Source organism: Bacillus sp. AFS053548 (genome assembly GCF_002575105.1).
In the GTDB taxonomy this organism is placed as follows: domain Bacteria; phylum Bacillota; class Bacilli; order Bacillales; family Bacillaceae_G; genus Gottfriedia.
This window is the reverse complement of the sequence record NZ_NUHI01000026.1, coordinates 288,357-346,027: the sequence shown is the minus strand read 5'-3', so window position 1 is coordinate 346,027 and position 57,671 is coordinate 288,357. Positions and strand designations below refer to the sequence as shown.

The following is a 57,671-nucleotide window of genomic DNA, read 5'->3' as shown; positions in this document are numbered from 1 at the left end:
TAGTAAACAGAAGTCAAAAATGAATAACTCAAAAGCAAATGCAGCGTCTTAGTGAGGAGAGAATAATATGACTAAACCAATCGTTTTTTTTGATATTGATGGAACGATTTTAAATCATGATAAAGTAATTCCGGAAAGTACAAAGAAAGCAATTTCGGAACTTCAAAATAAAGATATTCACGTTGCGATTGCAACTGGTCGTGCGCCATTCATGTTTAAAGAAATTCGTGAAGAGTTAAATATAAATAGTTTTATCAGTTTAAATGGACAATATGCTGAATTTGAAGGTGAAGCTATTCACAAACATGCCCTACATCCAGAACAACTTCACCAATTTACTCAAAAAGCAAAAGAACTAAGTATTCCGCTAATCTATTTAAATAACGAGACAATGAGAGCGTCAATTGATTCACATCATCATATAAAAGAAGCAATGACATCGATTAGAATGCAACACCCTGAAGTGCAGCATGATTTTTATCATAATCGTGAAATTTACCAAGTCTTACTGTTCTGTGAAGAGCATCAAGAGCCATCTTTAACCGATGGGTTTAATGATTTTAATTTTATTCGTTGGCATGAGTATTCGTCAGATGTCTTACCAGTTGGAGGATCTAAAGCGAATGGGATACTTCAAATGGTAAACCACCTTGGATTTGATATGCAAAATGTAATCGCATTTGGTGACGGATTAAATGATTTAGAAATGATCGAAAAAGTTGGTACGGGTATTGCCATGGGTAATGCAGTCGATCCTCTAAAAAAATTAGCGAACCATATTACAACGAATGTTGATGAAGATGGAATTTTAAACGGTTTAAAATGGGTAGGACTTCTTTAAGTTTGTAGACAAAGTACAAAAACTTGAATATTAGACTTAAAAGAGCGATTGGTTTTCCAATCGCTCTTTTTTATTTTCTCTCTAAAGGTGAAGCACCTTCTGGGGGAGAAAAAGGATTTGTTTTATTAATACGATCATAAAACAATACTCCATTTAGATGGTCAATTTCATGCTGGAAGCAAATTGCTGGTAATCCTTTTAAACGGATTTTTACTTCTCCTAATCTCGTGTCAAAACCAGCAACTGTTATTCTTGCGTAACGTGGAACATATCCAGGAACATCACGATCAACAGATAGGCAGCCTTCACCACCTGATAAATAAACTTCCTCAACAGAATGACTTATAATTTTAGGATTTAATAATGCATAACTAAATAAATTTCCCTGTAAATCAGTAACATGAACACCGATGGCTCTTTTAAGAATTCCAATTTGTGGTGCAGCTAATCCGATACCTGATCGTAGACCGTATTCGGCAGATATTTCTGGATTTTGACTATTTATAACATACTCTAATAATGAATTAGCTAAATTAATATCCTCTGCTGATGGAGGTAAGCTTACTTCACTCGAGATTTCCCTTAATCTAGGATCGCTTTCTCGAATTATATCTTTCATTGTAATCAAATGAATTTCACTCCTGTCTAATATTTCATAAATATAAGTATGTACTATTTACTAGTATTATTAATTTAGTCTAACAAATCTTTTTTAAATTGTCAGTCACAAGGCAATAAAATGGAAAAAGGAGCGATAAAATATCGCTCCTTAAAGTTTGTGGTTATACATTAATAATAGAGGCTAACTAGTGTGAATTATAAAACGAAAGCTGCACCAACGATAATTAATAAAATGAATAGAACAACGATTAATGCGAAACCGCTGCCGTAACCGCAACCGCATCCGCCACCGTAACCATAACCAGGGTATCCACCTTTTCCACCGTATCCGTAACCGTACATATAATAACCTCCCTTTAAACTGTTTCCGCATATAGCGGATACTACAAATTATGAAAAACTACATAAAGTGTGTGGGTATGTGACCATATTATTTTTTAGGACGTATAAAAAGTGTGAAAAGATGCAACATGGAAATAATAATCAAAAAAAATGGGTGAAATTATGTATAAAAAATTCAATTCTTTATTTTTTGTAATAGGCATACTCTTTATCCTTTGTTCGGGTTGTACTTCTCAAGCAAAACAAAAGAATTTAGTCATAAATCAACTAGCTGAAATTGCAAAAATGGAACAGAAATTTCAAAATGCTGGAGAACGTATTCAAAAACTGGAAATAAAAGAATTGGAGTATTATGAAAAAATTTATTTATATAAAATCAACGAAGTAAATAAAAGACAAGAATCGGCCAAACAAGCAATCAATTTATTAAATGAACGGAAAGAACGAGTCAATGAGGAGTCAAAATTAATTCACGATATAGACATAAAAATTAAAGAACTTCAAACAATAAATATTGAAACGAAGGATGAACAGTTTCGAAATGAAGTTAATAACTTTATAAAAACATGGAGAGAAAGAACTGAGTTATACGATAAATTGAATTCAAAATATAAAGATGCAATGGAAACGGATCTTTCAATTTATAACTTATTATCGCAGAAAAAAGTTGATTTAAAAAATGTAAAGAGTGAGACAAAGGATACAAATCACATTTATAAAGATGTCATTAAATATAATGATCAATTAAATCTTTATACTCAAAAATTAAATAATTTACAAAAAGACATATATGAAAAATATGGTAAATAACAGATTGGGACTAGAATTACTAAATAAAAATCGTTGTAGTACAGTTTGAAATTTATGATAAAAAAAATCCTTTATTAGCTATTTGAGTATAATTTAAAGGAGTTTCTGTTATTGTATAACAGATTGCTGTTTCAAAGGTAGTACAGGGTTAAAATTTTATGACAAATTTTCCGAAAAATCATGAATAAAATAATACAACAAAATATTTGACGAGTTTATGAACGTGTTATAAACTGTACTAGTGTTCAATGTTGTACTATTGTAATACACGAATAGTATAAGTACAGATTTTAATTATAAGTAAAGTTACTTGTAATTACTCTTAAGAAAATACACATGATGGATAAAAAAATAAATCCTCCATAATTAAAGAAGGGTGTGGGTTTTAGTGGCAACTACTACGAAGAAAGTAGCTGGAAAGGAAACAACAGAAATGAAGAATACACAAACTGTTTCTGAATTAATGGATCAAATGCTTCAATTTGGTGATTCAGTTGGAACTCTTCAAATTTTAAATGAAGAGGGCGAAATCGTTAATGAATCAGCGATGCCTGATTTATCAGACGAGCAATTAAAAGAATTAATGAAACGTATGGTATGGACTCGTGTTCTTGATCAACGTTCAATTTCATTAAACAGACAAGGTCGTTTAGGTTTCTATGCTCCTACTGCAGGACAAGAAGCTTCTCAATTAGCAAGTCAATTTGCTCTTGAAAAAGAAGACTTTATCTTACCTGGTTACCGTGATGTACCTCAAATGATCTGGCACGGTTTACCATTATATAAAGCATTTTTATGGTCTCGTGGACATTTAGTAGGAAGCCAAATTCCTGAAGATGTAAATGCAATCTTCCCACAAATTATTATTGGTGCTCAAATTGTTCAAGCTGCAGGTGTTGCACTTGGTATGAAATTGAAAGGCCAAAAATCTGTTGCCATTACATATACAGGTGACGGTGGATCTTCTCAAGGTGATTTCTATGAAGGTATGAACTTTGCTGGTGCTTATAATGCTCCTGCGATTTTCGTTGTTCAAAATAACAGATACGCAATCTCAACTCCAGTTTCTAAGCAATCAAAAGCTAGAACAATTGCTCAAAAAGCAATTGCAGTAGGTATTGCAGGTATTCAAGTTGATGGTATGGATCCATTAGCAGTTTATGCAGCTACTTCAGAAGCTCGTAAGCGTGCAGTTAATGGTGAAGGTCCAACATTAATTGAAACATTAACATTCCGTTATGGCCCACATACAATGGCTGGTGATGACCCAACTCGTTACCGTACAAAAGATACTGAAAATGAGTGGGAAGCAAAAGATCCAATCGTTCGTTTCCGTAAGTTCTTAGAGAAAAAAGGTCTTTGGACTGAAGAAGAAGAAAATGCAATTATCGAAGAAGCAAAAGAAGCAATTAAAGATGCAATTAAACTTGCTGACCAAGAGCCAAAACAAAAAGTTACTCACTTAATGGCTAATATGTTCGAAACAATGACAAGTAATATAGAAGAGCAATATGCAATTTACAAAGAGAAGGAGTCGAAGTAAGTCATGGCGCAAATGACAATGATTCAAGCTATCACAGATGCATTACGCGTTGAAATGAAAAACGATCCAACTGTAGTAGTATTCGGGGAAGACGTTGGAGTAAACGGTGGTGTATTCCGTGCAACTGAAGGTTTACAAGCAGAATTCGGTGAAGCGCGTGTATTCGATACACCACTTGCTGAATCAGGTATCGGTGGATTAGCAATCGGTCTTGGAATTGAAGGATTCCGTCCAGTACCAGAAATCCAATTCTTCGGATTCTTATTCGAAATTTTTGACTCAATCGCTGGTCAAGCTGCTCGTATGCGTTACCGTACAAGTGGTCGTTTTACTTCACCAATTACTTTCCGTTCACCATTTGGTGGTGGGGTTCATACACCAGAAATGCACGCGGATAGTTTAGAAGGATTAATGGCTCAAACTCCTGGTTTAAAAGTAGTTATTCCATCAACACCTAAAGATGCTAAAGGTCTTTTAATTTCATCTATTCGTGATAATGATCCAGTTATCTATTTAGAGCACATGAAATTATACCGTTCATTCCGTGAAGATGTACCAGAAGGTGAGTACACAATCGAATTAGGTAAAGCGGATGTTAAACGTGAAGGTAAAGATGTATCTGTATTTGCATACGGTGCAATGGTTCACGCTGCATTAAAAGCTGCTGAAGAATTAGAAAAAGATGGCGTATCAGTAGAAGTTGTTGACTTACGTACTGTTCACCCATTAGATATCGAAGCAATCGTTGCGTCTGTTGAGAAAACTGGACGTGCAGTAGTTGTACAAGAAGCACAAAAACAAGCTGGTATTGCTGCAAATGTAGTTGCTGAAATTAATGATCGTTGTATCCTTTCATTAGAAGCACCAGTTGTTCGTATTACTGCAGCTGATACTGTTTACCCATTCTCAGAAGCGGAAACAGTTTGGTTACCAAACCATAAAGATGTAGTTGAAGGTATTCAAAAAGTTTTAAACTTCTAATAAGTTTATAACAAAAATAGAGAAAGGTATTTGATGAATTCATCAATACCTTTCTTACATTATTAGATAAAATATATTAAAAAATTAATTTAACTTTGTTCGGAGGTAGAAATCTGTGTCAAACTCAGTGGCAAGTCTATTTGAATTTAGATTACCAGATATCGGTGAAGGTATTCACGAAGGTGAAATTGTAAAATGGTTTATTAAAGCAGGCGACGAAGTAAATGAAGATGATATCATTTGTGAAGTTCAAAACGATAAATCAGTAGTAGAAATTCCATCACCTGTAAAAGGGAAAGTATTAGAAGTATTAGTGGCAGAAGGAACAGTTGCAGTTGTTGGTGACGTTTTAGTACGTTTAGATGCACCTGGATATGAAAACATTAGCTTCAAAGGACAACATGCTGAAGAAGCTCCAACTACTACTCCAGTACCAGAAGCTGCTGAAGCAGTTCAAGCAAAAGTACAAGAATCTTATGAGCAAAGTGAACCAAAAACAGATGCTGCACCACTATCACCTGTTGCTGCAATTGAACCAAAAGCTCATGTAATTGCAATGCCATCTGTACGTAAATACGCTCGTGAGAAAAACGTAGATTTACGTATTGTACCAGGTTCTGGTAAAAATGGCCGTGTAACAAAACAAGACGTAGATGCATTCTTATTAGGTGGAGTAGCACCAACTGCTGCAGCACAAACAGAAGTTGCTGTTGAAGTTGTAACAGAAGCGCCAACACAAGAAGCTCCTAAAGCAATGCCAATTCCAGAAGGAGCATATCCTGAAACTCGTGAAAAAATGAGTGGAATTCGTAAAGCAATAGCTAAAGCAATGGTTAACTCTAAACATACTGCTCCTCACGTAACATTAATGGATGAGATAGATGTAACGAAACTAGTTGCTAGCCGTAAAAAATATAAAGAAGTTGCAGCTGCGCAAGGTATCAAATTAACATTCTTACCTTATGTTGTTAAAGCTTTAACTTCTGCATTACGTAAATTCCCAGCCTTAAATACATCAATCGATGATGCTACTAGCGAAATCGTACACAAACATTACTATAACATTGGTATTGCTGCAGATACTGATAAAGGTTTATTAGTACCAGTTGTTAAAGATGCTGATCGTAAAGCTATCTTCTCAATTTCTGCTGAAATTAATGAATTAGCTACTAAAGCTCGTGATGGTAAATTAGCTCCTGCAGAAATGAAAGGTGCTACATGCACAATCACAAATATCGGTTCAGCTGGTGGACAATGGTTTACTCCAGTAATTAACCACCCTGAAGTAGCGATCTTAGGTATTGGTCGTATTGCTGAAAAACCTGTAGTATTAAATGGAGAAATCGTTGTTGCTCCAGTATTAGCGTTATCATTAAGCTTTGACCACCGTATTATCGATGGTGCAACTGCTCAAAACGCATTAAACCATATTAAACGATTATTAAATGATCCAGAATTATTATTAATGGAGGCGTAAGATAAATGGTAGTAGGAGATTTTGCAATTGAACTAGATACGGTCGTTATCGGTGCCGGTCCTGGTGGCTATGTTGCAGCAATTCGTGCAGCACAACTTGGACAAAAAGTTGCTGTTATTGAAAAAGGTAATCTTGGTGGGGTATGTTTAAACGTAGGTTGTATTCCTTCTAAGGCATTAATTACTGCTGGTCACCGTTATGAAACAGCTAAGCATTCTGAAGACATCGGTATTACAGCAGAAAATGTAAAAGTTGATTTTACAAAAGTTCAAGCTTGGAAAAGCAGTGTAGTTAATAAATTAACTGGCGGTGTAGCTGGTTTATTAAAAGGAAACAAAGTTGAAGTTATTAAAGGTGAAGCATACTTTAATGATGCTAACACTCTTCGTGTAATTACTGAAGAATCAGCTCAAACTTATACTTTTAACAATGCAATCATCGCAACAGGTTCAACTCCAATCGAAATCCCTGGTTTCAAATGGAGCAACCGTGTAATCGATTCAACAGGTGCATTAAACTTACCTGAAATTCCAAAAAAATTAGTTGTTATTGGTGGCGGCTATATTGGTATGGAATTAGGTACTGCTTATGCTAACTTTGGTACACACGTAACAATTCTTGAAGCTGGTGACGAGATCTTAAATGGTTTTGAAAAATCTATGAGTTCAATTGTTAAACGTGGATTAAAGAAAAAAGGTAATGTTGATATCGAAACAAAAGCTTTCGGTAAAGGCGTTGAAGAAACTGCAGATGGCGTTAAAGTTAAATTCGAAACAAATGGCGAAATGAAAGAAATCGAAGCTGATTACGTATTAGTAACAGTTGGACGTTTCCCGAACTCTCGTGACATGGGCTTAGAAAATGTTGGTGTTGAAATTAACGAACGTGGTGTTATTACTACTGATAAACAAGCTCGTACAACAATAAATAATATTTACGCAATTGGTGATGTAATTGCTGGTCCTCCATTAGCACACAAAGCATCTTATGAAGGTAAAGTTGCTGCTGAGGCAATCAGTGGTATGTCAAGTCAAATCGAATACTTAGCAATCCCTGCAGTAGTATTCACTGATCCAGAATTAGCAACTGTTGGTTATACTAAAAAACAAGCAGATGAAGAAGGATTAGCTGTTAGTGTAGCAAAATTCCCATTCGGTGGAAATGGTCGCGCATTATCTCTAAATTCAACTGATGGATTCGTACAATTAGTTTCTCGTAAAGAAGATGGAGTACTAGTTGGTGCTCAAGTTGCAGGTGTAAATGCATCAGATATCATTTCTGAGCTTGGTCTTGCAATTGAAGCTTGCATGAGCGTTGAGGATATTGCTCAAACAATTCACGCTCACCCAACATTAGGTGAAATCTCAATGGAAGCTGCAGAATTAGCGATGGGTCATCCAATCCACATTTTAAAATAATCTCTAAAAAACCTCCTATAATTTATAGGAGGTTTTTTACTGTTCATATTCATTTAAAACGCTTAATTTAAAGCTTAAAGTAGTTTGTTGAACTTAGACACATTAAGCGCAATACGATGGCAAAATAACGAAAAAAACGACTGTCTTAACCTCCTATTTGTTAGGAGGTTTTTTTGCATGATTAAGGCATGTCTCGCATAACGTTTAAAAAACAAACTTTCTAGTATTTGATGATTGATTGGTGGGAGTATTGATGCGAAAACAATTAATAGTATTAACGATTCATCAACTATTTTGGGTAGGATTTTCATTTGTTTTATACTTGTCGAAAAGGGATCAATTATATTCTAAAGTCATATTGTTTTTAGTATTCTTTTACCAGCTTTATTTAATTGCAAAATACGTTGGAAACACAAGAAAAGCAAGTATTATTATTACTTGCTTTTATGCTTCGATATTTTTCTTTTGTCAGGCGATCGTAAATTTATTTTAAAATTATCGTTTGTAAAAATACATGATTCGATTGTTAAATAATTCAAGCTTTGCTTCAATTTTTTGAGCTAAATATCTACATAGCTCATTTGCTTTTCCTTTATCACCATAAGTTGAGTTTGGTAACAGAGTAATCACGATATTTTTATCATCTTGAATTGAAACAACAAAATGTTTATAACGAGAATCATCGCTCTGTAAATAAAGTGCATCTTGGTCATCTAATTTTTTATTTGAAATAGAGTAAGGAAAGGAAACCCTTTCATAATTCCAGTCAACTTGTTGACCGATCTTAGTTGAAGATTGTATGTATTCATTTATTAAATTATTTATTAAATCTAAATTTGCTTCTTGGTATTTTGATTTATCCACTAATTGAATGGTAGCTTGTTGAACCATTTTTAAATTTTCCCCCTAAGATGTTTTTATGAAAAACATCACTTTTAATCTTTTTTATCATAACATTATTTCAAATTTTTAGACAAGTATTCGGTATGAATTTAGTTTTTTCTTCATATGTATTAACTTACAATACTAAAACGGAGGAGTGGAAACAATGTTTGAGAAATTATATGATGATCACGAAAATGTAAGAGTCCGATTTGTTGGCTTCGTTACGAACGATACAAGATATGATATTGGTATTGTATATACGAACATGTTCTTTGGAAAGCCACTCGTCATCTGCATGCAATCTAGACAATGCATTGTATTAGATCGACAGGATGTTTCATTTCCAAGTCAGTTGAAATTTTTATGTAAACTAAAAAGTGAGGAAGAGGCAATGGAACTCGCAGAATATTTAGCTGACTGGCTACCGTCACCAAGTATAGAAGAGAGCTATGAATAAAAAATGTGTTATACTAATTGAATCGCATTCACCTTATAAAACCCCTTGAATAATCTAGTATTAGAAAATTTAAGTTATACTTATTTACCACTTGCGTAAATAAGTATAACACATTATAATGAAGTTAGTTAATTCATACAACATTATGAAAGGGGTTACAAAGATGGGAACGTTCGTATGTAAATGTTGTGAAAAAACAGTAGGTCATTTTGAGGATGAAAAAGTAACAACTCTTTACGTTAAAAACTGTGAAGATTGTGAACCAACTGATAATGAAGTTTGCTAATTATAATTAATTAAAACATAAGGTCTAATAGAGTAACTATAGACATCTATAAATGAAAATTTCCACAAGGGGATCGTTTTTCCTTGTGGTTTTTTATGTTTTCTTTAAGGGAAAAAATATTTTTAATTCACGCACAAAAAAAGGGAGACCCCATTAAGAATCACCCACTTTTCTTTTTATGCAATTTGAGTTTGATCTCCAATTCTTGCAGTTATAACGTCGGATGAAGCTTCACTCGTTATAACTGGTATTAATTTTGAATTATCTTTTAAATATTGAGCCATTTCGTTCGAATCAATTCTAGTATTTAAATTTGTTAAAAAGGCAGAAACCATCGCAAAAGGATATCTATGCATATTTAAATGGTAAATAATCTCTGGTAATGAACGTATTCCGATACCATGACCATAATAATAATTACTTCCCATGGAAACAGTGTTTTCTCCTTGCCATTCTGGAGTCATTGGGTCAACTTCAGGATTTTTTATATAAACAACGTCACCAGGAGCTGGACGATCAACTTCAGACGTTAAAATAGCTAATTTTGGGTCGTAATTCCAAGTGTATAAGTATATGCCATTATCGAATAGTTGATCAAAAATTTCATAGCCGAAAAGATCTAGCAGGGCTTTATAAAATACCATTATGATTGCAGTTGCACATTCTGTTGCGTAGAATTGTCCGTTGCGAAAAATATCATAAATACCCATAGAAGTTCTTATGCCTGGCCTAAGTCTAAATCCACCCATTGGTGTGCGAATCCAAAACATAGGATTACAATATGCTCTTCTAAAAACCCTAAATTGTATGCCACTTGTTAATAAATCTTTAGAAGCCTGAAGTACATAAGTTCTAATTGTCAAATCAAAAGATAATTCACGGTCTGATTTATAAATATGAGACTTTTTACTGTTTTTTAAACTAGACAATATTTCTTGATAAAGTTTATTATTCGAATCTTCGCTATTTTTTAATGAAGCATGAACAATTTTATTATTCACGACTATCAAAGAGTCCACATCCTTACATAAAAACAATTTTTTCGTGCGAAATCAATATAATTACCTTACCTATCATATGCCTATATAATTTAGATGTGATTTTGAATACAAAAAAACTAGGATTCTTTTCCTAGTTTCTTCATGAAAGCTTTCGTTATTTTAATACTTTTAATGTTAATAATTCTTCATCTTCTGGTCCTTGAACAGGTAGTCCTGCTTCAATATTCTTTTTAATATAAACTAGATTTTCAAGTGTAATTTCTTCACCAGGTAAAAAGATTGGAATTCCAGGTGGATAAACCATTACAAATTCAGCAATAATTCTACCGACAGAATCCTCAAGTGGAACAGATTCTGTTTCGGAGTAAAATGCATCCCTAGGAGAGACTGCTAAATTTGGAATCGTTGGGATCTCAACGTTTAAATTTGTATTGTGCTCCGAGATGTCAAATTCAGTTACTAATACTTCAAGTGCATGAATTAACTGCTGAATGTCTTCTTCACTATCGCCTGGTGTTAAAATGCAAAGAACATTATATAAATCAGACATTTCAACTTCAATATTAAATCGCTCTCTTAACCAAACTTCAACATCATGGCCCGTTATACCCAGTTTTTTTACGCTGATTAATATTTTGGTAGGATCAAAGTTGAATGTAGCCTCTTTACCAACTAAATCATAACCAGGGCAATATAAACCATTGATTGAATTAATTTTATTTCGTGCGTTATTGGCTAGTCTAATAGTATTCGTAAGTAATTCTTCACCAACAGTTGCTAATCTCTTTCTTGCAACATCTAGTGAAGCAAGCAATAAATAAGATGTTGAAGTAGTTGTTAGCATACTTAGTACAGATTGTACTCTGTGGACATTCACAATGCCTTCTCTTACATTTAAAATGGAACTTTGAGTCATAGAGCCACCAAGCTTATGTACGCTCGTAGCGGCCATGTCAGCCCCTGCTTGCATCGCAGAGATCGGTAATTCGTTATGGAAATGAATATGTACACCATGCGCTTCGTCAACTAATACGGCTAAGCCATGTGAATGTGCTAATTCAACAATGTTTTTTAAATCTGCTACAAATCCAAAGTATGTAGGATTAATGACTAATACTGCTTTTGCATCAGGATTATTTAAAATGGCCTCTTTCACTGCATTTGTTGTAATACCGTGTGAAATACCCAATTCACTATCAATTTCCGGATGAACAAAAATTGGTGTAGCGCCTGAGAAAATGATTGCAGATAAAACAGATTTGTGAACATTTCTTGGAACGATAATTTTATCGCCAGGTCCACAAACGCTCATTACCATTGTCATGATCGCTCCACTTGTGCCTTGAACTGAAAAGAATGTGTGGTCTGCATCAAAAGCTTTTGCTGCAAGATCTTGTGCTTGTTTTATTTTACCTTTTGGATGATGTAGATCATCTAAAGGAGCAATGTTGATTAAATCAATCGATAATGCATTATCACCAATAAACTCTCTAAATGTTGGATCCATTCCATTTCCTTTTTTATGTCCTGGAATATGGAATTGAATAGGGTTCTTCTTTGCATGTTCTAATAAAGAAGAAAATAACGGCGTTTCAATTTGTTTCATTTAACATACACCCCATTTAATGAATAATAGTGTTTTTCGGAAGTGATATGTTTGTAAACAATTTAACTGTTTACTCTCATTAAGTTATAAACTGTCTTACCTTCATTTGAAAAACAAAAAGATTATATCATTCTATGAATTTTCTGTATAGAAAAATATTATAAATTTATGAAATTTTATTCATCTGAATGAAATTATATCAATTTTTAAAATAAGAATGGAATTTAAAAAATGTGTTAAAATGGAATTAATTAGAAAATAGTAGGAGTGAAGTAAATGGATTACCAATACCCAATTTCATATGATTGGACAACAGATGAGACAATCGAGATAATACAGTTCTACACATCAGTAGAAAAAGCATATGAAAAGGGAATAGATCGTGAAGTGTTAATGGCTACATACAAAAAGTTTAAATCAATTGTACCTAGTATTGCAGAGGAAAAAAAATTATGTAATGAGTTAGAGGAGATATCTGGCTATTCTGCATACAGAGTCATGCAAAAAGCTAAAAATGGTGCTCCTGGTGATAAAATTAAAATGTAGTATTAAATAAGTTAATCGTTAAAAATTAAATAATAAGAAAAATTATTAAGTAAAAAATAGAAGCCCATTAAAGGATCATTAGCTACCTTCAATGGGCTTTTCTTATATAGGTATTGTTTAAGTAAATCAATTTCATATTTCGTCCTGTCGAAAAATGTGTAAAGAATGGGCATAGACTTTTGTTTTTGACATATGTATAATTAAACAACACTTATATTAATTCAGTTTATACTTATCTTGTATAAAGGAGTTAAAGTATTATATGTTTCTATAATACGATGGATTAGTTCTTCCTTTGTAAGTGTAATTGCTTCATCTTTTGCAATTGTAATTCCACATAGGTATTCTGCTTTTTTTACATCATGAAATCTTTGAATACCTTTATTGAATTCATCTTTATTCATTTTACTTTTTTGTATCACATCAGGCTTCATATGATCGTAAGATACAACAAAATCTTTTGGAATCATTTTGTAAAGTTTATTTTTATTCTTTTCAAAATTTATGGCAATCGATTGCTTATTTGGACTTTCATAAATAATTCCAAAGTAAACAAACAAGTGAGTACCCCACAGTCCAAATTGGAAATGAGGAAGCATCTTGTATCCACGATTATTTGTTGCAAAAGCAATCCAAGTATCTTTTGGAGCATTCACAGTACGTCGAGCATGCTTAGCAATATGGCCAAAAAAGTTTTGATCAGTTTGCACATTTAAAAAAGGTAATATTTCTTCTTCAATTTCTTTAAATTTTGGTTGAATTTCATTTTGTATAGCACTCATTCTAGTTTCTAATGTTGAGTCAGTTGTAAATATTTCAAAATCACTTTCTTTAAAAAAAGTTTGAGTCATTTTTGAACCCCCTAATTACATTATCTAATTAGTATACCATGTTTGTCCAAAACAAATGGGTAATATGTTTCTTCATAAAACAGTTACATTATAAGCTTAAATAACATATATTAGTAGCAAGATAAAAATCAGAAAATTTTGTTAATTAACTTTTACAGTTTGTTTTGCCAACTTATATTCTATGGAGGGATAATGATGAGACAAGTGATTAATGCGTTAAAAAGAACTGATGCAGAAAAGAGAATTCCTGTACTTAGATTAGAATTAGATTACGAACTAGCTACACTATTCGATGCTATGACAGTCAATGATAATGAAGCAATGATTGAATCTAAGAAGAAATTAGAATTATTAAGATTAGAATTAATTCGTCTAGAAGCTTAGCGAGTTTATTTACCGAACCTTTAAATAGGTTCGTTTTTCTGTGCGCTAAATCTTCCGCTAATTGCCCAATGGTCTATCGTATGCCCACCCTCCAAAATAGTTCCTCATCTTACATAAAAATCATTTCATTAGGTTTTTTTAGGTTAAAATTGGTAAACTGATAAACAGGACCATTAAATATAAGTTTTAGCACGTAGAGTTTGGAGTGTTTAATTATGAATGTAGACTGGAAAGAAATTGAACAATTCGCGAGGAAATTGCTTCAAGAGGCAGCTGAAAATATTAAAAGCTCTTTATACGACTCCATAACAATCAATACTAAATCAAACGAAAATGACTTAGTAACAAATAAAGATGAAGAAATTGAAAAATTCTTTTACGAAAAAATAAAAAAGAAATTTCCAAATCATTACTTACTAGGTGAAGAAGGTAAAGGCGATGATTTGGATCAAGTAACTGGGGTTGTTTGGATTCTTGATCCAATCGATGGAACGATGAATTTTGTTCACCAAAAACGTAATTTTATGATTTCTTTAGGTATTTATGAAAATGGAATCGGTAAAATGGGTTTTATAATGGATGTAATACATAATGAACTATATTTTGCTAAAAAAGGTGAAGGAGCTTATTTAAATGATCTCGAATTAACACCTTTGAAAAATGTAGTAATAGAAGAGGCTATTATAGCTGTAAATGCTATTTGGTTAACTAAAAATCGTTATTTAAACCATGAAAAATTAAGTAATCTTGTTCGAAAAGTTAGAGGAAGTAGGTCATACGGTTCGGCAGCGATGGAAATGGTCTATGTTGCAATGGGAAGGGTTGATGCATATATCACCCCAAGATTATCACCTTGGGATTTTGCCGCGGGTAAAATTATTGTTGAAGAACTAGGCGGAATATGTACTACGCTCAAAAATGAAAGCCTTTCAATTCTTAATAAAAGCTCAGTGCTAGTAAGTAACGCTTCGATTCATAACGAATTACTCACTGATTATATCGAATTTCTACAAAAATAATAAAAAGAAGGTAAGTTTGGTTTATACTTGCCTTCTTTTTATTGTGTAGACAGTGTTCAAAAAAAAGAGAAGACTATAACTTGCCTTCTCTTTTTAATTTAGCACGTAATGAAAAACCATAACCTACTAATGATATTGAAATAATTAGTGAAATAACAGCGCCAATAGTACTTAGTTCTGCTAGCATTATACCAACTAGAATTAAGAAGATTACGGATAAAGTTGCAACGCAGAAAAGTCTAAATTTTATGCTAGACATGGTGAATCCTCCTGTTCATAATTCTTATTTTACTCTTTGTCGAATCGGATGTAAATTTGAAAAAAGTAAAACTTTACTAAATATTTATTAATAATTTATATTTTTGATTAAACATTTTCTTGATATATTTCCGTGTGCATGTGCTATAATGTTTTAGTTAATAATGAAAATAGATGTGTAGACATTTTAGGAGTGAATATATTTTGAAAAAAAGAGAAGATTTACGCAATATAGCAATTATTGCGCACGTTGACCATGGTAAAACAACGTTAGTTGATGAGTTATTAAAACAATCAGGTACATTCCGTTCAAACGAAAACGTTAATGAACGTGCAATGGACTCTAATGATATAGAACGTGAACGTGGAATTACAATTTTAGCTAAAAATACTGCGATCCAATACGAAGGTAAACGTATTAACATCATGGATACTCCTGGACACGCCGATTTTGGTGGAGAAGTAGAACGTATCATGAAAATGGTTGATGGTGTTCTTTTAGTTGTAGATGCATATGAAGGTTGTATGCCACAAACTCGTTTCGTATTGAAAAAAGCTTTAGAACAACATTTAACACCAATCGTAGTTGTAAATAAAATTGACCGTGACTTCGCACGTCCTGATGAAGTAGTTGACGAAGTAATCGATTTATTTATCGAATTAGGTGCAGATGAAGATCAATTAGAATTCCCAGTTGTATTCGCATCAGCTATCAACGGAACTTCTAGTTTAGAATCTGATCCTTCTAAACAAGAACCAAATATGAATGCTCTATTCGATACAATTATTGAGCACATTCCATCTCCAATCGATAATAGTGAAGAGCCTTTACAATTCCAAGTAACATTATTAGACTACAATGACTATGTTGGACGTATCGGTATCGGACGTATTTTCCGTGGAACAATGCAAGTTGGTCAATCAGTTGCTTTAATGAAACTTGATGGATCAGTTAAACAATTCCGTATTACAAAAATGTTTGGATTCATTGGATTAAAACGTATTGAAATCGAAGAAGCAAAAGCTGGTGACTTAGTAGCAGTATCTGGTATGGAAGATATCAACGTTGGTGAAACAGTATGTCCAGCTGAACACCAAGAAGCACTTCCAATCTTACGTATTGATGAGCCAACTCTTCAAATGACATTCTTAGTTAATAATTCACCTTTTGCTGGTCGTGAAGGTAAATTTGTAACTTCTCGTAAAATTGAAGAAAGATTATTACAAGAACTTCAAACAGACGTAAGTTTACGTGTAGAAAATACAGATTCTCCTGATGTATGGATCGTTAGTGGTCGTGGAGAGCTTCACTTATCAATCCTAATTGAAAACATGCGTCGTGAAGGATACGAGCTTCAAGTTTCAAAACCAGAAGTTATCATTCGTGTGATTGACGGTGTAAGATGTGAGCCAGTTGAGCATGTGCAAATTGACGTTCCTGAAGAATATACTGGTTCAATCATGGAATCAATGGGTGCTCGTAAAGGTGAAATGAGAGATATGGTGAATAATGGTAACGGCCAAGTTCGTTTAACATTTATGGTACCAGCTCGTGGATTAATTGGTTATACTACAGAGTTCTTAACTTTAACTCGTGGTTATGGAATCATTAACCATTCATTTGATAGCTACCAACCAGCTATTCAAGGTCAAGTTGGTGGACGTCGTCAAGGTGTATTAGTATCAATGGAAACTGGTAAAGCTTCAACATACGGAATTATGGGTCTAGAAGACCGTGGTATAATTTTCCTTGAGCCAGGAACAGATGTTTACGATGGTATGATTGTTGGTGAGCATAACCGTGATAATGATTTATCAGTAAACGTTGTTAAAGTAAAACATGCTACTAATATTCGTTCAGCAAATAAAGACCAAACAACAACAATGAAAAAACCACGTATTATGACGCTTGAAGAATCTTTAGAATACTTAAATGATGATGAGTACTGTGAAGTTACACCAACATCAATTCGTTTACGTAAAAAGCTTCTTGATAAAAGTGAGCGTGAGCGTGCAGCGAAAAAGAAAAAATTCGCTGAACAAGAGTAATTAAATTTTAAAATAATTATGATATAATAAAACCGACTAGATGATAGTCGGTTTTATTTTTGTAGACCAAAGTACAAAAAGTTGAATTTTAAGACGGTCTAAAAACGAATAGAAGTATTCAGTTTTATTATTTAATAGGGGGATATGGATTTGGAAAAAGCTCCAAAGGGATTTGAATTTGTCATAACACAGTTAATAAATATAACTCATGATATTCATCTTTCAATGTGGATATTATATGGTTTAATTGTTGTATTATGTATTGTGGTATATCATTTAGGCTTCGCAAAAAAATTGAGCATCCTTAAAAGTTTAATCATTTATGTTTTACTTATGATCGGTTGTAGTTTCCTTACTTTCCTAGCTTTAAGGATACCAATCGTGGAAGCATTACTTGCAAGTGTTTTCGTGTTAGGTGTATATAAGATTCGTTTACATCAATCAAAAAAGAATAATGCTACTACATAATCTAACACTTTTTAGAAAGTTGGTATTTAGATGAAATCTGTTCAGGACGCTTTATATAATTGGTTAACGATTAAAGTTATATATGAAGGTAGACCTTCGGATGAAGCTGCTAAAGAGACGTATGAGATGTTTGATTCGATTTTAAAAGAGGATCATCAAGTATCTAACGTAAAAATAGAAAAAATGGAAGATTTTTATTTAATCACATTTACACAATCAGAAAAAGAGCGTACTACGCGCTTTCCAATTGAAATGATTGATTGCTTTTTAGATCAAGTAAAAGTGAATCCAGAGAAGTATTAAAAACCTAGAAATAAATCTAGGTTTTTTTCATTGTTTGAACGTTTGGTGGATTTATACATGAAAATAATATCTAGGACTTGATCGTATTTCTCCGAAAAAAGAAGCCCAAAAGGCTTCTTTTTTCAGAATGTTGAAGGAAATGATCTATAGGGAAAACAATATTTAATGGAACATTATTGATGTTAAAATTCATTTTTTATGATTTATTAAAGACTTTAAATGTTAATGTGTTCAACAAATTAAATATACCTTCAAACTATAGTATTTGTTTTTTCCGAAGCTAATAATATTAAGAACAAATTAGATAAATAAATTTCAAGTCATTAGTATAAAAGGTGTTTCGATCTTAATTGACATACAAACTGATTAATAAATTGTTACTTACACTAAGTAAAGGAATTTTAATTAGCTTTTTATCGTAAACTTTTTTGGATTAAAAGTTGATTGGAACGAAGGGATGCTCGACTCCTATCGGATAAGCGGGAAGGCTAAAGAATCTCGCCCCATGGAAAGCGAGCATCCTTTAGTGGAAATCAACAAAACTAAACTCCTTTTTCGAAAATTTGGTAATTCATTGAAAAGATAGTTTTTCAACAGCGTAAAAAAAGAAGCCCAATTGGCTTCTTTTTTCATAATTTACCACTCGTCATTGTCCTTTACCGGTTTTAAGAAACGGAAATTTCCTGTTGCAATTCTTTGTTCTGTTTTTATTTTAATTCGATCATAACATTCAGAGCATGTATATGTATGGATAGGACGATTTCTTAATTTTTTTGCAATAGGTGATTCATCGCTAATAGATTCGCTTTTATCACAAATCATGCATTTAACTCTCATGTGAAATTTCTCTCCTTATATATGGAACTTAAGTTAACATAATTATAACAGGTTTTAGAATATATTTTTAGAAAACAGTGGTTTTAGCAGGAAGTTTTCAATAAACTTTGAATTATATTAGTATACTCTTTATTTGAAGGAGATGAAATAGTGATGGCAAACAGTATTGAGAAAACATTATCACCAAGCTTATTAGAAGATTGTAATAAAGAAAAGATTGTTTTTTTAAGTACTTTTAACTCCGAAAAGAATGCACCAGTTACGAATGCAATTTCTTGGCTTGCTGCTTTAGATGATAAAACGATTCGATTTGCAGTAGATCAAAGATCAGCAATTATATCAAATATTGAAGAGGTTGAAGGGGTATCATTAAGCTTATTCTCAAATGAAACTGTTTATAGTATCTCAGGAAATGCAAAAATTTTAACGAAGCAAATGTCTGGGATTCCATTAAAATTAGCGTGTATAGAAGTAGAAGTTAATGAAGTAAAAAATATATTGTTTTATGGGTCTAAAATAACAGTCGAACCGGAGTATGCAAAAACTTATGATGAGAGGGCTGCAAAAAAATTAGATGTAGCAGTTTTAAGTGGTCTTAGATCCAACTGAGCTTTAAACATTAAAAAATATTCTAAAGTAGAGAGAATTTCATATAATATATTAACGGTTCGTCCATTCTTCGACTAGTAACCAAATGTAAGACCAATCAATTTAGAAATAAAACTAATTATTCTAATCTGAGTTATTTTTAGTCAGGAGGTTAAGGATTGAGTAAAATATATGTTCTCGACACCAATGTACTACTGCAAGACCCACTAGCAATCTTTTCATTTGAAGATAATGAAGTAGTTGTACCAGCTGTTGTATTAGAGGAAGTAGACTCAAAGAAGAGATATATGGATGAAGTTGGTCGTAATGCTAGGTATGTATCCAAACTTATTGATAGCTTTCGAGAACTAGGGAAATTACATGAAAGTATTCCTCTTGAAAACGGTGGTTCATTTAGAATTGAATTAAATCATCGCTCATTTCAACAATTGCAAGAGATCTTTGTTGAAAAAACGAACGATAATCGCATTTTAGCTGTTGCAAAAAACTTATCACTTGAAGAAGAAGCAAAAGAAAGCGGAAAAACAGTGATTTTAGTTAGTAAAGATACATTAGTTCGTGTAAAAGCGGATGCATTAAATTTATTAGCTGAAGATTATTTAAGTGATCGAGTAGTGGAAGTCGATCATATTTATACCGGTTATTTAGAGTATTACATAAATACAGATTTATTAAACAAGTTTTACGAGAAAACTGAACTTCCTGTTTCAGATATAGCGAACCATCCATTTTATCCTAATCAATTCATCGTGTTAAAGGATGCTCTCGGTGGTAAGAGCTCAGCTCTTGGAGTTGTAGATAAAACGGGTACAAAAATTAAGAAATTTGTTTTCTCAAATGAACATATTTGGGGCATAAGGCCAAGAAATGCACAACAGTCCATGGCCTTAGAATTACTACTTCGAGACGATATACCATTAGTCACATTGATTGGAAAAGCAGGAACCGGAAAAACTTTATTAGCTTTAGCAGCAGGTTTAATGCAAAGTGAGGACCTGCAAAGCTATAAAAAGTTATTAGTTGCTAGACCGATTGTTCCAGTTGGAAAGGATCTTGGTTATTTACCAGGTGAAAAGGATGAAAAACTTCGTCCATGGATGCAACCGATTTATGATAATCTAGAATACTTATTCAATACGAAAAAACCTGGTGAACTTGATGCGATATTAGCCGGAATGGGCTCAATTGAAGTAGAAGCTTTAACTTATATAAGAGGTAGAAGTATCCCAGAGCAATTTATTATTATAGATGAGGCACAAAATCTAACTAGGCATGAAGTAAAAACAATTTTAACTCGCGTTGGTGATAAGAGTAAAATTGTATTAATGGGGGATCCAGAACAAATTGATCATCCATATTTAGATGAATACAACAATGGATTAACTTATGTAGTTGAAAAATTTAAAGATCAAAAAATAAGTGGACATGTAAAACTAATAAAAGGCGAACGTTCATCAATTGCCCAACTTGCAGCGGATATATTGTAATAATTAAATGCTTACAAAAGCAACATCTTACCAAAATCGATCAGTAAGATGTTGTTTTTGTTTTTAACTATAAAATAATTTTCTTGATTGAAGTAATTGGTGTTTCTTTATTTGTGGCATCAGCAAAATATAAATGTACTGGCCCATCTTCAAGGATTCTCTTGCCATTGTATGAAAAAGCTAAATAACTTTCATATACAGTTTCAAAAGGTAATTTTATTAATTCACCTTCTGTTTCGATCGTAACTTCTGAATCACGATTTTTCGGATTACTATTATCTATAAAATAAGAAAATGGCATAGCATATGATTCTTTAAGCCATTCTTTTTTTTGAGTAGCGTATAAAGGGCTATTATCAACCTTCGCACCTTCAACAATTTCACGATCCCAATGTTTTGAAACACTTTTCGTATATTGCTCAAGCTCATCAACCTTTTTCAAATCACCAGCTAATAAACTATCTAACTTAACCTTTCTTTCATCAAAAATCCAAACACTTGGATCAATCGTTAACGGAAACTCAACGTTACCAGTTAATTGAAAAACATCACTCATATAATAAAACTCCTTCTATGTACTAAGTCTACCTATAGTGTACGACTATTTTAAGTAAAAAGACAAACAATTGAACAAAGATAGCGCTTTATTTTCATTTAAGTATTATTGTGTTTTCAGCTTTTTTTAGTGATTAAAAAAGCGTTTTTTTTTGTAGAAATTAGAATGCAATAAAAAATCTACATCCTTAACATAAGAAAATTCTAATAAATAAACTGTTGCAAAAATATAATTTTCTAAAATGCTATTTGCAAAACTTTTGATTTAAGTTGATTTTTCCTAAAAAGAACTATAATATTAAATAGATAGCTTGTACGGAAGCGGAGGGAGAAAATTGAGGTCTGATGCTGTAACAGATTACAAAGATAAAGCATTTGAATTATTAAAAAAAGATGCTGAAAAAATATTAAAATTAATAAATGTGCAACTTGATCATTTAACGATGCCACAATGCCCTCTATATGAAGAGGTTTTAGATACTCAAATGTTTGGATTATCAAGGGAGATTGATTTTGCTTCTCGTTTAGGTTTAATTGAAGCAGAACAAGGTAGAGAACTTCTTTCTGAACTTGAGCGTCAACTATCTGCTCTACATGAAGCGTTTACAGATCAAAAGAATAAATAATTATTAGCAACAAAAGTTCAAACATTAAATGTTTGAGCTTTTTTTTGTGAATTTTTTTAATTGTTATAAGTAATAAATCTATTAATCTATGTTACAATATTTTTATTTAAAAAGGGAATTTAGCAAAATAGTTGAATACATAAAGTATAATTAATCAAAGCAGGGATGATTAAGTAATGTTAAAAAAATATTTGAAAAATATTGATTATATGATTTTTGTTCCATTATTAGTGTTATGTTTATTTGGATTAATTATGGTGTATAGTGCAAGCTCACCATTACCATCTATTCGTTATCAAAGTGAACATTGGCCAAGTGACTATTTCTTTCATAAGCAATTAGTTGCCTTTGAAGTAGGGATGTTTGCATTTGTATTTTTAATGTTTTTACCTGCAACTTTCTTTAGAAAAAGAATTGCTATGATATTAAATGTGGCTGTAAGTTTAGGATTACTTATTGCAGTTCTACTCTTTGGTGAAGTTAGAAATAATGCAAAAAGCTGGGTATTTGGAATTCAACCAGCCGAGTTAATCAAATTAGGATCAATTGTTCTTTTAGCAGGTTGGTACTCCAAAAGACAAAAGCGAATTACGAAGAACTGGAAAATGCTATTTGCTCCATGGACCATAGTAGCTATTTATATCATCCTATTGAGATTACAACCGGATACAGGCACAGCTTTATTAATAATCGGTACTTGTGCTGTAGTTTCGTTTTGTAGTGGTTTTATTGTAAAGAGATTAATTCTCCTATTCGTTGGTGGGATTGGATTACTATATCCATTAATTAGTATTTGTATCAGTTTAGGGATCGGATTAACAGATGTACAAGTTAATCGATTTTTAGCTTTCCGAAATCCTTTTGACTATGCACAAGGAATCGGGTTTCAAATCGTAAATTCACTAATCGCATTTGCAAATGGTGGGCTTACAGGAGTTGGATTAGGAAAAAGTATTCAAAAACTAGGTTACTTACCTGAGCCTCATACAGACTTTATTCTAGCTATAATCGGTGAAGAAACAGGTTTAATAGGAGTAATTGTAGTTATTTTATGTATATTCATAATTGTTTGGCGTGGATTGTTAATAGCTCATCAATCAAAGGATTCTTTTGATTCATTATTAGCTACAGGGATTAGTGCAATCATCGTCATTCAATCATTTGTAAATATTGGAGGAGTTACTTCGTTAATTCCACTTACGGGTGTTCCGTTGCCTTTTGTTAGTTATGGAGGAACTTCGTTAATCGTTATGCTTTCTATGGTTGGTATTTTAATGAATATTTCAATACGAAATAAGATTCATAAAGAAACTTTATAAAATCTTCAAAAATGCATTTTGAAAAAGTTTATTCTTAATTTATTGATAATTATCTTTCATAAATACAGGAGGCTTACACAAATGACTTACACGAAACAGATTAAAAAAGTTCTTGTTGCTAACCGAGGTGAAATTGCAATTCGAGTATTTCGAGCTTGCACTGAGTTAGGAATTAGAACAGTTGGTATTTATTCTAAAGAAGATGAAGGGTCATATCACCGTTATAAAGCTGACGAAGCATACATAGTTGGAAAAGGTAAAAAGCCAATTGATGCTTATCTAGATATTGAAGGTATTATTGAAATTGCAAAGAAAAACAATGTAGATGCAATCCATCCAGGATATGGATTCTTATCAGAAAATATTAAATTTGCTCAGAGATGTGAAGAAGAGGGCATTATTTTTATCGGGCCATATTCAAGACACTTAGATATTTTTGGAGATAAAATTAAAGCGAAGCAGCAAGCTCTTCAAGCTAATTTGCCAATCATTCCAGGCAGCAATGGACCAGTAAACTCATTGGATGATGTAAAGGAATTTGGTGAAACTTATGGATTCCCGATTATTATTAAAGCTGCTCTAGGTGGCGGCGGTCGTGGAATGAGGATTGTCCGTACGAATGCAGGATTAAAAGATGCATACGAGCGTGCTAAGTCTGAAGCAAAAGCTGCTTTTGGTAATGATGAAGTTTATGTTGAGAAGTATATTGAAAATCCAAAGCATATTGAAGTTCAAATATTAGGAGATAACCAAGGGAATATCATTCATTTGTTTGAACGCGATTGTTCAATTCAAAGAAGACATCAAAAATTAGTTGAAGTTGCACCATGTACTTCGATTAGTGAAGATTTAAGAAATAGAATTTGTGATGCAGCTGTTCAATTGATGAAAGAAGTAGAATATGTAAACGCTGGTACAGTTGAATTTTTAGTTTCAGGTAATGATTTTTATTTTATTGAGGTTAACCCTCGTGTACAAGTTGAACATACAATTACTGAAATGATTACAGGAATTGATATTGTTCAAACACAGATCTTAATTGCACAAGGTAATAGTTTACATAGTGATAAAGTAGGAATTCCATTACAAGATGAGATTCCAAAAATTGGTTTTGCAGTTCAAGCACGTGTTACAACGGAGGACCCACTAAATAATTTTATGCCTGATACAGGAAAAATTATGGCATATCGTTCAGGTGGAGGTTTTGGTGTAAGGTTAGACACGGGAAACAGCTTCCAAGGTGCTGTTATTACACCTTACTATGATTCATTATTAGTAAAAGTAACGACTCATGCATTGACATTCGAAGGCGCAATTGCGAAGTTAAATCGAAATTTAAAAGAATTCCGTATCCGTGGGATTAAAACAAATATTCCTTTTTTAGAAAATGTTACGACACACCCAGATTTCTTATCTGGTGAGTATAATACTTCATTTGTAGATTCATCTCCGGAATTATTTGTTTTTGCAAAAAGAAGAGACCGTGGAACAAAATTATTAAATTATATTGGCAATGTAACAGTGAATGGATTTCCAGGTATTTCGATTAAAGAAAAACCAGCTTATGATGATATTATCATTCCTAATGTAAATCATATTAAAAGTGCTGAAAGTGGAACGAAACAATTACTAGATAAATTAGGTGCTGATGAATTTTCGAAGTGGTTAAAAAATCAACCGAATGTTTTATTTACAGACACAACTTTTAGGGATGCTCACCAATCACTGCTTGCAACGAGAATTCGTTCAAAAGACCTAATTACAGTAGCAGAACAAACGTCAAAATTATTACCTAACTTATTTTCTATGGAAATGTGGGGTGGAGCGACTTTTGATGTAGCGTATCGATTCTTAAATGAAGATCCATGGGAAAGATTATTAAATTTAAGAGAACAAGTTCCAAATGTATTATTCCAAATGCTTTTACGTGGATCAAATGCAGTTGGATATAAAAATTACCCTGATAATCTTGTTAAAAAGTTTATTGAAGCATCGGCTCAAGCAGGAATCGATGTATTTAGAATATTTGATAGTCTAAATTGGATTAAAGGGATGGAAGTCGCAATAGATGCTGTAAGAGAGAGTGGAAAGCTTGCTGAGGCGTCGATTTGTTACACAGGAGATATATTAGACCCGACTAGAACAAAATATAATCTAGCGTATTATAAAGAGCTTGCAAAGGATTTAGAATCGGCTGGTGCACATATTTTAGCTATTAAAGATATGGCTGGTTTATTAAAGCCTCAGGCTGCTTATACGTTAATTAGTGAATTGAAGGATACTGTAGATCTACCAATCCACTTACATACTCATGATACGAGTGGAAATGGTTTATACACATATGTAAAAGCAATAGAAGCTGGCGTAGATGTTGTAGACATCGCAATTGGAAGTATGTCTGGATTAACTTCTCAGCCAAGTGCAAATAGTTTATATTATGCTCTAAAAGGTTCAAATAACGAGACAAACTTAAATATAAACGGCTTAGAGCAGTTATCAACTTACTGGGAAGGCGTTCGTAAGTATTATAGTAGTTTTGAAAGTGGTATGGTTTCACCACACACAGAGGTTTATCAACATGAAATGCCAGGTGGTCAGTATTCTAACTTAAAACAACAAGCTAAAGGTGTTGGTTTAGGAGAACGATTTGAAGAAGTTAAGGATATGTATGGTAGGGTAAATCAACTATTTGGAGATGTCGTTAAAGTAACACCATCTTCTAAAGTAGTTGGAGATATGGCATTATTTATGGTTCAAAATAATTTAGACGAAGATTCTGTATATGAAAAAGGAGAAAATATCGATTTTCCTGATTCAGTAATAGAATTTTTTGAAGGAAAATTGGGACAACCTCATGGAGGATTTCCAAAGAGTTTACAACGCATCATCTTAAAAGGTAGACAGCCATTAACTGAAAGAGCTGGGGAGACTTTAAAACCGATTGATTTTAAAGATGTTGAGGAGTATTTATTCAAGACGTTAAATCGCCAGGTAACTAATTTTGATATATTAGCTTATTGCCTATATCCTAAAGTATTTATGGATTATCAAAAAAATGTAGAAAGCTATGGGGACTTATCTGTACTTGATACACCTTCTTTCTTCCATGGAATGAAACTAGATGAAGAGATTAAAGTAGATATTGAACGTGGTAAAACACTGATTGTTAAACTTGTTTCGATTGGTCAAGCTCAGCCTGATGGAACAAGAGTGATATACTTTGAATTAAATGGTCAGCCTCGAGAAATAGTGGTTAAAGATTACTCAGTCAAATCTACTGTCGTTCAAAAAAGAAAAGGGGACACTAGTAATCCAAACCATATTAACGCAACAATGCCTGGTACTGTTTTAAATGTACTTGTTAAAAAGGGCGATGTAGTTGAAAAAGGTCAAACTTTAGCAATTACAGAAGCGATGAAAATGGAAACAACAGTCCAATCTCCGTTTACAGGTGAAATAAGAGATATTCTGATTACATCAGGAGAAAGTATTTCTACAGGAGATCTACTAATAGAACTAGATCAAAGATAAAAAGTACAATGTATAGCGAAGTGAGAGAAGCTGCAGTTAAAGGGCACCTCTTCTTCGCTTTCATTTTTAATGTAAAAAAAGGTATTTCTTCTACAATTAAGTGGAAGAAATACCTTTTTTAAGAGATATTTTTATTTTGAAGTAACTCAGAATTTGAGTTTTTACTTCTTGTACAAACTAAACTTTGGAAACTAAAGATCGCAAACAAGCATGAGATTAATATAGCATGTGTTAATGCAACATAAATATTTAGGTTTGTAATAACTATAACCGCTCCACAAATTACTTGAAGAGTAACAAGAATTAAAGATACAAACCATCCAAAATAAATGCCACGTTCATTACGATAGTATTTAAAAGCATGTACAAATGCAATAATTACCCAGACGAATAAAAGAAAAGCAGCGAATCGATGTCCCATTTGAATCCATTCATGAACTTGTGTAGGAAATCCATTGTTTGCTTTACTGCATAGTGGCCAGCTAGGACAAGCTAAGCTAGCATTTTCGTGGCGAACAAGAGCGCCAGTATAAACTACTAAGTATGAATAAATCCATAAACCATAAGTATGAAGTTTCATTCTTTTTCCGACATAAAAAGAATTTTTTTGATAATTGCGATCACGCTCAAAAATTAATAATGTTAACATGACTACAGCTGCAAAACAAATTAGAGAAATACCAAAATGAATTGCTTTTACAGCTGGGACTTGACCCCAAACAACTGCGGCTGCCCCGATTAATGCTTGAGCAATTAGAAAAATACAAGAAATGATTGCTAAAAACTTTGTTTCTCTTTTATGAGGAATGACAATCCAAGCAAGCACTGCTAATAATAAAACAAATATCCCAGCAAGGCCTGATGCTGCACGATGAGATAATTCAATGACAGTTTGAATAGTTAGATGATCAGGAATGATTTGACCTTTACAAAGAGGCCATGATCTTCCACAACCGAGTCCAGAATTAGTCTTTGTTACGAGTGCACCACCCAATAAAACAATTAAAAGAATGAATGAGGTAATTAACGATACCCCTTTTAAAACACGTAGCAAGTATATCCACCCACTTTTATAAAATAATAATAATTTTAAAATTTAATTATTAAAAAAATTATTCTGTAAATAATACTTCTATATCATATAAGATTACGACACAAAATTCAAAGGTAACCTTCATATTTAGACATAATATTTGTTTTTTCTTAACTTTGAATGTATTCATTTTTAAAATATAGAAATAATTAATTTTATAATTAAATAGTATTTAGTATTGAAAAGATAGACTGTTTACGTTAAAATTTTTTTGAAACGTACACAATTTGTTCATATATTTATCACAAAAATTTCATTGAATTTAGTTTAATAGAAGTATGTCTAAATTAAAAACTCATTATGAACCATTAAAAAATGGGTATGAAAAATGAAGTTTTGCAAAAAAAAGAGGAGGATTGACTTGGAACAATTAGCTAATAATGTTTCTAAAAACGAAGAAACTAATCATCCTTCTAGTTCACTAAAGAAAGATTTACTTTCTTTAATGAAAATTGGGATCGTAAACTCTAATATACTGACAACTTTTACAGGTATCTGGTTAGCAATCCAAATAAATGGATTAGATATATTAGATTATTTACCAAAAGCAATTATTACTGTAATTGGTTCATCACTTATTATTGCGGGATCATGTGTAATCAATAACTATATTGATCGTGATATTGATCCGTATATGGAGAGAACTAAAAACAGACCAACTGTAACCGGTAATATTAAACCAAGCGTTACAATTTCGATTGGTATTCTTTTATTAATTGTGGGCTTTACATTTATGGCTTTCACAACCTTAATGGCTGTTGTATATGCATTTATTGGTGCATTTACATATATCGTACTATACACTCTTTGGACGAAACGTAATTACACGTTAAACACAGTAGTAGGTAGTATATCTGGTGCAGCACCCCCATTAATTGGATGGGCAGCAATCGATGCGAATTTGCATCCAATTGCTTGGATGCTGTTTTTAATCATGTTTATATGGCAACCACCTCATTTCTTAGCACTTGCGATGAGACGTTCTGAAGAATACAAAAGAGCGGGAATTCCAATGCTACCGGTGGTTTACGGATTTGAAATGACGAAACGTCAAGTGATGATCTGGGTATTATGTTTATTACCACTGCCATTTTACATGCAAGCTCTAGGTTTACCATTTATTATTTTTGCAACAATATTGAATATTGGATGGGTTATTTTAGGATTATATTGTTATAAACAAAAGGATGATCAAAAGTTCTCTAAACTGATGTTTATATACTCCATTAACTATTTAACTCTTCTATTTATGTCAATGATTGTGTTTACAATTTCGTTTTAATTAGGGGTATTACGGGGGATTTTTTTATTGTTTGTTTAATCTTATTTTTAAATAAGAATGAAACACTTTAAATTGAAAGAGGGGGAAGTATACTTATGAAACATTGGCGATTAGTCTCGCTAATTTCCTTGATAGCAGTTATTTTGAGTGCATGTGGACATGCAAATCAATCTACACTGAATCCTCAAGGTGAAGTAGCAAAAATGCAATACGATCTTATGAAGCTAAGTACGTTGATCATGGTATTCGTTGTTGCTGTAGTAACAGTTCTTTTCCTTTACGTAATCGTGAAATATCGTCACCGTAAAGGTCAAGAGAATATAATTCCAAAGCAAGTAGAAGGTAATCATTTCTTAGAGCTACTTTGGACAATTATTCCTGTTATTTTACTTATTATTTTAGCAGTACCAACAGTATCACAAACGTTTAAGCTTTCAGATGAGAAGCAAATATCAAAAGATGAGAAGAAAAAAGATGCAATTGTTATTAATGTAAATGCTCATCTTTTCTGGTGGGAATTTGAGTATCCAAAACAAAAATTCATTACTTCTCAAGACATGTATATCCCAGTTGGTAAAAAAGTTATCTTAAACCTAAAAGGTCAAGATATCAAACACTCATTCTGGGTACCATCATTAGCAGGTAAGATTGATACAAACGTTGAAGGCGAAAACAAAATGTGGCTTTCAGCTGATAAAGAAGGTACATATAATGGATTCTGTGCAGAGTTTTGTGGTCCTTCACATTCATTAATGCAATTTAAAGTTAAAGTTGTAAGTCAAGCCGACTACGATAAGTGGTTAGTTGATATGAAGAATCAGAAAGGTCAAGCTGTAACAGCAGATGCACAAGAAGGTGAAAAAATCTTCAAACAAAGCTGTATTGGTTGTCATGCTGCAGATGCAAATGATACAAGACCACCTGCTGCACGACTTGCTCCAAACTTAGCTAACTTCGGTGATCGTGATATGGTTGCTGGTATTGCTAAAAATAATGAAGCAAACATCAAGAAATGGTTAACAAATCCGGAAGCTATGAAGCCAGGAAACCTTATGTCAGGTAAATATGGTGACTTATCAGCTGATCAGATTGATGCATTAACTGCATACTTAACTAGCTTAAAAATTGCAAAATAAATTAATGGATATGAAGCAAAGGGGGTAATACTGTGAGTTCTGTAGCGAAAAAGAAACCACTATTGTGGGACTACTTAACGACAGTCGACCATAAGAAAATTGCCATCCTGTATTTAATTGCAGGCGGATTCTTTTTCTTAGTTGGTGGGATGGAAGCGTTATTTATTCGTATACAATTAATTAAGCCAGACAACACATTTTTAGTTGGTGATGCTTATAACCAAGTATTAACAATGCATGGTACAACAATGATTTTCTTAGCGGCGATGCCGATGATCTTTGCATTTTTTAACGCGGTAGTACCTTTACAAATTGGTGCTCGTGACGTAGCTTTCCCGTTTTTAAATTCTTTAGGTTTCTGGTTATTCTTCGTTGGTGGAGTTTTCTTAAACCTAAGTTGGTTCTTAGGTGGAGCACCTGACGCAGGTTGGACTTCTTATGCGACACTAGCTCTACACAGTAAATCACATGGTGTAGACTTCTACTTATTAGGTCTACAAATTTCAGGTATTGGTACATTAGCAGGTGGTATTAACTTCCTAGCAACGATTATTAACATGCGTGCTCCAGGGTTAACATACATGCGTATGCCACTATTTACTTGGACAGTATTTGTAACATCAGCACTTATTTTATTTGCGTTCCCGGCATTAACAATCGGGTTAGCGCTATTAATGTTTGACCGCCTATTTGGAACTGCATTCTTTGATGCGTCTTTAGGTGGAAACTCAATGATCTTTGAACATTTATTCTGGATTTTCGGACATCCAGAGGTTTACATTCTTATATTACCGGCATTTGGTATCTTCTCTGATATCATTCCAGCATTCTCTAAGAAACGTTTATTTGGATACTCTTCAATGGTATTCGCAACAGTTTTAATTGGTTTCTTAGGATTCATGGTATGGGCTCACCATATGTTTACAGACGGTCTGGGTGCAGTAGCAAATGCAATTTTCGCTGTTGCAACAATGGCAATTGCAGTCCCTACAGGGGTTAAAATCTTTAACTGGTTATTAACAATGTGGGGCGGACAAATTCGTTTTACAACACCAATGCTTTGGTCAGTTGCTTTTATTCCATCATTCGTACTAGGTGGGGTAACTGGTATTATGAACGCTGCAGCTCCTGCTGACTATCAATTCCATGATAGTTATTTCGTAGTAGCTCACTTCCACTACGTAATCGTAGGTGGGGTAGTATTTGGTCTATTTGCCGGTGCACATTACTGGTGGCCAAAAATGTTTGGTAAAATCTTAAATGAAACATTAGGTAAAATTACATTCTTTTTATTCTTTATTGGTTTCCATTTAACATTCTTTATCCAACATTTCTTAGGTTTAATGGGTATGCCTCGTCGTTACTTTACATATTTACCTGGACAAGGCTTAGATACAGGAAACATGATCAGCTCAATCGGAGCTATGTTCATGGGTCTAGCTACAATTGTTATGTTAATCAATGTAGTTTATACAGCAATTAAAGGTAAGAAAGCTGCTGGAGATGCATGGGGTGTAGGTCGTACACTTGAGTGGGCAATTCCTTCTCCTGCACCAGAATATAACTTTGCTCAAATTCCATATGTACGTGGATTAGACGCTCTATGGGTAGAAAAGATGGAAGGAGACGGCAAAATGACACCTGCTGAACCACTAGGTGATATTCATATGCCAAACTCATCTATTTTACCGTTTGTTATGTCAGTGGGCTTATTTATTGCAGCATTTGGGGCATTGTATAATGACCAACTTAAGAATCACACTGCAGTTGGTGTATTAATTCTTGGCTTAGTTATTACATTCGGTTCAATGTTCTTACGTTCTTGGATTGATGATCATGGATTCCATATCCATAAAGAAGACATAGCTGATGAGGGGGTTGAGGCATAATGGAAATGAATCAAAAATTTACAGCTGAAACGTTTCCTCACAACCCTGAAAAAGCTACAGAAGAAGGTAAAAATAAGTTCTTAGCATTCTGGCTATTTCTTGGTGGAGAAACTGTATTATTCGCATCATTATTTGGTACTTTCTTAGCATTAAGAAACTCTACTGCTGGTGGAGCAAGTGCTGCAGAAATGTTCGAACCAAAATTAGTATTCATTGCTACAATGTTACTTTTAACTTCATCTCTTACAAGTGTTTATGCAATGTACCACATGAAAAACTTTGAACACAAAAAGATGATGCTATGGTTAGGAATTACAGTTTTATTAGGTCTAGGATTTTTATTATTAGAAATTTACGAATTTAGACACTATATGCACGAATATCATTTTACAATTAAGAGTAGTGCATTTGGTTCTTCATTCTATACATTAGTAGGTACTCATGGTGCTCACGTATTTGTTGGTTTACTATGGATCACTACTTTAATGCTTCGAAATGGTGGAAGAGGTTTAAATTTATACAACGCTCCGAAGTTTTATGTTGCAAGTTTATACTGGCACTTTATCGATGTAGTATGGATTTTCATCTTTACAGTAGTATACTTAATGGGAATGGTGGGATAAGAAAATGGGTACAAATACAAACTCTCATCAAAGAAATCAAGTTGAAATAAAGTATCACAGACGTAAACATGCAGAAGAAATGAAACAACAATTAATTTCATTTGCATTAATGATCATTTTAACACTTGCATCATTCGCAGCAGTATTATACAGAGATAAAATGGATCCATACTTTACAGTACCATTTATTTTATTACTTGCTGTAGTACAACTAGTGTTCCAACTTTATTACTTCATGCACATGAAAAATAAAGGTCACAGCACACAAGCGTTCTTCCTATATTCAGGACTTACAGTTGCTGTAATTACACTATTAACATTCTTAACATTAATCTGGTTATGATGTAAAAAGGAAGTGAATTTAATTCACTTCCTTTTTTTATGTTCGTTTATGTAGATTGCTGATATGTTGTGGGACTTACTTGTAGTTTGTTTCGATAAGAAAGATTGTATTGTAGAACTTTAAAAAAATTGAAATAGAATCTAATTTTGTAGGAGATTTTTCTTTTATATCAAACTCCTAACATAAACATAAAAATTAAATAAGGTAGAATGATTTGATTGAAAACATTTGAAGCACTAGAGTGGCTTAAAAGTAATAATAATCCATCAGCATTTGCGACTAAAAGATTCGGTGAAACAATTAATGCTATTCATTTTGTTGAGCAACTTTATGAACTAGGTGCAGGGAACTTATTTAGATTGAGAAAGTACATAATGAAAGTACTTTTGTGGTGTACCATAACTCTTGAGTTCTTGAATTAATTCTTCATCAGCTTGAGTAATAGTTCCTTTTTCTACTCCGTTACCATCTTGGATTGATACAGGTAATAAACTTCCATCTTGGTAATCAAAGTTAATGATTTTTCTTATACCTTCTCCTGTAATGCTTAACGTAACTCCTTCATTTACCATAGCATAACCAACTATGTCATACATTTTCTTAAACAATTCCTCTATCTCAGCTAATGCAATAAATTCTTCTTCGCCATCATTAAATACGGTATCCTTATCAAATTTTACCCAAATACCAACAGCTTCTTTTTCTGGGGCTCTATTTAAATCTTCATAACCAATTTTCGTTATCGTCCCAGAATGATAAATAGGTTCTTCCTTATTAATACAATAAATGTCACTTCTTTTAATAATTTCTACACGATCGCCTTCACTTACTGTTAATTCTCTTTTTGTACCAAACCTATTGTAGTAAATCAATAATATTTCCTCCTAGTAAATTTTTTAGACTTATAAATTATCCCCTAAATTACTAAAGAAATACTTAACGAGAATACTATATTTTCATTGATCTTCTTTATGGGATCAAATCAAGGTCCAATTCAACTATGGACATTTTTATTGGTATAAGAATGTTCAGTGGAAGAAAACTATAAAGCCGACATAATTTTAGAATGAGTACTTAATCGGTTATGGTTAATAAGTAAAATAGAAGGGATGATTCAACGATGGATATGGAAATTCCTAAAGATGAAGATATTGAAATGGAAGAAAAAGTTGAGCTTACTGGTAGTATTGATAAAGTAACAGAGCATATAATTTGGGGTGCACAAGGTTTCATGGATATTCCAATGCAAGGCAAGACGTACAGAAAAAGATATTTAGGTAACCGGTATCAATAAGTCGAGAAATCGTAGACTGTGAAAAATTAGTTGCTGGTTTCAAAGTTAGACATAGAAAATATAGCCTTGTATATAAAGGTGTTTTTTTAGTGGCTATAATTGTTTTCTCTAGTATTATTTCCATCTCAACTATGTTATTTGTGAATAAATTTTGATACATAACAAGTGCATGCGTTATTAAAGGGAAAATAGTGTAGATCATTGTTAATCTTAAAGCAATTAACGTATTGCCTTTATTCAACAATAATTTAGGAGCTGATTAATCAGCTCCAATTTCACATTTTACCTCGATTCAACTAACTCTAAGGGGTTCTTTTTTATTAGGAGGGCGGCTAGTTTTTGAGGAAGACTCTTTATTCAAAGCCAACACTAATATCATTCCAATGATACAAGCTGTACCAAGCCATTGGAAAACACCAAAATGTTCTTTTAACCAAAAGATTGTAGTTAAGACGGCAGCTAGTGGTTCAATACTTCCTAACAGACTTGATTCTTTAGGTGGTAGACTTTGCAAACTTTCTATATAGAACCAAAATGCTATCATTGTACCGAATATGATAATGAAGACTAAATATAAAATCGCTTCAAGCGTTAAGTTTTTATAGTCCATTTGCCAAGGAGGATGGATAAAACTTAATACAAAGCCACCGATAATCATAGCCCAACCGACAATAACAAGTGAGTCATATTGCTTAAGTAATGGTACGGCATATAAAGTATAAAATGCTAAAGCTACTCCAGATAATACACCCCAAGCGATTGCAAGTGCTGGCACAGATAATTGCGAGATTGAGCCGTTTGTTAATAAGAAAAAACTTCCAATTAATGCTAGAGACACAGTTAACAAATCTCTTCGTGTTAGTGCGGTTTTTTTACGGATAATTAAATATACGATAATCATTACAGGTGCTAAATACTGTAATAGTGTTGCAACAGCAGCGTTTCCATGTTCAATAGAAGCCATATATGTGTATTGAACCGCTAGCATCCCCAATACCCCAAAGATAAAAAGTTGAATGGCGATCCTTCCATTTTTCCAAACCCCAAATATCTGAGAACGGTCTTTTTTAAAATATTGAATGGCTAAGAGTAAAAATCCAGCTATAAGCAATCGGATCGTAACCAGCCAATCTACATCGATTTCATACTGTTGAAAAAGTTTTTTTGCGACTGTACCTCCAATCCCCCAAAATACTGCCCCTGTGATAACAAGAAATATTCCCTTTCGTCTATTCATGATTTAGTCTCCACCTTCAAATATAAAAATAGTGTTATAATATGTTAAATGATAAGTGGAAAAACGCTAAAATAATACTCAAATCGAACGGAAAAATGTAAGGATATTGAGGTGGTTATGGGGAAATGCAAATTAAAAATTTTATGGTTGATCAAAGTTTAAAAGAATTAACTAAACATCATACTGTTGTTTTGCCAATTGCATGTTACGAAACAACGATTAAGCAAAACATAAATAGTTATATACCACTTCATTGGCATGATGAATTTCAGTTTGTTCACATTGTTAAAGGAGAAGCAATTTTTCAAATAAATGAAGAAAATATTTTTGTTCAAGAGGGGGAAGGGATTTTTATAAATAGTGGCTGCCTGCATATGGCAAAAGATCGGAACGATTCAGAATGTACCTATATTTGTTTAAATGTTTCTCCAAGTTTCGTATTATCACAAGAACTTTATACAACCTTTGTAAAGCCTTATTATCAGGCGACTAATATACCCTTTTTATTCTTAAATCCAAAGGAGCTATGGGCCAATAGCATTTTACGCTATATTTTGAAAATCAATGAAATGATCAAACAAAATTTCCCATTCTATGAAATCGACGTCAGCTTACATCTTACATTAATTTGGAAAAATATAATTATGAATGGGATTGAATTAGAGTATGAACAGTCGGTAGTGGTAAAGAGTAACCGAATGAAGCAAATGTTAAATTGGATCCACCTACATTATTCTGAGAAAATAGGATTAGACGACATTGCAAGAGCGGGTCAATTAAGCCGATCTGAGTGCTGTCGATATTTTAATCGTATAGGGGTGAAGTATAAGGGATATTGCTCTGATATAACACGAACAGTCATGTATGGTAATCCTAGTAGTGAACTCGTTAAAATCTACAATACAGTTTTACTGGCCAATCTTACTGGGGTGGAAGCTTCTCAACCTGGTACAAGAATTGGTGATGTTGATCTCTCAGGAAGACGCGTCATTCAAGCAGCTGGCTACGGCGATTTTTTTCCACATCGAATCGGTCATGGTCTAGGTATTGAGATTCACGAGGCACCTTCTATAAATGAAGTTAATGAAGGCTTACTAAAATCAGGAATGGTCATCACTATTGAACCTGGCATTTATCTTAATAGCCTCGGTGGTGTACGTATTGAAGACGATGTCGTCATTACTGATAATGGGTATGAAGTATTAACGAAATTTCCAAAAGAATTGATGATTGTAGGGGACTAAACAAAAATGCGTAATGGATATGAACATTTTCCATTCTCATAAACTATTAATTATTATATAAAAAATATTGAACAGGTCATCTAATGCATTTTTAAAAAGATGACCTTTCTTTTGAATGGGGGAGTATTCGATATGAATGAAATCATCTTATATATCATGACAGTTTTTATGATCCTAGGGGCAATCGATTATCTGATGGGTAATCGGTATGGACTAGGACAAAAATTTAAGGAAGCCTTCCAATCCATGGGGCCACTTGCCCTTTCAATGGTTGGAATGATCTCACTATCTCCTGTATTAGCAAAATGGTTAACACCGATTATATCCCCTATTTACCAATTTCTTGGAGCAGATCCATCGATGTTTTCATCTGCGTTTTTAGCACTTGACATGGGTGGATACTCATTAGCAAATGAAATGGCTCAATCAAGTGATGCTGCTTTATTTTCATGGGTGTTTTTAGGAACAATGATGGGGCCAACTATTGTTTTTACCATTCCGGTTGCTTTAAGCATTGTTCATAAAAATGATCATCCCTTTTTTGCGAAAGGAATTTTAATTGGGCTAATGACTATTCCATTTGGATGTTTAGCGGGAGGATTCGTTGCAGGATTTGGTTTTATTTGGATGCTGAAAAATTTGATTCCTTCTATTCTAATTTCTGTCTTGATTGGCATTGGCATGCTATCGGCTCAATCAGTGATGATTCGTGGTTTTAAATGGTTTGGAAAAGGAATTGAAATCGTTATTATCATTGGTCTTGTCTCGATTATCATTAAAACTTTAACAGGTATCGTTATTATTCCAGGTATGATGCCGCTTTCGGAAGGTTTTGTAACAGTTGGAAAAATAACGATCATACTTGCCGGTGCGTTTCCATTTGTTTTTGTGCTTGTAAAAGTATTACAGAAGCCTTTTTCATTACTCGGAAATAAGCTAGGTATGAATCAACAGGCATTAGGTGGATTCATTGCTTCCTTCGCCCATCACATCCCTATGTTTGCGACACTGCATGAGATGGATGACCGTGGGAAAGTCATAAATACCGCATTTGCCGTTAGCGGCGCATTTGTTTTTGGCAGTCACTTAGGATTTGTTGCGGGTGAGGAGAAGAATTTTGTCATTCCACTGATTGTCGGTAAACTGACTGCTGGATTTTTGGCTGCTGCATTGGCTTTGCTAGTGTCAAAACGAGGAGAAAAATGAATGATTAATAATAGAGAAGTAGATTGGAATTTTAAAGGCTTGCCTCATTTTGGAAAAGCAACATGCCGTAGGACCTCACAGAAAATGTGCACCCTAGATTTTCATTCACTATAAATACCAATCATTTAAAAATGAATAACGTTTTCAAATCGTATTTTAATTTGAATAAACCGTTATTACTGTTATATAATTTAGTAGTATAATAGTTTGGATAATTTCACTAAATATTATATGATAGAAGTAATGTTTAAATTTTTTTTGCCTTTGTGAATTTTTTGTTTAATAAGGTCTTATATCTACACTATATTTACATAGTCCAATATTAATTTAAACATTAGGTAAAAATAATAAGTGTGAATAGAATAATTAAAGGGTGTGCATTCATGATTAGCTTAGGGATGTTCGGGTTTAAAGCACTTTGGAGTCCATATTTATTTGTGTTTTTAGTTTTAGTCATTTTAGGTTATTTTTACATAATTAATAAATTTAAAGATAAAAACCATGTTACTGAGACTAAACAAAAGGTGTATTTCGTAATTGGAATTTTGTTAGTGTACACCGCACAAGGCAGTCCAATCGATTTAATTGGTCATATAATTTTTAGTGCACATATGACTGAAATGGCAGTATTATACTTAGTTGCACCGATCTTTCTTATTAATGGTATTCCAGATTGGTTATGGAGAAACATACTAAAACCTAAATTCGTTAATTCGTTTTTTACTTTTGCTACAAAACCATTAATAGCTTTACTTATTTTTAATGTAGTATTTTCGATTTACCATTATCCATTAGTATTTGATACTGTAAAAACGAATAATGTCTATCATTTCTTATTTACAAATATATTATTTTTTATGGCAGTATTTATGTGGTTTCCTGTTATTAATAACTTACCTGAAAGACAAACACTTTCTGATATCCAAAAGATTGGTTATATGTTTGGAAATGGTATTTTATTAACACCAGCATGCGCACTTATTATTTTTGCAGGACATCCATTTTACGCGACTTATAATGATCCAGTGTTATGGAGTAAAGCGATGGAACTTTGCGTATCACCAGATTTATTAAAATCACTAAATATTTCAGGTCCAGAAGTATTTAACTTTATGTCAGCAAGGGAAGATCAGCAGGTTGGCGGAGTTATCATGAAAATTATCCAGGAAATAGTTTATGGATCTGTTATTGGTTATAATTTTTTCAAATGGGCTAAAAGAGAACAAAATGGAAATAAAATTGATCCAATCAGTAGTAATCCGTTATTGCTTAAAAAATCGTAGGGGTGGAAAATTTGAATTCGTTACCAATTTTACCAACAATAAGTACAAGCTTTATTGTAATTAGTGCCATATTAGTTGCGATCGGCTGGTCTCTTATTGCAAAAAGAAATATAGAGGGACATAAGAAAGTTATGTTCTTTGCTGGAGTCTTTGCACTCTCGTTTTTCATTGTATACGCAACTAGAACAATCTTTATCGGAAATACTTCTTTTGGGGGACCGAAAAGTTTAAAGTTGTATTATCATATATTTTTGTTTTTCCATATATTCTTAGCTACAACAGGCGGAGTATTTGGTCTAGTATCAATTATTTCAGGATTTAAAAACAAATTAAAACTACACAAAAAAATTGGACCTATTACTAGTATTATTTGGTTTTTTACTGCAATTACAGGTGTATTCGTTTATTGTTTATTATACGTTTTCTACAAAGGTGGAGACACTACTTCAGTTATTAAAGCTGTTTTAGGATTTTAATTAAAAATAAAAGAGTGAGTAAAAGAAGTTGTACTTCTTTTTACTCACTCTTTTTAATAATTATAGAATAATGAACTTGCTTACTAGAGAAATTTGCTCTTCAGCTTTTTTAAGTAATTCTTTACTTTTATCAACGATACTTTCAGGGAAGTTTTCGCCTTCTCCGTACTCTACACCGTGAGGATAATAGTATTTACCTAAAAGTGGAGTAAGTAATTGGATTTTACCTTTACTTGACTCTACATGTCCTTCTACTGCGAAACCTTGAACGCGTAAGTAGTAGATTTCATTACGTTGTTCAAATTTATAATCGTAAGTTACTCTTTCGTAATCCCATTGACCAGCAAGGACAAAGCCTAATTCTTCCATGATTTCAGTTAATAAATTTACATTTAATACATGGTTTTCTAAATTTGTATTCTCAAATTTCATGTTATTACCCCCTAAATTACTTAGAAAAAATCCCTATTAATATAATATTATCTATGACAATATTTAGCAATGAAAAGCTGATAAATGTATTTTAACTAATTTATATATTTTTTTGAATAATTTGGCTACAATGGATATATAAACATAGAGTTAACAATTGGGAAGGGAAGATCTAAATGGAAAAGCTTATAAAACTTTTCTTTTTTACAATAAGTTTTATAACAGTTTTTATGTTCAGTCCTCTTATAAAAGATTGGATCACCAATATTTCATCATTTAAACAATATCAAAAAGTAGAAGAAGTGAATATGCCAATGATCGAAAATGCAAGTACTGAAAAAGTTACATACTCCGTTTCTCAGTATATTGGTAAAAGTGAACAAGAAATTTTAAAAACCTTTGGTAAGCCGTCAAGAAAGGTTCCTTCTCAATATGACTACGATTGGCTTGTTTATGATAAGGATGCTACAAAGTATACTCAATTTGGTGTACTTAATGGCAAAGTTGTAACAGTTTTTGTTGCTGGTAATAGAGTTGATATAACCCCATTTGTGATGGGGAGCCACTATGAAGAAACAATGGATAATGTAGCATTACATGATAAAGTCTCTTTTTCGATATTAAGTAATCAATACACATTTAAATTATCGACAACTGATTTACACGAACGTCCACTTGTTTCATTAAATAATTGCTTTGCACAACTTTATTTTGACCGTTTTACTGGAAGTTTATTAGGTGTTCGATATTTATCTCCAGAAACTTTAGTTAAACAAAAACCGTACGAGCTAATTTATAGTGGAAATTTAATAAATGCAAAAAAATTAAATACATTACAAGAAGCAATTGTTGATCGTGAAGAAGAGAGACAGATATTTAACTTAACGAATGTTTATCGTAAAAGAATGAATTTAAGTACTTTAAATTGGAATGCTGATGCTGCCAAAGTAGCTTTAGGACATAGTAAAGATATGGTCCAAAATAAATATTTTGATCACTATTCTAATTTATATGGTAGTCTAGCTGATCGTTTAAATGATGCAAATGTTCCATACAGAATCGCTGGCGAAAATATTTCTGCTAATTATGTAGATGGTATAGCATCTGTATACGGATGGATTAATAGTAAAGGTCACCGAGTAAATATGTATAAAAAAGAATATACCACACTTGGTGTTGGAGCTTTTAATAAATATTACACCCAAAATTTTATAAAATAATGGCGAAATCAAGCAAAAGCGAAAGTTTGTGCTTGATTTTTTTATTTCCATACAAGCACAAAATTATTCGAAAGACATACTTTTGTAGTAAATGCTTTTAATTGGAGTGATATGAATGGGAAGTGAAAATAATCGTCCATCTATCGAACAATTTAGGCAATTCGTTATGGAACACCCAAAACTTCGTGAGGAAGTAAAAACGGGTAAAAAAACATGGCAACAATATTTTGAAGATTGGTATTACAAAGGTGAAGACCATGAAATGTGGGATGAATACAGAAATGAAAATAATACAAAGTCTCAAAAGAAAACTGCCAAAACGGAACAATCAGAAGAAGGGTATGTTGGAAAAGTCATTTCTTTTGTGAAAAATTTAGATCCAGATCAAATACAAGGCCATTTAACAAATGTAAACTCTACTTTAACGAATATTCAACAGCTCATATCACAATTTAAATCTCCAGCTACTTCAACTAATCAAAGAGAAGAAAAGCCAGCGGCACAACAATTTAATTTTAGACAGGATTGAGGAGATCTAAAGTGAGAAAAGATGTTTTGGAATTTCTTCAGAGTGAAGAAGATTATTTGAAGTTTTTAAGACAACAACCAAAATGGTATCGTAAACTTTCTAGAAATCCTGAGCTTACTGATGAGTTTAGACTGGCTTCCCTTGAGTTTTTTGGTAAAACTATTCCACAACGAGTTGATAAATTGTCAAATCAAGTTCAAATGGCATCGTTTATGATTGACATGTTCCATGTATTAAAGGATCAACAAAGTACTAGTAGTGAATCCTCTGATACTGAATCAAATGAAGATTAAAAAAGTATAATAGTTCATTCTGTCATAGCTTTTTGCTACAATGAAGAAAGCAAGTTTTAAAAAGGAGTAGTAGTTATGACAGAAATTTGTTTAGTAAGACATGGACAAACTGATTGGAATTTTAACAATATAATTCAAGGAAGAGAAGATATTCCTTTAAATAAGATAGGTAAACAACAGGCGAATGATAGTGCATTGTTTTTAAGTGATCAAAAGTGGGATCGGGTTATTACAAGTCCATTAGTTAGGGCGCGACAAACTGCACAGGCAATTGCAGATTTTTCTAAAATTGATGAAATTATAGAGGATGAACGATTTCTAGAAAGAGAATTTGGTGAGGCAAGTGGAAAACCTATTTTAGATGTTCATGAAAACATTTATAATAATAATGTAGAAGGAATGGAAACAAATGAAGAATTAATTGATCGAGCTTTTAGTGCGTTAAAAGACATTGCTCAAAATTATGAAGGTAAACGAATTGTAATTGTTGCACATTCTCATACGATTAAAGCAATTCTACATGCGATTGATCCTGAGAAAGTTAATTTTAGGACAAAATTAAATAATGCTTGTGCAAATTTTATTGAATTAAAAGATGGTAAATGGAAGATAAATGAATTTAATATTTCTGATCACATAAAAGCTTAGGACAAGTTCTTTTATTTACGGAATCAAATGTGATATAGTTTATTCTTGGAGGTGTAAGGAAATGTATGCAACAATGGAAACCTTGCAACTTATAACAGTCTCAGAAGAACTTGCTTCAATGATCGTGCAATCGGATGTTGCAGATCAGTATCGAACTTCATATATTGCATTAAATAATGATAAAACTGCGCAAGAAATTATTAGCCGTTTTATGAAGACGAAGGATTTATATGAGGATGTTCAGCGATTTGGAAAATATCATCCAGATTATAAAGAAATTCGTAAAAAAATGAGTGAAGTTAAAAGAGAACTTCAATTAAACGATACAATCGCTGCTTTTAAGCAAGCGGAAGATCAGGTCCAATTACTTTTAGATGAGACTAGCTATTTAATTGCTCAAGCTGTTTCGCCTTCTGTAAAAGTTCCAGCTGGTAATCCATTCTTCGTCAATACAGGTGGAGGATGTAGTACTGGTGGATGTGGCACAGGTGGTAAGTGTGGATGTAAAACGAGGTAATAAATCATATTGAAAGGCTCATTATTTAGTAATGAGTCTTTTTATAATAAAATTCATTTTCTGAACCTAGTACAGTTAGCGCAATTATTTCCACAACAAAACATTTTTTTATTCGGAACGTAAAATCGATGTCTAAATACAAAATTATTATTTTCATTACGAATAAATTCAACTCGGTAAATTAGCTTAAACTGTTCAGTAATGGTTCTAGAGCAATCAATCAGTAGTTTTTTGATCGCTTCTTCGGTCTGTTGATGGTCTGTCTGAATATATAGAAAATTGGCACCGCAAATTTGTTTGTTTGAAAATAGATTAATTTGTTTATAATTTGAAATACAGTTAAAAAATTGCTCCCAAACATCATCTAACATAATTTTCAATCCTTTCTAAAAACTATTTATGAAAGTTTCGTTGCAAAAGAAATTTGGGATATGATATTCTATTTCTAACGGATTTTTAAAGGAGAAAACTATGTTCGTGCAAAGACAAGGTATTATTATTTATTTACAATCATTAAAACAAGCAAAAATGTTACGTAAATTTGGAAATATTCACTTTGTCTCTAAACGTTTGAAATACGTAGTCCTATATTGCAATATGGATGATATAGATCGAACAATAGAGAGATTGAAAAAATTTCATTTTGTGAAACGAATTGAATTGTCATATAAACCTTTTATTAAGACTGAGTACGAGAATGCAAAACCAGACGAAGCAAAGGAATATGATTATCAAGTAGATTAAAAACGATTGAATGGATCATTAATTTAGAAGGGGTAACCGATCTGAATTAAAAACCGTTCAATCGTTTTTCTTGTGGTATGGTTGAGAAGTAGGGGATAGAAAAAACTATCCCTGATTTTCTTTTATTTTATTTTATGAGAAAGATTAGAAAATAATTAATTCTATTACCATCTCTAATTATTTCATCGGTGGAATTAAGTGATTTAAGCGTAAAATTCCGATAATATATTGGTGGAATAAATCATTTTCATGGAATGAGCTTGAGTGTCTAATTTGTAATGTGATGATTTCTTTGTTTAAAGTTGTAGCTAATTCTTCAAACAACATTTCACGTTTTGTAACTGAATCTTCTTTTAATGTAATTCCTTCTCTACAATAATATATTGGCTGAAATTCGCCAATAGAAGTAGGGCTTAAGATAACAGCAAAAGAACAGCAGTTTGAGCCTTTATTTTCAGATGTTAATTTAAGTAAAAATTTAACTCTATCTATTTGCGAATTAGCAATTTCAAAAAGTTCATATAAATCTGAGTATCCTTCTCCAATTTCAATCATGCGTTGAATCATGAGTGTTCCCCCTTAAAACGTAAATACTTTACGAGTATTTAAAAACAAAGTATGGTAATAAATGCAACATTTATTCTACAGGATAATAGCATAAAAAAAAACCCCGCATTTGCAGGGCCCCTCTTATTAAAGTGTAATCACTTAAAAGAAGGCAAAGGGAGAGGAGAAACCGGAGGAAGAACTTATGGGGAAACGTAAGTCTTCTCCGCGGTTGGCAACAACATCAACTGAGATGTTGTTAAAATTAATTATTTCCAAAGTGGATGATTTTATACATTAGTAGAAGAATATGGAAATAAATGTTTTTGTTTTAGTGAAATTATGATAGGATATTTTCGTAAATTGAAATATATAGTAGGTGTAAATTAAATGAGAGTAGTGTCAGGAAAAAATAAAGGATTAAGTTTAAAGGCAGTACCTGGTATGAGTACTAGACCGACAACCGATAAAGTAAAAGAAGCAATGTTTAATATAATTGGGCCTTACTTTGAAGGTGGTATTGTATTAGATTTATTCGGTGGTAGTGGTGGACTATCTATTGAGGCTTTAAGTAGAGGGATTGAAAAAGCGATTATTGTAGATCGTGAAATGAAGGCGATAAAGACGATTAAAGAAAACTTAGCAACTTGTAATCTAACTGATTGTGCTGAAGTATATCGAAATGACGCTGAGAGAGCTGTTAAAGCGATTATTAAAAGAGAGATCCAATTTGATTTAATTATTTTAGATCCTCCTTATAAAAAGCAACAAATCGTATCATTAATTGAAACTTTTGATGAAAAAAATCTACTTGGATCTGATGGAACAATTTTAGTAGAGCATGCTACAGATGTCGAATTACCTGAAAAAATAGGGAAATTTGTACGAACAAAAGCAGAAAAATATGGAATTTGTGGCGTATCAGTGTATCATATTTGTATGGAGTAATTTTTAGGGGGTACAAGATGAAACGTATTGCTGTTTGTCCTGGAAGTTTTGATCCAATTACTTTAGGGCATTTAGATATTATTAAACGTGGAGCTAGAGTGTTTGATGAGGTAATTGTTGTCGTATTAAATAACTCAGCCAAAAATTCTTTATTTACTTTAGAAGAAAGAATAGAATTAATTACGGAAGCTACGAGTACAATTCCAAATGTACGCGTTGATTCATTTAGTGGTCTATTAATGGATTATGCGAAAAAAATTAACGCTTCTGCAATATTAAGAGGCCTAAGAGCAGTATCAGACTTTGAATATGAAATGCAAATTACAGCAATGAACAAAAAATTAGTAGATGAAATTGACACGTTTTTTGTTATGACAAATAATCAATATTCATTCCTAAGTTCTTCAATTGTAAAAGAAGTCGCAAAATATGGTGGGAATGTAAAAGACTTAGTACCAGATTGTGTAAATAGCGCATTAACAGAAAAATTTTTGAAACCTCAAGTTTAATGTAAGCTTAAGTATTTATATATAATTTATTAATGAGTAGACAGCATAAAAGAAACCTCAAGTTTGTTTAAAACTAGGGTTTCTTTTTTTATTATAAAAATGTTTAAGAAGATAACTTTTTTATATACAGTTTATAAATTAAGATGATTACATAAATGTAAAGAGAAATTAAGGTTATAAAAGAACCTGTTGAAATCAATGATTCGAGGTTTAACTGTTTCTCTGTAAAAATCTTTATAACAGGTAAAGTATTAGTAGCATTAGAAGTTAACTGATTAAGATAGAGTGGCTTCCAAAAGATAATTGCCAAAATAGGTGCAATTCCAGATTGTAATAAACGACCGATTAAATAGGGTTTAATACTTAATTTCACTTCAGAAATAATACTTGCTACCTGGGCTTGTATTGAAAAACCACCAAATCCTAAAATAAAGCTAGTTAAAGCCACTTGCTGCAATAAAGTACTATTGCCTAGTTCACTGACTAATTTAGATCCTAAAGTAATTTCAAATAATCCAGATAAAAAAGGCGTAGATAAATTGTGATTAACATTTAAATTTGAAAAGCAAAATGCAATTATTTTTCCAACATTAGATATAAATCCAATTTCAATTAAAAGCATATTAAGTACAGAAAAAACGATAATAAATCCACCAATCATTAATAATGTCTGTACGGAAGAAGCTATTGCGTCCCCTAATATTTTTCCAATCGGTCTTCTTTCACTTAATCTTTTTTCATGCATAACTTTAAAAGCGTATTTAAAGCGGTTAGAATGAATTCTTTCTTTACGAGAGTAGTTAGGTTGGTTTCTTCCATAAAACCTCATAATGAGGCCTACAATAGCGTTAGATAAATAATGACTGAGTGCAAGTACGAGCCCAACTTTTGGGTTGTGAAAAAAACCAACAGATATTGCAACAAAAATAAACAATGGATTAGATGAATTTGTAAATGAATTAAGTCGTTCAGCTTCTAATTTTGTTAATTCCCCATCTTTATATAATTTTGCAGAAAGTTTTGCACCTGAAGGAAATCCTGATGCCATTCCCATAGCCCAAACAAACGCCCCAACTCCCGGAACTCTAAATAAAGGTCTCATAACTGGCTCTAAAAATACACCAATAAATTGAACAATTCCAAAGCAAATTAGAAGTTCACTTAAAATGAAAAAAGGAAGGAGCGAAGGAAATACGATTCCCCACCACATATTTAACCCTCTTATTGACCCTTTAAATGCTACCTCTGGATGCAAAATAATTGTTGATGTAAGAAATATGAGTAATAAAAAAATTAGTAAGGTAATGAAGTGATTTCTTTTCACATATAAACCTCCAAAGATAAACTTAAAAAACATATAGATTTTTGTCTAATTGTAGTAAGACCAATATGTAGGAAATAAGATAGTAATATATGTATAAAAAAAACTTGTACAATTAAATATACGTTGCCAGAGTTCAATTTTAGACCAAAGAGTTTAATTGGAGGGGAAACAACTTGGAACCGAAAATTGGTTTAGCATTAGGTTCAGGAGGTGCACGGGGATTTGCACATGTTGGTGTAATTTCCGTTTTAAAAAAGCATAATATTCCTATAGATCTGATTGCAGGCAGTAGTATAGGTGCTTTAGTTGCTGTTTTATACGGTGCTGGTGCAGATGTAGATCGTCTATATAAAATTGCAAAAGTATTTCAATCTAAATACTATATTGACTATGTTGTTCCAAAAATGGGTTTGATTTCTGGGAACAGGGTTAAAGAGTTAATAAAAGTACTTTCATTTGGTAGAAAGCTCGAAGAATTAGATTTGCCAGTGTCGGTAATCGCTACAGATTTATTAACAGGAGAAAAAATTGTATTTCAAAAGGGAGATATTGCTACTGCAGTCCGAGGGAGTATTTCAATTCCGGGAATTTTTGTACCAGAAACATGGAATGGAAGGCTTTTGGTTGATGGTGGAGTCATCGATCGTATCCCAGTTTCAGTTGTAAAGGAGATGGGGGCGGATTTTATTATTGGAGTAGATGCTTCACCGATTCAAGTTAGTGGTGAAGTTTCGACGATCTATGACGTGATTATGCAAAGTATTGAAATAATGCAGCATGAGCTCGTTAGAAATAGAGAAATTGCTTCGAATGTTATGATTAGACCTAAATTAGACCATGTTAATTCTAGAAACTTTACTGACCTTGAAAATATTATCAAAATAGGTGAAGAAGCTACAGAAAAATTAATACCTGAGATTCTTGAAAAGATTGAGCAATGGAAGGAGAAAAATAGTGATAAAAAGGATCAGAATTCTTAATGTACTATTAGTACTTGGTATTACGCTAATTCTTTTATATTTCATTCCATTACCATACTATGTTACAAAACCAGGCTTAGCCGAGCCTTTAAGACCATATGTAAAAGTTGAAGGTGCAAAAAAAGATAAAGGTGAATTTATGCTAACGACCGTAGCAATGGGTAAGGCAAATGTCTATTCATATATTGGTACGAAAATTAATGACAATTACCATCTATACAAGATAGATGAAATAAAAGTAAAAGGTGAAAGTGATGAGGATTATCAGTTCCGCCAATTAAGGTATATGGAAGAATCAAAGCAAGCTGCGATTTTAAACGCATATAAGCAGGCTAAAAAATCTTATAAAGTGACGGAAAACGGAATAGTAGTCGTATCTGTTTTAAAGGATATGCCAGCCCATAACGTATTAATGCTAGGTGACATTATCACTAAAATCGACGGGAAAGAAATTCGTACGATAAATGATTTTACTAATACTGTAAAAATTAGAAAACCTGGTACTAATTTTAATTTAGAAGTAAGTAGAAATGGGAAAATTAAATACTTTAATATTAAAACAGAAGCTTTTAAAGACGAACCGAATCGTGCTGGAATAGGTGTTTCTATAGCAGAAAATTTAGATCTAACTACAAATCCAAAAGTTAAAATAAATTCAGAAGAGATCGGTGGACCTTCTGCGGGCCTGATGTTTGCTCTAGAAATTTATGATCAATTAAAAGACGAAAGTTTAGCAAAAGGTCATGAAATAGCTGGAACTGGAACAATTGATAAAGATGGAGTCGTTGGTCCGATTGGTGGTATATCTCAAAAAATTATTGCAGCGTCTGATTCGGGGGCAGAGATTTTCTTTGCACCAAATGAGAACGGGAAAAAGAATTCTAATTATAATGAAGCTGTAAAAAGTGCGAAAAAACATGACTTGAAAATGAAAATAATACCAATTGATACATATAACCAAGCAATCAATTATCTTGAAAAATTAAAGACAAAAAAATAATTTGATTAGAATAGGTGCATGATAAAAATGGCAGGATATAGGGGAAATCCCTAAACCTGCCATTTTTGAGTTTATAATAGTTAGTTGAAATTACTTAAGATCTACTAAATTGATTACTTTTTTCATCATAAATAATTGGATACAATGAATATTCGGTTTTTATTAATTTTTGTTGATTGTCTAATGAAAGCATCGAAGCATAAGTATGGGTTGCTTTCAAATCAGTTCTTAGTTCTTTTTGATTTTGCTGATTAATAGTCGTGTAAATTGGTAATTCAATTAATTTTTTTTTGCTATTTAAATAAGTTTTTCCCATTGAACTCATTCCAAGTAAACGAATATAAGGAACGCGATCTTTCTCTAATATTGCTGACATTTCCTTTTTTGATGTATTTGTTAAGATATGTGTTAACAATCTTTGAATTCGAGTCCAAGTATATCTCTTTGTTTTTATAGATGTCATTAACTCTTCAAAATTAAGACAGTTTAATACAGAATGTAATACTCTTCTTTCTAAACCCTCGACAGCTTCGTAAATTTCTTCAAGTTCTTCTTTAGTTGAAGTCATTAATTTATATTTCAAAAATGGTAAATATTCATTCCAAGAATGAAGAGCACCATACTCGTTTATGTATTCTTCAATTGAATCTCTAGTAAAGCTTGGAACAAAGTCAGAAATCGATTGATTGTCACCTTTTAGAATTTTTCTAATTGCTGTAGCGCTAGCGATACTATGATGATTGGTTTCTTCATCATGATAATTTGCAGCTATTCGCTGAATCGTTCTACCTTCAATTCGACTATCAAAATGTTCAATAGCTTCTAAATAATGTATTCCTAAAATATTATTTGGAAGTGATACATCTAGCTTTGATGATTCAAGATTTTTTTGTAAAGCAGTGCTATATGCAGCGGGATAGCTTAGTCCTTCATCAAGAAAAGTACGGATACTTGTATTGATTGAAGAAGTATGCTGCTTCTTTTGTTTGATTAACTCGTAAAATGTCTCAATTTTACCTTCTTCACTTCCAAAACAAACATAATCACATTTTAGAGAATCAAGAATTGAAATAGCTCCTTTGGCAAAGATGCTAGCGTGTTGAGTCGAATAGCTATAAGGTAATTCAATAACAAGATCTGCACCTGCTTGTAAAGCCAACTTTGTTCGTACGTGCTTTGGAACCACTGCGGGCTCGCCTCTTTGTAAAAATTGACCACTCATTACCGCAATAACAACATCAGCATTTGTACTTTTTTTAGAACTAGTTAAATGAAAAACATGACCATTATGTAATGGGTTATACTCTACTACTACTCCAACCGAACGCAGAGAAATGCACCTCCAATATTTACTAATTTCACGAATTTATACAATAAGAATACCAGTTTTGAGAAATAATTCGCAACCTAGTGTGAATTGTATTGAATTTTATTGTGGAAAATAATATATTAGATAGGTTACATATAAGAAGCAAGGTCAAGGGTTTAAGGGGAAAGCTAGTAACCAAGTCTAAAACTTTTAGTGATTTTTCGTCTTATGGTTATCGGGAATTCAGTCAAAGAAGTATGTATGATGTCTAGGTCCACAAGCTAGCTCTTCGGTAATATTCCATTAATCTTCGAACTGGAAAGAGCGCCACTTATTCAGCTGAATGGAGATATCTAAGAAAAGAAGCAGAAAAGATGTCTAGCTCCGGCTCCTATCTCCTCGAGGTCATAAGTCAATTTTCGTCTAAGATTAAAGTGCAAATCTTAGCTGAAGATCGTGTTATGTTTGTTGGGAATTCAATCAAAGAAGTATGTTTGATGTCTAGGTCCACAAGCTAGCTCTTCGGTAATATTCCATTAATCTTCGAAGTGGAAAGAGCGCCACTTCTTCAGCTGAATGGAGATATCTAAGAAAAGAAGCAGAAAAGATGTCTAGCTCTGGCTCCTAGCTCCTCGAGGTCATAAGTCAATTTTCGTCTAAGATTAAAGTGCAAATCTTAGCCAAAAATCGTCTTATGCTTGTCGGAGCAGAACAGTCGCCTCCGCTTTTCGGAAGTGTAAAGAAAAAATATTGACAAGTGATTATAAAGAATATATAATTTTCATTGTTGCCTTGAGGTGGTTTATTTATGAAATGGTCAGTGCACCAGTTGCAGAAATTAAGACATAAAGGTTTAAATTTAGATGAGACAATTGATGTAAGTCAAATAAAGGAACGTAATACTGATATTCGAGAGGTTTCTCCAATTCGAGTTACTGGACGAGTTGATTTTGGAACGAACCGTTATACGTTTCATTTAACAATAACTGGATATTTAATTTTACCTTGTGTAAGAACATTAGTTGATGTAAAATATCCTTTGTCGATTACCACAACAGAAACATTTTTTACAACATCTGAATGGAAAAGTGAAGATGAGAATTTTCACATCCTAGAGGGTGACGTGTTAGACTTAACCCCAGTGATTGAGGAATGTATCTTAGCCGAGATTCCAATGCAGGTTTTTGCAGAGGATGTTGAGGGGAAAGAAACAGCTCCAACGTCAGGAACAGATTGGGAAGTTAAAGAACATGTCGAAGTAGAGCAAAAAATTGACCCTCGACTTGCTGGTTTAGCAAAATTTTTTGACAAACAAGATAATTGAGAAGTACCGGATAACCGGCTTCATAACAAACACTGACTTTAAGGAGGTGGGATCAATGGCAGTACCTGCAAGAAGAACGTCCAAAACTGTAAAAAGAAAGCGTCGTACGCATTTTAAATTAGCGGTACCTGGAATGGTTGAATGCCCAAACTGTAGTGAATTAACATTAGCACACCGCGTATGTAAATCATGCGGACACTACAAAGGAAAACAAGTACTTAGCAAATAAGCTAGTCTTTGAATGAGCACATAGGAAACTATGTGCTTTTCCTTTTGCCTTTAAACGTATTTTGTCTATGATCGATTCCTCTAAAATCATGCTTCCTCTTACCTCTGCCCATTTCAATTTCTGTATAGTATAATAAAAACTAATAGGAAACTAGGTAAAGAGAGGGGGATTCCAATGTCTGAAGTAATTACTTATCAAAGAGATGAAATTGATTATATATTTTTAAATAGGCCTAATTACGGGAATTGCATTGATGAAAATACTGTAGAAAAACTTTCTGAAATTATCCGAGAAATCCGAATGAAATCCCAAAGTAAACTAGTTGTATTAACTGGGGAAGGTATGAAATATTTTTGTACAGGTGGAGATTTAAACACGATTTTAAAGTTTAAAAATAATTTAAATGGATTGGAATCTTTTAATTTAAAAATGTGTGATGTGATTTATCAAATAGCTATGTTACCTCAAATTACAATCTGTTTTATTAATGGTTATGCTTTGGGTGGCGGTTGCGAACTGGCAAGTGCATTCGATTTTAGATACGCGAGTCACAATGCAAAAATAGGATTTATTCAAGGGAGAATGGGAATCCCAACCTCATGGGGTGGAGGGACCGTACTTCAAGAAAAAATGAGTCATCAAGATTGGATTACATTACTATCATCCTCAAATATTTACACCGCATTTCAAGCTAAGAAGATCGGCTTTATTCATGAACTATCAAAAGATTTAACAGGTTTACATAATGAAAGCTTTATTAGTTTAGCTAGAAGTATTCCAGCACAAATTCATCATCAAAATAAAAAAATACTTATTCGTAAATGGACTGAGCAAAATCTTAAGAGAAGAATGGAAGAAGAAGTTATTTCTGCTATGCCACTTTGGTTTTCAGATGAACACATAAAAAATATCGAACAATTTACAAAAAAATTGGAAAAGTAATCTTCTACCTTCATTTTTTTGTGCATATGAATTAGTAAAATCTGCTTATTGCATAAGAAATTGGAGGGGATTGCAAATGGTTGCAAATCGCCAGGATGCATGGACAAAAGATGAAGATAACTACTTAGCTGAAGTAGTTTTAAAAACGATAAATGAAGGGTCAACTCAATTAATGGCATTTAAAGTTGTAGCAAAGAACTTATCAAGGACAGCTGCTGCTTGCGGTTACCGATGGAATTCTTTTGTTAGAAAGTTCTACAAAGAAGAGATTGAAAAAGCAAAAAATAGTAGTAAAAAACAAGCTGTTCCCTCAAATGAGGAAGAACCAACGCACGATTCGGAAATTATTACGAATGAGATTCACGAAGAGGGTACAACAGAAAAAGGCCATTCCGAAATAACCTTTGAGTCAGTATATAAATTCCTTGAATATTTGAGATTAAAAGTTGATGCCAGTGGACGAATTAAAGATATTCAATCTTTAGAAAAAAAGCTATTAAAATATAAACAAGAAAATGAACAATTGAAAATTGAAAAACAACAATTAGTTGAAAAACTAAATGAGCTTCAAAGTGAATATGAAAATTTATTTGATTTTTTAGATCAAAAACGAAAAATAGTAAATATTAGTACTAAAAATGACACGAAGGTAAAATAAAATGAAAAAACTCAACATCTCCTAATGGGGTGTTGAGTTTTTTGTCTTTATTTATTTTCAGGTTTCCAAATGACAAATTCAGAATCTGCCTCAATGAAACCTTGTTTTTTCCAAAATTCATTTGAATTTGCTCTTGGTATCGTTTTAATTGTTTTCTTAAAGGATTTAGCGAAATTTACTAATTCTTTTCCGTACCCATTCTTTTGATAATAAGGTAGAACTTCCATTTTATTAATTTCAATTAAATCTTCATTATTTTCACTATGTGTATATAAACTCATTCTGGCAATAAGTGCCTTGCCTAAGTATATACCATAGAAAGGAGATTGAAACTCGTTATCAATTAAATTTGATTCAAGATCTTCAAGCATTGATAGCTCTTGTAAACCGTAACCGGAAAATTGCTGAAATTGTTCAAGTGTTTTAAAATTTATTTGTAAACGTTCTATCTTGATGTTCAAAAAAGCTCCCCCTTAAAAAGAATGTAAATTTTTAATATTTTAAATATAATTATATCGTACAATTAAATTTAAAAAAAGATAGTTTCGGTGTAAATTTATTATCAAAAAGATAATAGTGGAAAAATAATTTTTCGATTGGAGAAATCAATGAAAATAGGCATAATTGGTGGTGGTGCCGTCGGTCTTCTTACAGCATCGTATTTGTATCAAAATAAACATAATGTTACATTGTTTACGAGAACAGAAGAACAGGCAAATCTTATAAATAACTTTGGTGTTATACTTTCAGTAGATGAAAAAACGAAACAAATGTGTATAACAGCAAAAAAATTATTACCTAAAATAGACGCGTTCGATCTATTAATTGTTTGTGTTAAGCAATATCATTTAAATCAAATCGTTAACACGTTAAATCAATATGAGGGTGAGAATATATTATTTCTTCAAAATGGAATGTCTCATATTGAAATCGTTAAAAATTTACCCATTCCAAATTGCTTTATAGGTATAGTTGAACACGGCGCATTAAAAACTTCTTCTAATGAAATAACGCATACTGGTAAGGGTATAATTCGAATTGGACAAATAAAAGGGAAAATAGATGTTTTAAATCGTTTATCAAGTTTACATACAGCTGAGTTTCCAATTAAAAGCCAAGTTGATTGGGAGTATATACTTAAACAAAAGTGTTTAATAAATTGTGTTATTAACCCTTTAACGTCTATATTGAACGTTCGAAATGGTGAATTAATCACTAATGAGTATTTTAAACCAATTTGTAAATTATTATTTAATGAGGTTGCAACGATCCTAGATTTAAATAACCAAAAAGAGTGGGATAAAATAGTAGAAATATGTGAGAAAACGAAAGAAAACTACTCATCAATGAACCGAGATCTATTTCACGGCAGAGAAACAGAAATTGAAAGTATGCTAGGGTTTGTTAAAAAATTGGCAATTAATAAAAAAATAAATGTACCGACAATTGAACTTGTGTACAATAGTATAAAAGGACTTGAGAAGAAAAAGGGGTAATTCTTTTTGGAAAAATTTTTCATTTTCTTTATTTCACTATTAATTGAATTTCCGATTTTTTCAACAATATTTATCTATATGTTTTTAAAATTATTTTTTAAAAATAACAAGCGTAAACTTTTGCTTTTTACGTTAGATTTATCTACAATTCTATATATTAGTTCATTTTATTTTGTTTTAAATATGATTTTTCCGACTGCAACAGGTTGGATATTAATTAATTTATTATTGGTTATCTTATTTATTAGTATTATTCTTCAATGGAAAGCAAAAAGAGATATTCGGTTTACTAAGCTACTTAAAGGTTTTTGGAGAATGTCATGTATTTTGTTTATTATTCTTCACTGTATTACCGTGTTGGCTGGTTTAGTTTTAAAAATAACTGAGTATAATGCTTAATTGAAGAGCGAGAGAGGAAGTTCGTAATGCAAATTAGTAAAGTCCATTTAGACGGGCAAAATAAATTGCTGAATGATTTTGTAAATGGAAATGAAGTAATTTCTTCTTTCTTTGGTGAAAATCCATTAGTAAAGGAAGAAATGGAATATAGAATTAAAAATGTAATGGAGCGTTCTTATAATCGCACAGGATTAGTTAATGCACTAGAGAAGTTTCATCATAAGCATCATGCAAGTAATGAATCATTAGAAAATGTAAAAAAATTACTTAATAACGATTCATTTGTTGTAATTGGTGGACAACAAGCTGGCTTATTAACTGGCCCATTGTATTCTATTCATAAAATTATTTCAATTATTCAATTGGCTAAGAAATATGAAAAGGATCATGGTCTAACAGTTGTCCCAGTATTTTGGATTGCTGGCGAGGACCATGATATAGATGAAATTAACCATATCCATACAATTGAGAACAATACAGTAAAAAAACAAACCTTTTATCAAAAAACGACTTATTCCCATGCTGCTTCTAGAACAGAATTAGATCAACAGGAAATGAAAAAGTGGATTGATAAAATCGTTAAAACTTTTGATGAAACGAATTATTCGAAAGATTTACTTGAACAACTATATTCGATGATTGAGCAATCTACTACTTACGTAGATTTTTTTGCGAAAATTATTTTTAAATTGTTCAAAAAAGAGGGACTTGTCTTAATTGATGCCGACGATCCGAATGTCCGTGAGTTGGAATCAGCTTTATTTAATGAGATGATTCAAAAGCAAGAGAATGTCAGAGGGGTTTTAAAGGATACGAAAAGCAGATTAATAAAATCTGGGTACCACGAAACACTTCAAATTTCTGAACAGTGCATTCATCTTTTTTACCATAGTAATGAAGGTAGACAGTTACTTGAAGTTTCTGAAAGTGAAGATGTTTTTCAAACAAAAAATAAGAATTATCAATTCTCTAAACTTGAGTTGATCAAAATCGCTAATGAACAGCCAGCCTTATTAAGCAATAATGTCGTTACTAGACCAGTCATGCAGGAGTATTTATTTCCTACATTAGCATTTGTCGGTGGCCCTGGTGAAATTGCTTATTGGGCTGAGTTAAAGGACATTTTTAATCTATTTAACCTTCAAATGCCACCTGTGTTTTTAAGACATATGTTTACTATTTTTGAAAGAAATATTGTATCAGCATTAGAAGATTTTTCATTAGATATTAATGATGTGCTGAAAACATCATTAGAAGAGAAGAAAGTAAAATGGATTAAAGACCAAGTAAAACTAGACTATAAAGAAGTGTTTTGCCATGCTAAAAAATCTTTAGAAGAATTGCATAAACCTCTTCATGATGTAACGAATAAAGTAACACCTAACTTAAAGGATTTTTCTATAAAGAA

General features: G+C 32.4%; 65 protein-coding genes (2 of these 65 cut by a window edge). 48 read left to right on the top strand and 17 right to left on the bottom strand.

Annotated elements, in window-relative coordinates; all coding sequences use genetic code 11:
• On the top strand, nt 1-52 hold the 3' end of the coding sequence (locus CN946_RS15115; RefSeq protein ID WP_098861905.1) for a DMT family transporter. 857 nt of this gene lie to the left of the window's left edge; the window shows 52 of its 909 coding nt (coding positions 858-909); its start codon lies off the left edge, out of view; its stop codon occupies nt 50-52.
• 15 nt (nt 53-67) lie between these two features.
• On the top strand, nt 68-841 hold the full coding sequence (locus tag CN946_RS15110; RefSeq protein ID WP_098861904.1) for a Cof-type HAD-IIB family hydrolase: 774 nt from the start codon (nt 68-70) through the stop codon (nt 839-841).
• Nucleotides 842-911: 70 nt separating this feature from the next.
• Here the strand turns inward: CN946_RS15110 and def are convergent, their stop codons facing one another.
• Both def and CN946_RS15100 read right to left on the bottom strand, forming a co-directional pair.
• On the bottom strand, nt 912-1,469 hold the full coding sequence (gene def, locus CN946_RS15105; RefSeq protein ID WP_098861903.1) for a peptide deformylase: 558 nt from the start codon (nt 1,467-1,469) through the stop codon (nt 912-914).
• Between the two features lie 188 nt (nt 1,470-1,657).
• Nucleotides 1,658-1,804, bottom strand: a complete 147-nt coding sequence (locus CN946_RS15100; RefSeq protein ID WP_098427100.1) for a YjcZ family sporulation protein — start codon at nt 1,802-1,804, stop codon at nt 1,658-1,660.
• Between the two features lie 162 nt (nt 1,805-1,966).
• Here CN946_RS15100 and CN946_RS15095 point away from each other — a divergent pair, with 162 nt between their 5' ends.
• The 6 genes from CN946_RS15095 (at nt 1,967) to CN946_RS15070 (ending at nt 8,526) form a co-directional block, all read left to right on the top strand.
• A complete protein-coding gene (locus CN946_RS15095) occupies nt 1,967-2,614 on the top strand; it encodes a YkyA family protein (protein WP_176547333.1) in 648 nt (215 codons plus the stop codon).
• Nucleotides 2,615-3,077: 463 nt separating this feature from the next.
• A complete protein-coding gene (gene pdhA, locus CN946_RS15090; protein WP_286133951.1) occupies nt 3,078-4,157 on the top strand; it encodes a pyruvate dehydrogenase (acetyl-transferring) E1 component subunit alpha in 1,080 nt (359 codons plus the stop codon).
• 3 nt (nt 4,158-4,160) lie between these two features.
• Entirely contained in the window at nt 4,161-5,138 is a 978-nt protein-coding gene (locus tag CN946_RS15085; protein ID WP_097975699.1) for an alpha-ketoacid dehydrogenase subunit beta, read from the top strand.
• Nucleotides 5,139-5,265: 127 nt separating this feature from the next.
• Entirely contained in the window at nt 5,266-6,615 is a 1,350-nt protein-coding gene (locus tag CN946_RS15080) for a dihydrolipoamide acetyltransferase family protein (RefSeq protein WP_098427118.1), read from the top strand.
• A 5-nt stretch (nt 6,616-6,620) separates the two neighbouring features.
• Nucleotides 6,621-8,033 (top strand): dihydrolipoyl dehydrogenase, encoded by a 1,413-nt coding sequence (gene lpdA / locus CN946_RS15075; RefSeq protein ID WP_098861901.1) that lies wholly within the window; start codon nt 6,621-6,623, stop codon nt 8,031-8,033.
• 253 nt (nt 8,034-8,286) lie between these two features.
• Nucleotides 8,287-8,526 carry a hypothetical protein gene (locus CN946_RS15070; RefSeq protein WP_141546921.1) on the top strand — a complete coding sequence of 80 codons (240 nt, stop codon included), beginning with the start codon at nt 8,287-8,289 and terminating at the stop codon, nt 8,524-8,526.
• Between the two features lie 2 nt (nt 8,527-8,528).
• On the opposite strand, the gene CN946_RS15065 is transcribed toward CN946_RS15070, so the two are convergent.
• A complete protein-coding gene (locus tag CN946_RS15065; RefSeq protein ID WP_098427097.1) occupies nt 8,529-8,924 on the bottom strand; it encodes a DUF1885 family protein in 396 nt (131 codons plus the stop codon).
• A gap of 157 nt (nt 8,925-9,081) precedes the next feature.
• Between CN946_RS15065 and CN946_RS15060 the strand changes: the two genes are divergently transcribed.
• Both CN946_RS15060 and CN946_RS15055 read left to right on the top strand, forming a co-directional pair.
• Nucleotides 9,082-9,375: a DUF3055 domain-containing protein gene (locus CN946_RS15060; protein ID WP_098861900.1), complete on the top strand. Its 294-nt coding sequence runs from the start codon at nt 9,082-9,084 to the stop codon at nt 9,373-9,375.
• A gap of 163 nt (nt 9,376-9,538) precedes the next feature.
• Nucleotides 9,539-9,661 carry a GapA-binding peptide SR1P gene (locus tag CN946_RS15055; protein WP_098234026.1) on the top strand — a complete coding sequence of 41 codons (123 nt, stop codon included), beginning with the start codon at nt 9,539-9,541 and terminating at the stop codon, nt 9,659-9,661.
• A gap of 176 nt (nt 9,662-9,837) precedes the next feature.
• Here the strand turns inward: CN946_RS15055 and CN946_RS15050 are convergent, their stop codons facing one another.
• Nucleotides 9,838-10,662 carry a protein-glutamine gamma-glutamyltransferase gene (locus tag CN946_RS15050; protein WP_286133950.1) on the bottom strand — a complete coding sequence of 275 codons (825 nt, stop codon included), beginning with the start codon at nt 10,660-10,662 and terminating at the stop codon, nt 9,838-9,840.
• A gap of 154 nt (nt 10,663-10,816) precedes the next feature.
• Nucleotides 10,817-12,268, bottom strand: coding sequence for an aminotransferase class I/II-fold pyridoxal phosphate-dependent enzyme (locus CN946_RS15045; RefSeq protein WP_098861898.1), 1,452 nt, complete (start codon nt 12,266-12,268; stop codon nt 10,817-10,819).
• 276 nt (nt 12,269-12,544) lie between these two features.
• On the opposite strand from CN946_RS15045, the gene CN946_RS15040 reads away from it, so the two are divergent.
• On the top strand, nt 12,545-12,814 hold the full coding sequence (locus CN946_RS15040; protein WP_098861897.1) for a UPF0223 family protein: 270 nt from the start codon (nt 12,545-12,547) through the stop codon (nt 12,812-12,814).
• 221 nt (nt 12,815-13,035) lie between these two features.
• Here the strand turns inward: CN946_RS15040 and CN946_RS15035 are convergent, their stop codons facing one another.
• Nucleotides 13,036-13,665 (bottom strand): YktB family protein, encoded by a 630-nt coding sequence (locus tag CN946_RS15035; RefSeq protein WP_098861896.1) that lies wholly within the window; start codon nt 13,663-13,665, stop codon nt 13,036-13,038.
• A 195-nt stretch (nt 13,666-13,860) separates the two neighbouring features.
• Between CN946_RS15035 and CN946_RS15030 the strand changes: the two genes are divergently transcribed.
• Nucleotides 13,861-14,049 carry a hypothetical protein gene (locus CN946_RS15030; RefSeq protein WP_056468536.1) on the top strand — a complete coding sequence of 63 codons (189 nt, stop codon included), beginning with the start codon at nt 13,861-13,863 and terminating at the stop codon, nt 14,047-14,049.
• 215 nt (nt 14,050-14,264) lie between these two features.
• Complete coding sequence (locus CN946_RS15025; protein ID WP_098861895.1) at nt 14,265-15,068, top strand: inositol monophosphatase family protein; 804 nt, start codon at nt 14,265-14,267, stop codon at nt 15,066-15,068.
• 73 nt (nt 15,069-15,141) lie between these two features.
• Here CN946_RS15025 and CN946_RS15020 read toward each other — a convergent pair whose 3' ends face one another.
• Nucleotides 15,142-15,327 carry a DUF5325 family protein gene (locus CN946_RS15020; protein ID WP_069035553.1) on the bottom strand — a complete coding sequence of 62 codons (186 nt, stop codon included), beginning with the start codon at nt 15,325-15,327 and terminating at the stop codon, nt 15,142-15,144.
• A gap of 203 nt (nt 15,328-15,530) precedes the next feature.
• Between CN946_RS15020 and typA the strand changes: the two genes are divergently transcribed.
• From typA to CN946_RS15005, 3 genes are all read left to right on the top strand, one after another.
• A complete protein-coding gene (typA, locus tag CN946_RS15015; RefSeq protein ID WP_176547331.1) occupies nt 15,531-17,375 on the top strand; it encodes a translational GTPase TypA in 1,845 nt (614 codons plus the stop codon).
• A 150-nt stretch (nt 17,376-17,525) separates the two neighbouring features.
• Entirely contained in the window at nt 17,526-17,843 is a 318-nt protein-coding gene (locus tag CN946_RS15010; protein ID WP_235821791.1) for a YlaH-like family protein, read from the top strand.
• A 30-nt stretch (nt 17,844-17,873) separates the two neighbouring features.
• Nucleotides 17,874-18,146, top strand: coding sequence for a hypothetical protein (locus CN946_RS15005; protein ID WP_098427090.1), 273 nt, complete (start codon nt 17,874-17,876; stop codon nt 18,144-18,146).
• 636 nt (nt 18,147-18,782) lie between these two features.
• Here the strand turns inward: CN946_RS15005 and CN946_RS15000 are convergent.
• Nucleotides 18,783-18,983 (bottom strand): YlaI family protein, encoded by a 201-nt coding sequence (locus CN946_RS15000; RefSeq protein WP_056468526.1) that lies wholly within the window; start codon nt 18,981-18,983, stop codon nt 18,783-18,785.
• 153 nt (nt 18,984-19,136) lie between these two features.
• On the opposite strand from CN946_RS15000, the gene CN946_RS14995 reads away from it, so the two are divergent.
• Nucleotides 19,137-19,592, top strand: coding sequence for a pyridoxamine 5'-phosphate oxidase family protein (locus CN946_RS14995; RefSeq protein WP_098861894.1), 456 nt, complete (start codon nt 19,137-19,139; stop codon nt 19,590-19,592).
• 158 nt (nt 19,593-19,750) lie between these two features.
• On the top strand, nt 19,751-21,079 hold the full coding sequence (locus CN946_RS14990; RefSeq protein ID WP_056468520.1) for a PhoH family protein: 1,329 nt from the start codon (nt 19,751-19,753) through the stop codon (nt 21,077-21,079).
• 67 nt (nt 21,080-21,146) lie between these two features.
• Here CN946_RS14990 and CN946_RS14985 read toward each other — a convergent pair whose 3' ends face one another.
• Nucleotides 21,147-21,635, bottom strand: a complete 489-nt coding sequence (locus CN946_RS14985) for a hypothetical protein (RefSeq protein ID WP_098861893.1) — start codon at nt 21,633-21,635, stop codon at nt 21,147-21,149.
• Nucleotides 21,636-21,969: 334 nt separating this feature from the next.
• Between CN946_RS14985 and CN946_RS14980 the strand changes: the two genes are divergently transcribed.
• The 3 genes from CN946_RS14980 to pyc all read left to right on the top strand — a co-directional run bounded on the left by CN946_RS14980 (nt 21,970) and on the right by pyc (nt 27,110).
• Nucleotides 21,970-22,260, top strand: coding sequence for an Fpa/YlaN family protein (locus CN946_RS14980; protein ID WP_069035558.1), 291 nt, complete (start codon nt 21,970-21,972; stop codon nt 22,258-22,260).
• Between the two features lie 176 nt (nt 22,261-22,436).
• A complete protein-coding gene (locus CN946_RS14975; protein ID WP_098861892.1) occupies nt 22,437-23,579 on the top strand; it encodes an FtsW/RodA/SpoVE family cell cycle protein in 1,143 nt (380 codons plus the stop codon).
• 81 nt (nt 23,580-23,660) lie between these two features.
• Nucleotides 23,661-27,110 carry a pyruvate carboxylase gene (pyc, locus tag CN946_RS14970; protein ID WP_098861891.1) on the top strand — a complete coding sequence of 1,150 codons (3,450 nt, stop codon included), beginning with the start codon at nt 23,661-23,663 and terminating at the stop codon, nt 27,108-27,110.
• Nucleotides 27,111-27,228: 118 nt separating this feature from the next.
• Here the strand turns inward: pyc and CN946_RS14965 are convergent, their stop codons facing one another.
• Complete coding sequence (locus CN946_RS14965; RefSeq protein WP_098861890.1) at nt 27,229-28,164, bottom strand: COX15/CtaA family protein; 936 nt, start codon at nt 28,162-28,164, stop codon at nt 27,229-27,231.
• A 400-nt stretch (nt 28,165-28,564) separates the two neighbouring features.
• On the opposite strand from CN946_RS14965, the gene cyoE reads away from it, so the two are divergent.
• The 5 genes from cyoE to ctaF all read left to right on the top strand — a co-directional run bounded on the left by cyoE (nt 28,565) and on the right by ctaF (nt 33,476).
• Nucleotides 28,565-29,485, top strand: a complete 921-nt coding sequence (gene cyoE / locus CN946_RS14960; RefSeq protein ID WP_286133938.1) for a heme o synthase — start codon at nt 28,565-28,567, stop codon at nt 29,483-29,485.
• Between the two features lie 95 nt (nt 29,486-29,580).
• On the top strand, nt 29,581-30,621 hold the full coding sequence (gene coxB / locus CN946_RS14955) for a cytochrome c oxidase subunit II (RefSeq protein ID WP_098861888.1): 1,041 nt from the start codon (nt 29,581-29,583) through the stop codon (nt 30,619-30,621).
• A gap of 32 nt (nt 30,622-30,653) precedes the next feature.
• Entirely contained in the window at nt 30,654-32,510 is a 1,857-nt protein-coding gene (ctaD, locus tag CN946_RS14950; RefSeq protein WP_098861887.1) for a cytochrome c oxidase subunit I, read from the top strand.
• A complete protein-coding gene (locus CN946_RS14945) occupies nt 32,510-33,133 on the top strand; it encodes a cytochrome (ubi)quinol oxidase subunit III (RefSeq protein WP_088013072.1) in 624 nt (207 codons plus the stop codon). The genes ctaD and CN946_RS14945 overlap by 1 nt, the downstream gene beginning before the upstream one ends.
• A gap of 4 nt (nt 33,134-33,137) precedes the next feature.
• Nucleotides 33,138-33,476, top strand: a complete 339-nt coding sequence (gene ctaF / locus CN946_RS14940) for a cytochrome c oxidase subunit IVB (RefSeq protein WP_088013071.1) — start codon at nt 33,138-33,140, stop codon at nt 33,474-33,476.
• 350 nt (nt 33,477-33,826) lie between these two features.
• Here the strand turns inward: ctaF and CN946_RS14935 are convergent, their stop codons facing one another.
• Nucleotides 33,827-34,348 carry a hypothetical protein gene (locus tag CN946_RS14935; RefSeq protein WP_098861886.1) on the bottom strand — a complete coding sequence of 174 codons (522 nt, stop codon included), beginning with the start codon at nt 34,346-34,348 and terminating at the stop codon, nt 33,827-33,829.
• Nucleotides 34,349-34,596: 248 nt separating this feature from the next.
• Here CN946_RS14935 and CN946_RS23515 point away from each other — a divergent pair, with 248 nt between their 5' ends.
• Nucleotides 34,597-34,770 (top strand): hypothetical protein, encoded by a 174-nt coding sequence (locus CN946_RS23515; protein WP_176547330.1) that lies wholly within the window; start codon nt 34,597-34,599, stop codon nt 34,768-34,770.
• Between the two features lie 292 nt (nt 34,771-35,062).
• Here the strand turns inward: CN946_RS23515 and CN946_RS14930 are convergent, their stop codons facing one another.
• Nucleotides 35,063-36,007 carry an EamA family transporter gene (locus tag CN946_RS14930; protein ID WP_098861885.1) on the bottom strand — a complete coding sequence of 315 codons (945 nt, stop codon included), beginning with the start codon at nt 36,005-36,007 and terminating at the stop codon, nt 35,063-35,065.
• Between the two features lie 125 nt (nt 36,008-36,132).
• Here CN946_RS14930 and CN946_RS14925 point away from each other — a divergent pair, with 125 nt between their 5' ends.
• The 4 genes from CN946_RS14925 (at nt 36,133) to CN946_RS14910 (ending at nt 40,216) form a co-directional block, all read left to right on the top strand.
• Nucleotides 36,133-37,251 carry a M24 family metallopeptidase gene (locus CN946_RS14925; protein WP_098861884.1) on the top strand — a complete coding sequence of 373 codons (1,119 nt, stop codon included), beginning with the start codon at nt 36,133-36,135 and terminating at the stop codon, nt 37,249-37,251.
• A 132-nt stretch (nt 37,252-37,383) separates the two neighbouring features.
• A complete protein-coding gene (gene eutH, locus CN946_RS14920) occupies nt 37,384-38,457 on the top strand; it encodes an ethanolamine utilization protein EutH (RefSeq protein WP_098861883.1) in 1,074 nt (357 codons plus the stop codon).
• Between the two features lie 383 nt (nt 38,458-38,840).
• On the top strand, nt 38,841-39,740 hold the full coding sequence (gene ctaG / locus CN946_RS14915; RefSeq protein WP_141437780.1) for a cytochrome c oxidase assembly factor CtaG: 900 nt from the start codon (nt 38,841-38,843) through the stop codon (nt 39,738-39,740).
• 11 nt (nt 39,741-39,751) lie between these two features.
• The gene (locus CN946_RS14910; RefSeq protein ID WP_098427073.1) at nt 39,752-40,216 is read left to right on the top strand and encodes a DUF420 domain-containing protein; all 465 of its coding nucleotides are present in this window, start codon (nt 39,752-39,754) and stop codon (nt 40,214-40,216) included.
• Nucleotides 40,217-40,276: 60 nt separating this feature from the next.
• Here CN946_RS14910 and CN946_RS14905 read toward each other — a convergent pair whose 3' ends face one another.
• The gene (locus CN946_RS14905) at nt 40,277-40,648 is read right to left on the bottom strand and encodes a YugN family protein (protein ID WP_069035575.1); all 372 of its coding nucleotides are present in this window, start codon (nt 40,646-40,648) and stop codon (nt 40,277-40,279) included.
• Between the two features lie 176 nt (nt 40,649-40,824).
• On the opposite strand from CN946_RS14905, the gene CN946_RS14900 reads away from it, so the two are divergent.
• From CN946_RS14900 to CN946_RS14870, 6 genes are all read left to right on the top strand, one after another.
• Entirely contained in the window at nt 40,825-41,868 is a 1,044-nt protein-coding gene (locus CN946_RS14900; RefSeq protein ID WP_098861882.1) for a CAP domain-containing protein, read from the top strand.
• Nucleotides 41,869-41,983: 115 nt separating this feature from the next.
• A complete protein-coding gene (locus CN946_RS14895) occupies nt 41,984-42,397 on the top strand; it encodes a YlbD family protein (protein ID WP_098861881.1) in 414 nt (137 codons plus the stop codon).
• A gap of 11 nt (nt 42,398-42,408) precedes the next feature.
• Nucleotides 42,409-42,690: a YlbE-like family protein gene (locus tag CN946_RS14890; RefSeq protein WP_069035578.1), complete on the top strand. Its 282-nt coding sequence runs from the start codon at nt 42,409-42,411 to the stop codon at nt 42,688-42,690.
• Between the two features lie 75 nt (nt 42,691-42,765).
• A complete protein-coding gene (locus tag CN946_RS14885) occupies nt 42,766-43,338 on the top strand; it encodes a histidine phosphatase family protein (protein WP_098861880.1) in 573 nt (190 codons plus the stop codon).
• Nucleotides 43,339-43,399: 61 nt separating this feature from the next.
• Entirely contained in the window at nt 43,400-43,855 is a 456-nt protein-coding gene (locus tag CN946_RS14880) for a YlbF/YmcA family competence regulator (protein WP_056468453.1), read from the top strand.
• Between the two features lie 471 nt (nt 43,856-44,326).
• Nucleotides 44,327-44,599 (top strand): YlbG family protein, encoded by a 273-nt coding sequence (locus CN946_RS14870; RefSeq protein WP_056468449.1) that lies wholly within the window; start codon nt 44,327-44,329, stop codon nt 44,597-44,599.
• A 177-nt stretch (nt 44,600-44,776) separates the two neighbouring features.
• Here CN946_RS14870 and CN946_RS14865 read toward each other — a convergent pair whose 3' ends face one another.
• Nucleotides 44,777-45,166: a DUF7147 family protein gene (locus tag CN946_RS14865; protein ID WP_098861878.1), complete on the bottom strand. Its 390-nt coding sequence runs from the start codon at nt 45,164-45,166 to the stop codon at nt 44,777-44,779.
• Between the two features lie 369 nt (nt 45,167-45,535).
• On the opposite strand from CN946_RS14865, the gene rsmD reads away from it, so the two are divergent.
• Both rsmD and coaD read left to right on the top strand, forming a co-directional pair.
• Nucleotides 45,536-46,093 carry a 16S rRNA (guanine(966)-N(2))-methyltransferase RsmD gene (rsmD, locus tag CN946_RS14860; protein ID WP_098861877.1) on the top strand — a complete coding sequence of 186 codons (558 nt, stop codon included), beginning with the start codon at nt 45,536-45,538 and terminating at the stop codon, nt 46,091-46,093.
• 17 nt (nt 46,094-46,110) lie between these two features.
• Nucleotides 46,111-46,602, top strand: coding sequence for a pantetheine-phosphate adenylyltransferase (coaD, locus tag CN946_RS14855; protein ID WP_098861876.1), 492 nt, complete (start codon nt 46,111-46,113; stop codon nt 46,600-46,602).
• 103 nt (nt 46,603-46,705) lie between these two features.
• Here coaD and ylbJ read toward each other — a convergent pair whose 3' ends face one another.
• Complete coding sequence (gene ylbJ / locus CN946_RS14850; RefSeq protein ID WP_098861875.1) at nt 46,706-47,959, bottom strand: sporulation integral membrane protein YlbJ; 1,254 nt, start codon at nt 47,957-47,959, stop codon at nt 46,706-46,708.
• A 140-nt stretch (nt 47,960-48,099) separates the two neighbouring features.
• Between ylbJ and CN946_RS14845 the strand changes: the two genes are divergently transcribed.
• Nucleotides 48,100-48,906, top strand: coding sequence for a patatin-like phospholipase family protein (locus CN946_RS14845; RefSeq protein WP_098861874.1), 807 nt, complete (start codon nt 48,100-48,102; stop codon nt 48,904-48,906).
• Nucleotides 48,881-49,906 (top strand): SepM family pheromone-processing serine protease, encoded by a 1,026-nt coding sequence (locus CN946_RS14840; protein WP_098861873.1) that lies wholly within the window; start codon nt 48,881-48,883, stop codon nt 49,904-49,906. The genes CN946_RS14845 and CN946_RS14840 overlap by 26 nt, the downstream gene beginning before the upstream one ends.
• 94 nt (nt 49,907-50,000) lie before the next feature.
• Here CN946_RS14840 and CN946_RS14835 read toward each other — a convergent pair whose 3' ends face one another.
• Nucleotides 50,001-51,236, bottom strand: coding sequence for a nucleotidyltransferase (locus CN946_RS14835; protein WP_286133949.1), 1,236 nt, complete (start codon nt 51,234-51,236; stop codon nt 50,001-50,003).
• A gap of 787 nt (nt 51,237-52,023) precedes the next feature.
• Between CN946_RS14835 and CN946_RS14830 the strand changes: the two genes are divergently transcribed.
• The 4 genes from CN946_RS14830 to CN946_RS14815 all read left to right on the top strand — a co-directional run bounded on the left by CN946_RS14830 (nt 52,024) and on the right by CN946_RS14815 (nt 54,368).
• Nucleotides 52,024-52,539 carry a YceD family protein gene (locus CN946_RS14830; protein ID WP_098861871.1) on the top strand — a complete coding sequence of 172 codons (516 nt, stop codon included), beginning with the start codon at nt 52,024-52,026 and terminating at the stop codon, nt 52,537-52,539.
• A 55-nt stretch (nt 52,540-52,594) separates the two neighbouring features.
• On the top strand, nt 52,595-52,768 hold the full coding sequence (gene rpmF, locus CN946_RS14825) for a 50S ribosomal protein L32 (protein ID WP_025672195.1): 174 nt from the start codon (nt 52,595-52,597) through the stop codon (nt 52,766-52,768).
• A 174-nt stretch (nt 52,769-52,942) separates the two neighbouring features.
• Nucleotides 52,943-53,710 (top strand): enoyl-CoA hydratase/isomerase family protein, encoded by a 768-nt coding sequence (locus CN946_RS14820; RefSeq protein WP_098861870.1) that lies wholly within the window; start codon nt 52,943-52,945, stop codon nt 53,708-53,710.
• 76 nt (nt 53,711-53,786) lie between these two features.
• Nucleotides 53,787-54,368 carry an RsfA family transcriptional regulator gene (locus tag CN946_RS14815; protein WP_098861869.1) on the top strand — a complete coding sequence of 194 codons (582 nt, stop codon included), beginning with the start codon at nt 53,787-53,789 and terminating at the stop codon, nt 54,366-54,368.
• A 47-nt stretch (nt 54,369-54,415) separates the two neighbouring features.
• On the opposite strand, the gene CN946_RS14810 is transcribed toward CN946_RS14815, so the two are convergent.
• Complete coding sequence (locus tag CN946_RS14810; RefSeq protein WP_286133936.1) at nt 54,416-54,829, bottom strand: GNAT family N-acetyltransferase; 414 nt, start codon at nt 54,827-54,829, stop codon at nt 54,416-54,418.
• Between the two features lie 147 nt (nt 54,830-54,976).
• Here CN946_RS14810 and CN946_RS14805 point away from each other — a divergent pair, with 147 nt between their 5' ends.
• The 3 genes in view from CN946_RS14805 to bshC are tightly spaced (at most 26 nt apart) and all read left to right on the top strand, a layout consistent with a single transcriptional unit that may run on beyond the window.
• Nucleotides 54,977-55,864: a 2-dehydropantoate 2-reductase gene (locus tag CN946_RS14805; protein ID WP_098861868.1), complete on the top strand. Its 888-nt coding sequence runs from the start codon at nt 54,977-54,979 to the stop codon at nt 55,862-55,864.
• Nucleotides 55,865-55,870: 6 nt separating this feature from the next.
• Nucleotides 55,871-56,263 (top strand): DUF3397 family protein, encoded by a 393-nt coding sequence (locus tag CN946_RS14800; protein WP_056471117.1) that lies wholly within the window; start codon nt 55,871-55,873, stop codon nt 56,261-56,263.
• Between the two features lie 26 nt (nt 56,264-56,289).
• Nucleotides 56,290-57,671: the 5' portion of a bacillithiol biosynthesis cysteine-adding enzyme BshC gene (gene bshC, locus CN946_RS14795; protein ID WP_098861867.1), read on the top strand. It continues 247 nt past the right edge of the window; the window shows 1,382 of its 1,629 coding nt (coding positions 1-1,382); it begins with the start codon at nt 56,290-56,292; its stop codon lies off the right edge, out of view.

Bases quoted from the DNA above. Each gene is read 5' to 3' on its own strand.
- CN946_RS15085 (WP_097975699.1), top strand. From the start codon at position 4,161: ATGGCGCAAATGACAATGATTCAAGCTATCACAGATGCATTACGCGTT.
- CN946_RS15060 (WP_098861900.1), top strand. From the start codon at position 9,082: ATGTTTGAGAAATTATATGATGATCACGAAAATGTAAGAGTCCGATTT.
- CN946_RS14830 (WP_098861871.1), top strand. From the start codon at position 52,024: ATGAAATGGTCAGTGCACCAGTTGCAGAAATTAAGACATAAAGGTTTA.
- CN946_RS14870 (WP_056468449.1), top strand. From the start codon at position 44,327: ATGTTCGTGCAAAGACAAGGTATTATTATTTATTTACAATCATTAAAA.
- CN946_RS14865 (WP_098861878.1), bottom strand. From the start codon at position 45,166: ATGATTCAACGCATGATTGAAATTGGAGAAGGATACTCAGATTTATAT.
- CN946_RS14805 (WP_098861868.1), top strand. From the start codon at position 54,977: ATGAAAATAGGCATAATTGGTGGTGGTGCCGTCGGTCTTCTTACAGCA.
- CN946_RS14930 (WP_098861885.1), bottom strand. From the start codon at position 36,007: ATGAATAGACGAAAGGGAATATTTCTTGTTATCACAGGGGCAGTATTT.
- CN946_RS15025 (WP_098861895.1), top strand. From the start codon at position 14,265: ATGAATGTAGACTGGAAAGAAATTGAACAATTCGCGAGGAAATTGCTT.
- CN946_RS23515 (WP_176547330.1), top strand. From the start codon at position 34,597: ATGGATATGGAAATTCCTAAAGATGAAGATATTGAAATGGAAGAAAAA.
- CN946_RS14925 (WP_098861884.1), top strand. From the start codon at position 36,133: ATGCAAATTAAAAATTTTATGGTTGATCAAAGTTTAAAAGAATTAACT.
- CN946_RS14820 (WP_098861870.1), top strand. From the start codon at position 52,943: ATGTCTGAAGTAATTACTTATCAAAGAGATGAAATTGATTATATATTT.
- CN946_RS15095 (WP_176547333.1), top strand. From the start codon at position 1,967: ATGTATAAAAAATTCAATTCTTTATTTTTTGTAATAGGCATACTCTTT.
- ctaG (WP_141437780.1), top strand. From the start codon at position 38,841: ATGATTAGCTTAGGGATGTTCGGGTTTAAAGCACTTTGGAGTCCATAT.
- CN946_RS14895 (WP_098861881.1), top strand. From the start codon at position 41,984: ATGGGAAGTGAAAATAATCGTCCATCTATCGAACAATTTAGGCAATTC.
- CN946_RS15110 (WP_098861904.1), top strand. From the start codon at position 68: ATGACTAAACCAATCGTTTTTTTTGATATTGATGGAACGATTTTAAAT.
- CN946_RS14880 (WP_056468453.1), top strand. From the start codon at position 43,400: ATGTATGCAACAATGGAAACCTTGCAACTTATAACAGTCTCAGAAGAA.
- CN946_RS15055 (WP_098234026.1), top strand. From the start codon at position 9,539: ATGGGAACGTTCGTATGTAAATGTTGTGAAAAAACAGTAGGTCATTTT.
- CN946_RS14885 (WP_098861880.1), top strand. From the start codon at position 42,766: ATGACAGAAATTTGTTTAGTAAGACATGGACAAACTGATTGGAATTTT.
- coxB (WP_098861888.1), top strand. From the start codon at position 29,581: ATGAAACATTGGCGATTAGTCTCGCTAATTTCCTTGATAGCAGTTATT.
- CN946_RS14995 (WP_098861894.1), top strand. From the start codon at position 19,137: ATGGCAAACAGTATTGAGAAAACATTATCACCAAGCTTATTAGAAGAT.
- CN946_RS15000 (WP_056468526.1), bottom strand. From the start codon at position 18,983: ATGAGAGTTAAATGCATGATTTGTGATAAAAGCGAATCTATTAGCGAT.
- CN946_RS14815 (WP_098861869.1), top strand. From the start codon at position 53,787: ATGGTTGCAAATCGCCAGGATGCATGGACAAAAGATGAAGATAACTAC.
- CN946_RS14945 (WP_088013072.1), top strand. From the start codon at position 32,510: ATGGAAATGAATCAAAAATTTACAGCTGAAACGTTTCCTCACAACCCT.
- CN946_RS15100 (WP_098427100.1), bottom strand. From the start codon at position 1,804: ATGTACGGTTACGGATACGGTGGAAAAGGTGGATACCCTGGTTATGGT.
- CN946_RS15035 (WP_098861896.1), bottom strand. From the start codon at position 13,665: ATGACTCAAACTTTTTTTAAAGAAAGTGATTTTGAAATATTTACAACT.
- rpmF (WP_025672195.1), top strand. From the start codon at position 52,595: ATGGCAGTACCTGCAAGAAGAACGTCCAAAACTGTAAAAAGAAAGCGT.
- CN946_RS14900 (WP_098861882.1), top strand. From the start codon at position 40,825: ATGGAAAAGCTTATAAAACTTTTCTTTTTTACAATAAGTTTTATAACA.
- CN946_RS15005 (WP_098427090.1), top strand. From the start codon at position 17,874: ATGAAATCTGTTCAGGACGCTTTATATAATTGGTTAACGATTAAAGTT.
- CN946_RS14975 (WP_098861892.1), top strand. From the start codon at position 22,437: ATGTTAAAAAAATATTTGAAAAATATTGATTATATGATTTTTGTTCCA.
- pdhA (WP_286133951.1), top strand. From the start codon at position 3,078: ATGGATCAAATGCTTCAATTTGGTGATTCAGTTGGAACTCTTCAAATT.
- coaD (WP_098861876.1), top strand. From the start codon at position 46,111: ATGAAACGTATTGCTGTTTGTCCTGGAAGTTTTGATCCAATTACTTTA.
- CN946_RS15065 (WP_098427097.1), bottom strand. From the start codon at position 8,924: ATGGTTCAACAAGCTACCATTCAATTAGTGGATAAATCAAAATACCAA.
- ylbJ (WP_098861875.1), bottom strand. From the start codon at position 47,959: ATGTTTTTTAAGTTTATCTTTGGAGGTTTATATGTGAAAAGAAATCAC.
- rsmD (WP_098861877.1), top strand. From the start codon at position 45,536: ATGAGAGTAGTGTCAGGAAAAAATAAAGGATTAAGTTTAAAGGCAGTA.
- pyc (WP_098861891.1), top strand. From the start codon at position 23,661: ATGACTTACACGAAACAGATTAAAAAAGTTCTTGTTGCTAACCGAGGT.
- CN946_RS14985 (WP_098861893.1), bottom strand. From the start codon at position 21,635: ATGAGTGATGTTTTTCAATTAACTGGTAACGTTGAGTTTCCGTTAACG.
- CN946_RS15045 (WP_098861898.1), bottom strand. From the start codon at position 12,268: ATGAAACAAATTGAAACGCCGTTATTTTCTTCTTTATTAGAACATGCA.
- CN946_RS15030 (WP_056468536.1), top strand. From the start codon at position 13,861: ATGAGACAAGTGATTAATGCGTTAAAAAGAACTGATGCAGAAAAGAGA.
- ctaF (WP_088013071.1), top strand. From the start codon at position 33,138: ATGGGTACAAATACAAACTCTCATCAAAGAAATCAAGTTGAAATAAAG.
- CN946_RS14905 (WP_069035575.1), bottom strand. From the start codon at position 40,648: ATGAAATTTGAGAATACAAATTTAGAAAACCATGTATTAAATGTAAAT.
- CN946_RS15020 (WP_069035553.1), bottom strand. From the start codon at position 15,327: ATGTCTAGCATAAAATTTAGACTTTTCTGCGTTGCAACTTTATCCGTA.
- CN946_RS15040 (WP_098861897.1), top strand. From the start codon at position 12,545: ATGGATTACCAATACCCAATTTCATATGATTGGACAACAGATGAGACA.
- eutH (WP_098861883.1), top strand. From the start codon at position 37,384: ATGAATGAAATCATCTTATATATCATGACAGTTTTTATGATCCTAGGG.
- CN946_RS15070 (WP_141546921.1), top strand. From the start codon at position 8,287: ATGCGAAAACAATTAATAGTATTAACGATTCATCAACTATTTTGGGTA.
- lpdA (WP_098861901.1), top strand. From the start codon at position 6,621: ATGGTAGTAGGAGATTTTGCAATTGAACTAGATACGGTCGTTATCGGT.